The sequence below is a fragment of the Microcoleus vaginatus PCC 9802 genome, from assembly GCA_022701275.1.
Taxonomy (GTDB): domain Bacteria; phylum Cyanobacteriota; class Cyanobacteriia; order Cyanobacteriales; family Microcoleaceae; genus Microcoleus; species Microcoleus vaginatus_A.
In genome coordinates, this window is record CP031740.1 from 5,727,057 (window position 1) to 5,784,727 (window position 57,671).

A 57,671-nucleotide genomic window follows, 5' to 3' on the forward strand; every position below is an offset into this window, starting at 1 on the left:
AACCGCATTGACCTGACTTTAGTTAGTGGCTTTATCAGTCACACTCTCAGTTTGCCGATAAAATTCTTTGAATTGCGTCACGTTGGCGACATCTTAACGCGCGTTCAGGAAAATAAAAAAATTCAGACTTTTCTGACTCGCCAAGCAATTACCGCATGGTTAGATGCTATGATGGCGGTAGTTTACATCGGGTTGATGTTTTACTACAACGGGCGTCTGGCTTTGTTGGTGCTTGCGTTAATTCCGCCGATCGTGATTTTGACTTTAGTCGCAACTCCGTTTCTGCGAAAAGTGTCGCGGGATATTTTTAACGAAGGTGCTAAGCAAAACTCATCTTTGGTAGAAATGATTACTGGGGTGGCGACGATTAAAGCAACTGCTGCTGAGCGAGAAATGCGCTGGCGCTGGGAAGACCAATTAACCAGCCTGATTAATGCCCAATTTAAAGGGCAAAATTTGGCAAATTCTTTGCAAATAATCGGGGGCTCGATCAATACTTTGGGTAGCACGGCTTTGCTGTGGTACGGGGCGATGCTGGTGATTCAAGATGATTTGACGATCGGTCAATTTGTTGCTTTCAATATGATGATTGGGAGCGTGATTTCTCCTGTGCTTTCAGTGGTGGGACTTTGGGATGAGTTTCAAGAAGTGGTCGTTTCGATCGAGCGTTTGGATGATGTATTCTCTGCCCAACCTGAAGAAAGCCCTTACAAGCCAATGCTGGTGCTGCCTCGCATTCAGGGAAACGTCAAGTTTGAAAATGTTTCTTTCCGCTATTCTCAGGATGAGGAACGCAATACACTGCAAAATCTTTGCTTTGAGGTGCAAGCTGGAGAAACTGTGGCAATTGTCGGCCGCAGCGGTTCGGGTAAGAGCACTTTGGTAAAGCTGCTGCAAGGTTTTTATTATCCAGAAAAAGGGCGGCTGACAGTTGACGGCCACGATATTCGTCACGTTTCTGTGCAGTCGCTGCGAGTACAGTTGGGTGTGGTTCCTCAAGACTGTTTCTTGTTTTCGGGAACGATTTTGGAAAATATTACTCTGTACAAAAATGGACAGGGTGCTGATTCTACAAGCTTAGAAGAGGCGATAGAAGTGGCGAAGTTAGCAGAAGCTCACGCTTTTATTCAAGATATGCCACTGGGTTATCAAACTCCTGTGGGGGAGAGGGGAACGAGTTTGTCTGGGGGCCAGCGACAGCGAATTGCGATCGCCCGCGCTTTGTTGGGCGATCCGCGAATTTTGATTTTGGACGAAGCAACTTCTTCGCTGGATACGGAGTCTGAGCGCAGGTTCCAGCAAAATCTGGCTCGCATCGGCCGCGATCGCACTGTCTTTGTCATAGCTCATCGGTTGTCTACGGTGCGTAATGCCGATCGAATTTTGGTTCTAGACAAAGGCATTTTAGCCGAACAAGGCCACCACGACCAATTGATGGCAGAACGCGGACTTTACTATCACCTCGCTCAGCAACAACTCGATATTTAACTCATTAGTTATTAGTCATTAGTCATTAGCAACGAACACAAGACTAAAGATAATTTTCAATTAGCAATTCCCCATTACTCCTGACTCCTAACTTCTGAGTTCGGACTCCTGACGCCTGATTTATAAATCCTAACAACTGCCAACTGCCAACTGTAAACAGACTAATTTGGATAAATACTATGCTTTCAGAAGATGTCAAAGAATTAGGCAGCGCTCCTGATGAAATAGCTGAAGTTTATGGGGGCGTAGCTTCAAGGCAAGAAAACGAAGCCAGAAAAAAAGACCGCTCTTTAGAACTTGTAGAATCTCAAAATCGCTCCTCTCAAACTAATGACGGTATCAATACTGCAAAGTTTAGGCAGCATGATGGTGATAATTGGTCTACTTCTTTGCACTCGGTACTCGACCAGCCGCCAGTATCTTTTCCCCAGCGGCTGATATTAGGAGGAATGGTTTTTTCCGTAGCTTTTGGAGCGTGGGCAACTTTGGGAAAAATTGACCAAGTTGGTCATGCTCAGGGCAAATTAGTTCCCAAAGGTGCTGTTTACAAAATTCATCCGACGGAGCCGGGAAAAATTATTAACCTCGCTATCAAAGAAGGTCAAAAAATCAAAGCAGGACAATTATTGGCGGAATTAGACCCGTCCACTGCTGCGAGCGAGGTGGAGCGTCTTGATAAGATTCTGGGCGCTTATCAGATTCAATTGGTGCAGCAGAGTAGTTTGATCGAGAGAACTAGACTGGAAGCTGAAGCCAGCCAAGCTATTGCTGCTGCCGACAAGCGGGGGGCTGAAGCTGCGATCGATCGGGCTCGCGCTTCAGCGACTACCACGCAGTCTCAAATCGAACAATTGCAAGCAGATGTAGTGTCTCAGCAAGCGCGCAAGGAACAGCTCAAACCTCTGGAAAAACAGGCAGAAAATCTGTTATCGCAACTGAAAACCGATGTCACTTCTCAACAGGCTAGACGCGAGCAGGTGAAACCGCTGCAAAATAAGAGTCAAGATTTGTTGGCACAATTGCAAGCAAAAGTGGCGGCTCACAAAGAGCGGATCGCGCGACTTAAACCTTTGGTAGACGAGGGAGCGCTGTCAAAAGATGTATTGTTTCAAGCTGAGGAAGCTCTGCGGGAAAGCGAAAATGCGGTGATTAGAAGCCAGTTGGGGGAGACAACTCAGGCTGACGATCGAGTATTTGAAGTCGAGCAAACCGTGCGCGACAGGCAAAGTGCTGCCCTCAGAAGTCAACTGTCTGATACAACTGTGGTTAAGGAAAAGCTGTTTGAAGTCGAGCAAGGTTTGCGCGATCGTATTAATTCGATCGGCAAAATGCAAGGTCAATTAACAGAACAAATGGCAGAAGTCGATCGGCTGCAAGCCGAAGCCTCCAGCAAACAAGCCGCAGCGCGCCACACGCAGTTAGAAAAAGAGCAAAAAATTCAGCAGTTGGAAATGGAATTAAATCAAGTCAAATCCAAAATTGCCGAAACCCAAAGCCTCCTCGCTCAAGCAAAAAATAAGCTCAAACAAAGATTTATCTACGCACCCGTCAGCGGAGTTGTTTCGACTCTCAATGTCCACAACACCGGCGAAGTCGTGCAACCGGGTCAAACTCTTGCAGAAATGACTCCGAATCACGCTCCGCTAGTGCTGGAAGTGAGTTTGCCGAATCGAGAAGCAGGATTTGTCAAAACCGGAATGCCAGTACAAGTCAAATTCGATGCTTTTCCCTATCAAAATTACGGCGTGATTCCGGGAAAGGTGGTATCGATTTCGCCGGATGCCAAAACAGACGAACGATTGGGTGTTTTTTACCGGGTAGAAGTGAGTATTGATCGAGACTCAGTGAAAGCCAACCATCAAACCTGGAAACTCAAAGCTGGCCAGACAGCTACTGCGGAAATTGTCATCCGCCAGCGCAGCATAGCCGACATTTTGCTCGATCCTCTCAAGCAATTACAAAAAGGCGGCATGAGTTTGTAGAAATACTCAGCCAACAGCCAACAGCCAATACTCAACAGTCAACAGTTAACACATTTGCACTTTACAAAAAGCAGGATAAAGCTATGACATCCCAATTTCACCATTCTGCCAATCATTCCCCAGTTGGAATTAAACCAGAACAATTGGATGAGATAATTGCAGCGATTGTGGCAGGAAAGTATTCTTGGGCTTGTTTTTTACTTTTGCGGTGCACGGGTTACAACCCTCTCGACTATATCCCTTACCGTACTTCCAACCGCTTGCTCAAGGAAAACAGTCAAATGAGGAAATCGGAAACTCAGCCGGGGCTGAGCAAAATTGCGGATTTAGATTATGTGGAAGTGGTGAGGGAAAAACGAGCCGGAGTTCAAGGGGGTGATGCAATTCACATTTGTAGCGAGTTGCAGTCAGATACCGCAGGTTTTGTCGCTGAAGTCGGGGGGGAAGGTTCAAATATCTTGGCGCCGACGGTTGATGTTCACAATCAAGAATTTTTTGCTGGATTTAAGACGCGCTGGTTTAATTCGGCGGGCCAGTAAATTAGTCGATCGACTGACAACCCGATCGCCCGCGTTGAGTGTACCTGTTTTTTGGTTGATATCAATTCCGGTTGCACCGGAATGATTGTGGGGTACCCTTATCGATTTTACGCCCGACGATGAAGCGCAAAATTGATATAACGAACGGGTAAAATCAACCGGATTGGATGATCAAATTGCTCTCTTCGAGTGCTCTAGGATCTAACTATCGACAACACGGCAAGGTCGGACACCGCACCGTGCCATTTTCCTACGCCAAAATAACCGTAGCACGGGCGAGGGTTCGCCCGCCTTCGCCCGCGATGAAAGATGCAAGCATCGCCCCATTAATTTTCGGGAAACGGTAGGGCGCCGTGTCCTGACTGGGGGTAATATCAATTCCGATGCCACCTGATTTGATATTACTCATCGCGGGCGATCGGGTTTTTCAGTAGGCACACAACCAGTCTCGTTAATAGAGTATAAAACGAGGCTGGTTTTTGAATATCAAAATACATCGATTTTCTGTAGTTTTTGAACCAATTCTTCACAAATATTCATGAAGTTTACTTTACATTTTAATTTCCACAAATCTGCCAAATTGGCAACACAGCTCTAATTAGTCCAGATATATTAGGTACATCGAAAGCAAACAAGATTGCTTCGAGCAAGCAGTTAACCAACAAGGAAAAAAACCATGATTATCTCAGACCTGAACCATGTAGAAGTTGTTTCCGAAGAAACAGAAACCAGTATTGAAGGCGGATATCACGACTACTACTACTACAACCCCTACAGTTCTGCCGGTGCTTCAGCTTACGCAACAGCCTTCGGTGCTATAAGTTCTGCATACACATTCACCAACACAACTACCCAGCCTGGCTTTGCTGGCTCTTCCAGCGGTTCGAGTTCAAGTAGTAGTTCTTACCCCTACTACTGGTACTAACAGCAGTGTAGACCAGCAGTCAGAAACTCAGCTATGTAAAGAAATGCAATAATTGCTGGATTGACCCCTATATAGGTAGTTCACAAATTATAGCCTAACTTTACATAGCTAGTTTATATAGTGTCAACATCCTTAATCGCTTTGAGTGGCACGCATTTTAACATCAGTTAAGCATCTACTAAAAATTGTTGCGGTGGAAAAACAGGATTATTGAGGACTTAAACTATATAGAGACAGTGCCAAGAGCAAGTAAGCTTGTAGGTGCTGGTTAGACGAGCGCGACTGGTAGCGCTAACAATTTTGCCATGTATGGATTTGACAGTGCTGGTGCTAATGCTTTTGCTATTGGCGAAAATACCTCGACTCTGGCTAACACTGACACAAAGGTCTATGTTAGTCCTTATATTGCTCTTACTGAAGCCTCAGCTACAGCTAACTCTTACGCTCGCACTGAAAACAGTTATTCTCTCTCCTTGAACCAGAGCAGATCTTTGTTCATCTTTAGCAGTCCGCCCTAATGATTGGTGATCGCGGTGGGCCGTTGAATTTGAAATTGTAATTTTAAAAAAGTAATTGTGAGGCTGTACTCACCCAATTGAAAACAGCTAGAGTGCCTGCCAGTGTAAGGTGGATTTCAAATTTTAAAAGGCTTTTTGATGGTGATTGCGATGGTTAAATCAAATTTAATGAAAATTCAGCCGGACAGCCATAAATAAAAGGAGATAAATCGCGATGCCTCCCTCAGATTCATTTAACCCTGGTGCGAGCAGCAGCAGCAGCAGTTCCAGCCAGTCTAGTTCCTTTGTAGATAGCAGCGGTGCGGGCAGTACCAGCAGCGCGACAGCCGCTTCCCCGACGGGAAGCAGTACCAGCAGTCAGACTGCTTACACGGCGGGGGCTACATCTAGCAGCGGCAGCGCAGCAGCGAGTGCTTCTACAGTCGCGCCCCCAACTACTAGCGCCACAGCTTCGGCCCCAGCAGCAGCGCCAGCGCCAGCGCCAGCACCAGCACCAACACCTGCGCCAACACCTGCGCCACCACCAACACCTGCGCCGTTAGGAGACAGCAGCGGTGCCAGCAGTAGCAGCTCGACAGCGACTTCTCCGACAGGGAACAGCAGCAGCGCTCAGACAGCATCGGCTCCCGGCGACAGTTCTAGCAGTGCCAGCGCCTCAGCTAGCAGCGGTTTAGATACTCCGCCAACTACTAGCGCCACAGCTTCAGCCCCGGCAGCAACACCAACACCAACACCTGCGCCCGCTCCAGCACCAACACCTGCGCCAGCACCAACACCTGCGCCGTTAGCAGACAGCAGCGGTGCCAGCAGTAGCAGCTCGACAGCGACTTCTCCGACAGGGAACAGCAGCAGCGCTCAGACAGCATCGGCTCCCGGTGGCACTTCTAGCAGTGCCAGCGCCTCAGCTAGCAGCGGTTTAGATACTCCGCCAACTACTAGCGCCACAGCTTCGGCGCCAGCGCCTGCACCTGCGCCAACACCTGCGCCGTTAGCAGACAGCAGCGGTGCCAGCAGTAGCAGCTCGACAGCGACTTCTCCGGCAGGGAGCAGCGGCAGCGCTCAGACAGCATCGGCTCCCGGTGGCACTTCTAGCAGTGCCAGCGCCTCAGCTAGCAGCGGTTTAGATACTCCGCCAACTACTAGCGCCACAGCGCCTGCACCAGCGCCTGCACCAGCGCCTGCACCTGAACCTGCGCCTGCTCCGGCTGCTCCGGCTGCTACAGACTCTGCACCGGTAATTAATATCACACCGCCAACACCCACACCGCCAACACCCACACCCCCAACACCCACACCCCCAACACCCACACCGTCAAATAATGACGGTGCAACGTTCACCCCCGTGACTGGCGGCACTTCTAGCAATTCAAGTTCTTCTAATTCCTACTCAGACAGTACGGGTACTGGCGGCGAGAGTACGATAATTTCTGAGCCAACAGATAACAGTAACAGCAATAATTCGATCGCACTTCCCGCTCACAATACGAACAACAGCAATGCTGAGACAACCCCCCCTCCAGAAATGATCGCCCCAGAAAACTATCCTGGCGCATTAACTATCACCTACGACAGCAACGGCGACGGATATTGGCTCGGCACCAGCGACAGCGATGTGATTATTTGCGGTAGCGGGGTCGATCAAATTTTTGCAGGAAGCGGCGACGATATTGTCACAAGTAACAGAGGTGACGATGCGATAGATGGAGGCGATGGAAACGACACTGTGCGGGGAGGGAAAGGTCAAGATTGGCTGATTGGCGGCAACGGCGACGATTTTCTTTGCGGCGACTTCGGAAGCGATACATTGATTGGAGGTAGCGGCGCTGATACCTTTGCCTTTAGACCCGAAACAGCTAGTGCAGCAGCTAATCCATTGTTAGCAGATCGAGTCGTTGATTTCAATCCCGCTCAAGGCGATCGAATTGGGCTGATAGGGGGACTTTCGGTAACAGACTTGACACTCGTGGCGTTTGATACCGATGGTGACGGTACGACAGACGCGACTCTGGTCAAGTTTAGTTCAAATAATGGCGATCGAATTTTAGGTGTTGTTTTGGGAACAGTTAACGCAGCGGGTGCAACAACTTTGAGCAATGCTGATTTTATTAGTTTGCCAAATGACATCTTGTAGCTAACCGTTAACCGTTAACATCAACTACCCCGCAGAAATCGTCGGGGGATGAAGTTAATAAATTTATATAGGTTGAGAGAGAAAGATGGAGGACTTTTACGGGCCATTGATTGAATCAAGTGAAATCATCGAACTACTCAGACAAGAGATGCAATTAAAAACCTTTAGTCAAAGGGTTTTGCAGAAAAAAGTTATTGAGAAAGCCGCCCGGGAACGAGGGTTAACTGTGACTCCCGACGAAATTCAAGCTGTGGGCGACCAACTCCGCCGCGAGAAGCGTTTGGAGAAAGCGGCGGATACGATTGCTTGGCTGGTCGATCAGATGATTTCTATAGAAGATTTAGAGGCAGGGATTCGCGATCGGCTCCTCAGCAAAAAACTAGCAGAACACTTGTTCAGCAAAGAAGTAGAAAAAATTTTTGTTCAAAACAAATTGCAATTCGACCAAATAATTCTTTATCAAATTGTTGTTGCCAAACCCCAGCTTGCTCAGGAACTATTTTATCAAATTCAAGAAGGAGAAATTAGCTTTTTTGATGCCGCTCACCTTTACGATATTGACGAAAATCGTCGGCATCTATGCGGTTGCGAAGGCAAGGTTTATCGGTGGGGTTTAAAACCAGACATAGCCGTCGCTGTATTTAGCGCTAAACCCGGAGAAGTTATTCGTCCAATTGAAACAGAGCTAGGATATCACTTGTTCCTGGTTGAAAAGTTTCTTCCGGCGGAATTAACCCCTCAACGGTATCAAGAAATATTGCACAATCTGTTTAACGAATGGTTGGCTAACGAAGTCAACTATTTATTGTACAATTCTAAAGTGTAAAAACTTAATTTATCGCCTTCAAAAACCCATATATATAATTTTGCCCCAACCACATACAATGCTAAAATTTAGGGTACTTCTGGGTGCACAGAGAGACCTAATATCGTTTCCGGCTGCATCAATATTATTCAATCCTTGGGGCGGGGCGTGAGTGTAAATAGTCTCATGCGTGTGAATTTAAATATTGCTCCCTCTCACGCACTCTACTACTTAGGTAAAAAGTGGTTTTACGAGGTACTTATAGCTCAATAAGGTTCAGTTAAAAAGGTAATTTATAGCCCTCGCCACTCACTAAAATTGATAACTGAAGAAAGTCTCGGCGATTGCTTCGTACCCTCGCAACTGCGCGAAGCATAGCGAAAAATGAGACGCTTAGTTAACCCAAGCTTACTGACTTATAACGAGCTTAAAATTACTTTGTAAATTGGAGTTTTGCCAACCCCATATACGCCAGCTAGCAAAGCCCAATGGAAAAAATATATCGGTTCACAACGCCCCTCTAATATATTATCCCCAAAAGCTACTTTTTTAATTTTCAGTTTTCCCTCCTCCCATCAATTATCTGCGTCCATCAGCCTTCATCTGCATACATCTGCGGTTAAAAACCTACATAATTTTGCCGCCACCAAGCGCGCACAAACTTAATCTCCTCAAACGTATAACGTTCTTCCAAAAAATCATAAATTGCTCTCAGTTTCTCATCCCCCATAACTTCAATTGCGTACACTATCGCCTGCTGGCGTTCCGGTTCCACCAACAAATTTATATCAACTTCCCTGCCCATTTCCATCAATTCTATCAGATGCCCAGAAATAGTATTAGGACTCATACCCCGCGCATTGGCTATTCCTTGAACTGTCAAACCTTGTCGGTATAATTCCCAGGTTTGCATCTGCGAATAAGACGCCACGTTGGAAAGATTGGGAAGATTAGCGACCTCAGAAGATGCAGCACCACTTGGCAATCCTTGTTCTTGGCAAAAATTGCGAATTGCCTCCAAGAAAACCTTACCGTACTTATCTCGCTTGTTGCTCCCAACGCCGTAAACTTCCTCGAATTCTCTGAGATTTTGCGGGCGTTTTTCTGCCATATCTCGCAAGCTTTTATCGGCAAAAACTACGTAAGGTGGCACAAATTGTTCGTCGGCAATTTGTTTGCGTAGCGTCCGCAGTACGGTAAATAAACCTTCTACTTCTACTGCCAAAGAACGAACTTTCCCCTGTACTTCCCGCTGGGGTTCAATGGCGATTTCAACTGTGCGCTGACGTTTCATAATTTCCCAACTTTTTTCATTGAGTTTCAAAATGGGAAATCCGTCTGTCTTTTCGTCTAAAAAACCTTGATTTAACAGCGAACGACTCAATTTTTTCCATTCCTCAGCACTTCTATCTTTGCCAATTCCGTAAGTAGAAAGTTGGTGGTGCTGGTATTGCAATATTTTTTGATTTTTTGAACCGCGCAGCACGTCAATAATGTGATTCATGCCGAATTTTTCTTGGCAGCGGGCGACACAAGAAAGAAATTTCATTGCCTCAATCGTCCAATCTTCTACGGGTTTTTGGTTGCAACAGTTATCGCAAGTACCGCAGTTTCCGGGGAATGAATCGCCAAAATAACTTAACTGGATTGTGCGACGGCAATCGGTGGATTCTGCATAGTTGATTACTCGACGCAACTGTTGGCGGGCAATTCGTTGTTCTTGTGGGTCAGGTTTTTGCTCGATGATGTAGTCGATCATTTTGACATCGCCGTAGCCGAAAAATAAGCTGCAATGGGCGGGTTCGTTGTCTCGGCCTGCGCGACCGGATTCTTGATAGTATCCTTCGAGATTCTTGGGTAAGTCGTAGTGAATTACAAACCGCACGTCGGGTTTGTTAATGCCCATACCGAAGGCTATTGTGGCTACCATTACTTGCACGTCGTCGCGAATGAAGCGGGTTTGATTGGTGGCGCGATCGACATCGTTCATGCCGGCGTGGTAGGGTAAGGCTTGGATGCCGCTTTGTTGCAATTTATAAGCAACTTCGTCAACTTTTTTGCGGCTGAGGCAATAGATAATTCCTGAACCGCCTTTTTTTTTGATGATTTGCAAAACTTCGGCAAAACTGTGCTTGGTTTTGGGGCGAACTTCGTAGTATAAATTGGGGCGGTTGAAGCTGGCGACGTGGATGTAGGGATTTCGCAGAGTTAGCTGCTGGATGATGTCTTGGCGGACGCGCTCGGTGGCGGTGGCGGTTAGTCCCATAATGGGAATGTCGGGATATCGATCGCGCACTCGTTGCATTTGCCTGTATTCTGGTCGAAAGTCGTGCCCCCATTCCGAAACGCAGTGGGCTTCGTCGATCGCAAATGCCGAAATTCCTAACTTATTTGCTACTATATCTAAAAATGGTAAAAATCTCTCACCCAGCAAGCGTTCGGGTGCAACATAAAGCAATTTAATCTTACCTTCGAGAATCGCAGTTTCGCGCGATCGGGTTTCCTGACTGCTCAAAGTGCTGTTGAGAAAAGTCGCCCCAATTCCATTATCCTGCAAAGCTTCCACCTGGTCTTGCATCAGAGCAATTAACGGCGAAACAACCACAGTCAATCCCGGTTTCAACAGTGCCGGTAATTGAAAACACAAAGACTTGCCACCGCCCGTCGGCATGACAATCATCATATCCCGTTTTTGTAAAGCAGCTTCGACAATTTCCTGCTGCCCCGGGCGGAAAGAGTCATAGCCAAAAAAATGTTTGAGTGCTTGTTCCAGGGGCAGCGGCACAGAAGATAGTGGCGGATTAGACGCTGACATTTGCAGTAGTTGGTTGTTGGCTTCTAAACTATTCTATGCCTTTTGAGCACAAATACAGTTACAATAATTGAGAATCTCAATTTAAGCAGAAAAACTGATGCCGAAAGCAATTTGGAATGGTGCCGTTTTGGCCGAGAGCGACAAGTGCGAAATTGTAGACAACAACTATTATTTCCCCGCCCATGCCATCAACCGCGAGTATTTCAAGGACAGCAGCACTCACACTACTTGCGGTTGGAAAGGTGTTGCTAGTTACTACAGTGTCGAAGTCGGCGGACAAGTGAATAAAGATGCTGCTTGGTACTATCCTACTCCGAAAGATGCTGCTAAAAATATTGCCGGATATATTGCTTTTTGGAAAGGAGTTAAGGTAGAGGCTTAAAGCAGTTTAGAACTACAAAAATGGGGCGGTTGTGGTCGAATTTAGCGCTTAAGCCGCCCCTTAAAATTTTAATCTTTTTCCCAAACGGCGACAGCTTCCGAACCCAAACCACGGCGGACAACAATCGGTTCGCTTTGTGTCAAATCGAGAATGGTAGAAACTTGATATCCCGGATCGGAACCGTCATCGACAATGACATCCACTAACTTAGAAAAACAGTCAAACAGCTCAGCTTTGCCAAAGCTTTCTGCTTTAGATGCAGGGACTGGTGCTGCACCTTCATCATCCGTGGTAATGTGAGCGGATGTTGAAATAATTGGATTTCCCAAGGCTTCCAACAGTGTAAAACAAAGCCGCTGGTCGGGAACGCGAATTCCAGTGGTTTTGCGTTTTGGGTTCATTACCAACCGTGGCACTAACTTGGTAGCTGGCAGCAGAAATGTATAAGGCCCCGGTATTAACCGCTTGATAATTCTGTATGCTTCATCGCTGACTGCAGCATAGTCGGTGATATTTGACAGAGAGGAACACAAGAACGTTAAAGGCTTATCATTGGATAGTTGCTTGATCTGCCTGACTCGTTCTACTGCAGACTTGGAGTTGATATCGCAGCCGATCGCGTAAACTGTATCTGTCGGATAAAGCATCACGGCCCCATCTTTTAGAGCTTTTGTAATCTTCTCGATCCGGTCTCTTTGGGGTGCAACTGGATGCACTTCGTAAATAGTTGCCATGTTAAGATATTGCAGGCTAAGTGGGCGATCGAAATATCCAGTGAAACAATCAATGTTGAAAATTAATTGTTAACAATGAATAAAATAGCTTATTTTGACTGTCCAACTGGCATTGCTGGCGATATGTGCATCGGAGCTCTCATCCACGCTGGCGTTCCTTTAGACTACCTAATCGAAAAACTCAATTTGCTCGGCATTTCGACAGAGTACGAGTTGCGGACGGAATTAGTCCACCGGAATACTCAACAAGCAACTAAATTTTATGTAGATTTAGCTGCGGATTTGTGGTTAAAACCCAAAAATTCCGCTACCGAACTCGATCCCTCGGAAACGGAATCCCCGACTTTTGACGCCCGCCACCACCATCATCACGGGGAAGAACATTCTCACAGTCACGGCGAACCAGATGCCGAAATTAGCCACACTCATCACCGCCACTTGCCACAAATTGAGCAAATCATCGTCTCTGCAAAATTGCCTCCGCGCGTGGAAGCTTGGAGTTTGGCCGTATTTGGCAAATTAGCAGAGGCAGAAGGTGCCGTACACGGTATCCCCGCAAGCGAGGTTCACTTTCACGAGGTGGGGGCGGCGGATGCAATTATTGATATTGTCGGTACTTGTTTGGGTTTGGATTGGTTGGATATTCAGGAGTTTTACTTTTCGGCGATGCCGACTGGTGGCGGTACGGTGAAGGCAGCCCACGGTAAGTTAGCGGTGCCGACGCCGGCGGTGATGCGGTTGTGGGAAACGCACCGAGTGCCGGTTTACAGCAATGGGATCGATCGCGAATTGTGCACTCCTACGGGAACTGCGATCGCCTGTACTCTCGCCTCTGCTTTCGGCCCGCCACCGCCGATGCAAATTCAGGCGATCGGTTTGGGTGCAGGTTCTCGAATGCTGGCAATTCCTAATATTTTGCGCCTCTGGATTGGGGAGAAGGAAGAAGGAAGAGGGAAGAAGGAAGAGGGAAGAGGGAAGAAGGAAGAGGGAAGAGGGAAGAAGGAAGAGGGAAGAGGGAAGAGGGAAGAGGGAAGAGGGGAGAAGGAAATATTTAACCAATTCCCAATGGCGAATTCCATAGAAACTATTACGGTATTGGAAACACAAATTGATGATTTGAGTCCGCAGGCGATCGGCTATGTTTTTGATGCTTTGTTTGCCGCCGGAGCTCTGGATGTTTTCACTGCCCCAATTGTGATGAAAAAGTCGCGGCTGGGAGTTTTGTTAACGGCGATTTGTCCTCCCGAATGGCAGGATGCTTGCGAAGTTGTGATCTTTCGCGAAACTACTACTCTGGGAATTAGGCGATCGACTCAACAAAGAACGATTTTACCCCGAGAAATCCAGACAGTTAAAACAGAATACGGCGAAGTCAAGATAAAAGTTGCGAAGTCGGGAGAAACGATTGTTAATGTACAGCCGGAATACGAAGATTGCGCGGAAATTGCCAGAATTAAAAATATTAGCTGGCGGGAAGTTCACCGCTTGGCGCTGCAAAGTTGGTACGATCGCACTTAATCAATTACAGTGACTTACATGAGGGTAGAGAAGCCTGTAAATGGCGCAAAGCATTGATTCAAAGGAATCATATTGCTTGTGCAATTTTAGCGTGGAAATTCTTCAAAAAAACAGCGTGAATGGTTGAAAAAACAGTAGACCAGTTAAAGGAGGAATTACTGTCAGACTCCCTCAAACAAGAACTGAAAGACCCAACTATACGTTGCGTACTTGTTTAACAGGAAAGTCGGTGATTCTTTGGGCAGTTCAATTTGAATCTTACGACGATCGCTCACTTTTCTTGAACGGGCGATCGTAACTTGTGTCAGGCTATATATAGCGTACCTGCGTAAGTCCTGTGTACGATAATTAACCCCCGCAAGGTTCTAACCAGCAGTAGATTTTTCAGCTAACAAAAAGACCAGCTTGCAGCCAATCTTCCGACGGGGGAATGACCCGAACTTTTGGCTAGGTATCGGCCGCAACTACAAGCTGGCCGTGTCCCCGGCGTATCGAGTACAGCCTGGGTTCAACAAACCTCGATCGAATTTAAATAGTCCTGGACGCAAAAAACCCGGTTCCCCTCAAAATCGTGGATATATGCCTTGAGATATTGACGCAGAAACCGGGTTGAAAGGCCCCCCGTGCGTCCAGGACTGTTAAAGTTTATTCTTCGACAAGCTATGTCGATCGCATCATAACGATCGAATATCAGCAGCGCGCTTAATTCCGTGCGATCGCCCCTTCCATGTCGATCGGCCTTTTTTTGTAAGACTCTTGTGCCAGCACTTTCTCAACAGCTTCGCGTACTTTAGCAACGCTTGTGCCATTGCTTGAATTCATAATAGTCATATCATAATAGTCATAATTAATGTTTGTTACAAATGGAGCTTTTTCCTAGCAGCTTTCGTTAAGGCTGAAGTATAGTAAAAGCTGTCAATATTTAGAGAAGAAATATGGTAGAGCGAGTGTTAAAAGAACGTTATGCCATTCAGCAAGGCCTGGGAAAAAATGCGGGACGACAAACTTTGCTGGCGTGCGACTTACAAACTCAGGAGTTAGTCGTAATCAAAATTCTTACTTTTAGTGCAGATTTCCAATGGGACGATTTAAAACTATTTGAACGAGAAGCCGAAACTTTACAGTCACTTTCCCATCCGGCAATTCCTCGTTACTTAGACCATTTTGAGTTCCCGACACCAAAGACTAAAGGGTTTGCACTGGTACAAAGCTATATTGAAGCGAAATCTTTGGCAGAATGGGTTGAATCGGGACGGAATTTTAACGAAAAAGAAATAAAGCAAATTGCTAATAAGTTGCTGGAAATTTTGATATATTTGCAACACCAAAACCCGCCAGTAATTCATCGAGATATTAAACCGAGTAATATTCTGTTAGCGGATCGATCGCCCCTCAAACAAAAACACTCCGCCCTTAATAAAGGTGGTTGGTTGGGTGAAGTTTACTTAGTAGATTTTGGTTCAGTTCAAACCTTAGCAGCGAGAGAAGGTAGCACGGTTACTGTAGTCGGAACTTACGGATATATGCCGCCCGAACAATTTGGCGGGCGCGCGGTTCCGGCTTCCGATCTTTATGGCTTGGGTGCAACGTTAATTTACTTAGTAACGGGAGTCCATCCAGCCGAATTGCCGCAGGAAGATTTGCGTATTAATTTTGAGCCAAAAAACGCTATTAGTTCGGATTTTGTGGACTGGCTTGAGTGGATGACCGAACCAGATTTAAACAGCCGCTTAACCTCGGCCGATCGGGCATTAAAAGCACTGGAAAAACCGAGAGAGGCGATACCCTTGGTTGTGCCAAAACCTGCTAGGAGTAGGGTTAAAATTACGAAAAGCCGGAAGAGTTTGGAAATTATAATTTCTCCTTATCGTTCTCTATGGTCAGTTATTTTTGAGATATTAGGGTTGTCATTTATATTGTTTTTTGCGCTTTTTGCCGGTGTAGTGTTTATTCGAGCGGCGTTTATTACCTACTCTTGGTTTCTTGGATTATTCGCGGTAATTGTCTGTTGCTTTGTCGGAATTGGAATTTTTATTTCCATCAATTTAATAATCACCGAACCCAGCTCTACTAGACTGCACCTGGATCGCAAACAAATTTTTTTGACTTCCAATTGGTTGGGATTTGTACGTTATAATCTTCGGCCTACAAGTCCAAGGATGGCTATCTGTAAATTACGATCCATAGTGAATAAACCTACAGAATCGCGCCCTTATCCTCATCGCGACATTCAGATTTGGGCGGGAACACAGGAATATAAACTTATTACCAGCCATCTCACCGATGGCGAGATTGATTGGATAGCAGGGGAACTCAGCGAATGGTTAAATTTGCCTATTAGTGAATAAAGTATAGATGGCAGATGAAATTAACAACCACTATTCTCAAGAGGATTGGAAAAAATGGCAAGTAAAATTTTAAAAGAACGTTATGTCATTCAGAAACAGTTAAGTAAAAATGCGGGAAGGCGCACGTTGCTGGCGCGCGACTTGCACACCCAACAGTTAGTGGCGATTAAGTTACTGATTTTTGGAGAAGATTTTCACTGGGATAACTTGAAGCTGTTTGAACGAGAAGCGCAAACTTTACAACTGCTTTCTCATCCGGCAATTCCCCGTTACCTGGATTACTTTGATGTGGATACACCAACTGGTAAAGGATTTGCCTTGGTACAAAGCTATATCCCAGCCAAATCGTTAGAGGAATGGTTAAAAAGCGGGCGAACTTTTAGCGAAGCAGAAATCAAGCAACTGGCTAAAGCATTACTGGAAATTTTGCGTTACCTTCACGGGCAACAGCCGCAAGTTATTCACCGAGATATCAAGCCAAGTAATATTTTACTGGCAAATATATCTGGCAATAGTGTCGGTGATGTTTATTTAGTTGATTTTGGTTCCGTACAGACACTAGCGGCCAGAAAAGGTAGTACGATTACTGTTGTTGGGACTTACGGATATATGCCACCCGAACAATTTGGCGGCAGGAATGTTCCCGCTTCCGATATTTACAGCTTGGGTGCGACATTAATTTATTTGGCAACAGGTAGGCATCCAGCCGAGTTATCCCAAGGTAATTCGCAAATTCAATTTGAGCCAACAGTCAATCTCAATCCAGATTTAATTGCTTGGCTGAAGTGGATGACACAACCGAGTTTGAACCGCCGCCTCGCATCTGCAAAAGAGGCCTTGGAAGCTTTGGAAAATCCCCGCCAGACAACTGATATCTCGATGGTTAGACAAAAACCTTTTGGGAGTAGGATTGAACTGAGGGAAGATGGGGAGAATCTAGAGATTCTGATTCCGCGAGAAAGGTTGACTTTTTGGGGAGCCTGCGTGATGTTGCTAGTCACATTGCCTTGCTTGGGCTTAGTTTTATTGCCTTTTATATTGACAATCGTCGTGATTCAAGACGGGCTTCAATTCATTGATTTATTTGTGATATTATTCTCGTTCGTTTCATTCCCTTCGGGAGGCATAACTTTTGCTATATTATGGAGCATCGCGAACACATTATATTTAAGAGCGACTAAAATAAATATCGATCGCAATCAGATTTCCGTGACTCACCTGTGGCCTTGGTATAAATGTCAGGTAGATGCAACAATTATGAATAAAAATTTTAGCAAATGGAGTATGTATATCCGGCATTCAATGGCAATTTCAGGGCAAGAAAAATATTATAAAGCCACAGAATTTGCTCGGCTAACCCCTCCAGAAATAGAATGGCTAGTCAATGAAATAAGTGCGTTTTCTGGCGGGAAAATTACTGTTGGAGCCGCAGATAATAAGTACGTAAAAATCCCTACAGCAAAATAGGGCGATCGTCCTACCTTTCTGATTCTTGCGAGTAAAAGGTATATTTACACTTTATTGTAGGCTACACAGGTAGATTCGAGCTATTCTAGAAACATACTTGATTCCCGATCGCATTATGGTTGCCTTACCCGATCGCCTATCGATGAGTGCAGAAGAATACCTCGCTTGGGAACCCACCCAAGAAGAACGCTACGAGTATTGGGATGGCGAAGTAGTCGCGATAGGAGGCGAAACCCGCAATCACAATCGGATTTGCCTCAACTTCTTCAAGCTATTAGACGATCGCCTTAATCTCCCCTACGAGATTTACATCTTAACTGTGAAACTACAGGGAGAACGAGGGCAAAAGTATTTTTATCCTGATGTTGTAGTAACTTGTGATGAGCATGATAACGATCCGCAATTAGTGCAATTTCCTTCCTTAATTATCGAAGTTTTATCGCCTTCTACAGAAGCAGCATATCGCGGGATTAAATTTGCTAAATACCGCCAATTTTTAACACTGCAAGAGTATGTTTGGGTGCAAGCTGAACAGCCAGGATTAGAGATGTTTCGGCGCGATCGACAGGGGCAATGGGTACTCTCTGAGTATGGTTTGGGCGATTCCTTGCAACTTGAATCGGTGAATCTAGAAATTGCAATCGCCGATTTGTATCGCCAAGTACAATTTTCTTAAAAATTCCGCTATTAAGGGATTTGATATTAATTATCTTAGGGATTTTTTTAATTATTTGAACGAACTGCGAAGGCGCTAGAGCGCGAATAAAGAACAGTATCTTCTTCTTTCTCTTTCTTCGCGTCCTTAGCGCCTTGGCGGTTCATTTAATCTTACTCCAGATTCGTAAAAACCGGGTTTCTGGGCCCCGATGCGTAAGTCCTCTTTAAACAAACTGACCCGTTGGAGTCGATCGCACGCGGCGAATCCCAACCACCGACGGCATCGGCGAACGGCGCCGATCGTTCTCAATATTGCTGGGCCACAAACTGCCGCGAGAAACCCTACGAGTCTGATTAAAAACAGCACCGTTCAAATCCAACATTTCAATTGGCCGACTGAGTACAGTACCGTCATCGATGGGGCAATCTTCCCCCGGATGCTGCACCGAAAGCAACAGCGTATCTCCCAAAAAAGTCGGCCCTGTCAATTCGCATCGGTTCGGGCCGTAAGCAAACGGAATTACTGTTCCTGCATTCGGGCCGGAAGTCGGAATGTAAAACAGAAAATTGTTGCCGAAAACACCAGTAAGATCTGACACATTTCCAGTCTTTTTATGGTCGATCGTCGTTGGCTCTCCAGTCGCACCGACATCAAAACCGTTGTGCGTACTCGTAGACATATCAGTCACGCCCCAAACATTGCCTTGAGGGTCAAAAGCCAAATTGTCTACATTAGCAAATCCCGCCCCATCTGCCGCACCGGCTTCTCCACCTTGAGCCAAACGCTGCCAGCGGAACGTCAAACCCGCACCATCAGGACTGTCTTCAATTATTTTGTAAACTCCTCCCGACTGCTGATTGCTGTTGACTGCGCTACCGTATTTAGCAACATTAAAAATGCGAGAATCTGGATAGCCGTCGCTTCCCGGTGCGCCGTCAGTATAGGCAATAAAAACTTCCTTAGTAGTAGGATTAACTTCCAAATCTTCCGGCCGCGCCGTCGGAGTGCCACCAATCAAATTAGCAGCTAAAAAAGCATCAACTAAAACCGCGCCTTGGCTGCTGTAGAAATTAGCCAGAGTTTTATTTTGGTAGCCCGGAAGTGCTGTTGCTTCATTGGTTGTATCTACTACAAAAGAACCGCCGTCTTGGGTTTGACCAGCAATTCCTGCGCGTTTGGGGAAGCGAGTAGCGGCATCTCTTTGAGCTTTGCCAAAACTTGCTAATTCCGCCTCGCCAACTTGAGAAGGACGCACTGGATTTGTCTGGCTATTTATAGTTAGTGGCAGCCATCTTCCAGTACCGTTGCGGTTGTATTGGGCGACGTACAAAACGCCGTCTTCAAACAAGCGGCTGTTGCTTTTATCTGCAGGATTTGTGACACTACCGTTGCTGACAAATTTCCAGGTGTGTCCGCCGCGCCGATCGTCTCCCATGTACACTACTAATCTGCGGCCGGCTTCGGCACGAATCGCGACGTTTTCGTGGCGGAAGCGGCCCAACCAAGTGTGTTTGCGCGGGCGGAAACTCGGATCTAGGGGATCGACTTCTACCATCCAGCCGTATTTTTCGCCGACTAAGCCGAATTCCTCGCCGATAGTACCCTTGGCGTAGCTGGTTTGGCCGCCGTTGGGTTTGATGTTTTCCTGAACTCCCACGAAAAAATCTTCGCTACCTTGGAAATTTTCTTCGGCTGAGAGGATTGTGCCCCAAGGGCTTGTGCCACCGGAACAGTTGTAGGCTGTACCGATTATCCGGTTGCCGAGTCCGTCGGTGTTGACTTGCGCGAAGACTTGGGTAGCTGCAGGACCCGTGCCGATGAGGTAGTTGTCGTCGCCTTGTCTGCTTCCCCAGGAGGTGACATCTTTGTATGTGTCGGAACGCTGGCTGTTGATTCCGAGGCCGGAAAGTCCGTGGATACGGCGGTTGAGGGAGTCGCCGGCGATCGCCTGAAATCTGCCGTTGGCTTGTTTGGTGATGCGGACGATCGAACCACCGAGATTGTACAGAAATTCGCCGAGGGTATCGCGATTCTTTACCGATAAGTCTATACCGAGGACGGCGCGATCCGTTGCTGGGAATGATGCCAAATCTGACGGGGTATCGGGTGCCTGTTTCGACATCGGGAAGGATACGTACTCGTGGTTAACCCAGAGATAACCGTCGTCATTGCTGCCACGAAGGCCTACAAAGCCTGTGTAGTCGTTGTTGTAGCCGAAATAGTCGGCAGGATTCGGGAAAACTCGATCGCCCCAGCGGAGAATCACGTAACGTTCGTATTCCGGCGGCACAACCACATCGTCAACAACGCTGTAACTCGTTAATCTAGTATCCTGCGAGGCAGCCATAACCGTTCCCTGTCCCCCCGGCGCCATCGCCATAAAGCTGGGCAGTTGTCGATAAATCGGCAGCGGGTGGGGAAGTCTTAACGGAGTGAAAGATGTCGGAACTAAAGCTTCAGCAGCGCTGGAATTGATGCCGAACAGTTTTTGAGTTAGCCCCGGAGCAAGCACGGTGGTAGCTGCACTGCTACCAAAGAAAATTAGCAGTTGTCGGCGAGTTATTTTAGACATAAATTCCTTATTCAACCCAACATCCCTACTCAGACGAGTCTAATAGAAATTTACTACTGTTAAATTAAGGATAGTTAAGCTTTTGGTTAATTAAAGTAGGGATAAATTTCAGTTAAAAATAGGTTAAATTAGCACCAATCTAATTAGTACGCCAGGAGTAAAAACTTGTCGATCAAAGCTGAAGAGCTAGCTATAAGGACTGAGGGATAATGTATTAAGTTAGTTAGTTAGGGGGCGGGTTTTGTATAGAGTTTATGTGTATAACTAAAGTTTTTTCCCGCTTACCCGCCCCTAGGAGTTTAAAAGCTAATCATCTCGAAAACCCGGATCGTTTTCTCGCGATGTCGCTCGACTGGGCGCAGGTACATTAATCACTTGCGAAGACCCTGAATTTCGGGGCGAAGTATTGCCGTCTCTGAATCCCAGCAGCAATTGAGCATCGGCAAAATATCTAGTCCACTGTTCGATTCTCGCATCTTTTTGCCAGTCGTGGCGGGATACTCTCGATCGCAAAACTGGAACTCTTTGTCGGCTGCGATCGGCTGTAATGATGACTGTAACTTCTGTTAATGCCGGATTTTCTTGAAACTCGCGGGCGATCGACTCTTTCGCTAAATCTTCCGCCTGCTGCACTAAACTCGCAAAAGATTGACTGCCGTCCGAATCTAAGGTAAGGTAGCGCTCTTTGGTTTCAGCCAAAGCTATCGATATACTTGCTGTTAAACTGATAATTGCTAGAATGACCGCCGACAATAAGCGTAGGTACAAATTCATTAGGTTTGAAACTCAATACTAACACTTGTCAATAATAATTAATAAAAATTAACAGAACATTAAGCTTAAATTAAAATAATATTTTGTGTTATTAGAATGCACCAAAAAAGCAGGCTTTAGGGGGAATTTTTGCAAAAATACAACTTGTATGGGCGGGCTTAACCCGAAATCTTTTTAGCTATCCAAGGATATCGATAAACGCGCCCCGCCTTACTCTTCCCTTTTGCCTATTCCCCCTTCCCTCTTCCTTCTTCCCTCTTCCCTCTTCCTTCTTCCTTCTTTATGAAATCAACAAAATGTGCGATCGCCCTCGGTAGCAACTTAGGCGACTCCCTCGCCACACTCTCTAGCGCGATCGCAACCCTCAACAACACCCCAGGAATAGCCGTAAAATCTCATTCAAGCTGGTATCAAACCGCCCCCGTAGGGCCGCCGCAACCCGATTACATCAACGCTTGCGCCATCCTAGAAGTTGCACTACAACCCGAACAATTGCTAGCAAAATTATTAGAAATCGAGATAAAATTTAATCGAATTCGCCGAGAAAAATGGGGGCCAAGAACCCTCGACCTAGATTTGCTGCTGTATGACGATTTAATCTTAGAAACTCCGACACTGACTCTACCTCATCCCCGGATGACCGAAAGAGCTTTTGTATTAGTACCTTTAGCAGAAATTGCCCCGGATTGGGTGCATCCGGTGACGAAAAGTGCGATCGTCCAACTCCTGCAAACCGCAGAATGTTCCGGAGTGCAAAAATTGCCCTTGTAAAAATTGAGCAAAATTCACGCATCGTACCAGTAAAAAAAAATGCAACCGTAGGTAAGCTCCAAACTGTGATAGTTATCAGTCGTTCCCAACCTAAAATCTCAAATCTAAAATCTAAAATCGTATGAGATCGCCTATGATGTCTTAAATCGGTGCACTCAAACATTATTCGCTTCTCCCTTATGTCGATCGGTCAAGAACTACCCCAACTCCTCAAACAACGCCTATTTTACCAAGGGCGCAAATTTAACTTTGACGTAGCCACCCTCCGTCTTCCCAACGGTTCCGAAGGCGAGTGGGAATGTATTCGCCACCCGGGCGGAGCACTTGCAGTTCCCGTCACACCCGAAGGTAAACTCGTCTTGGTGCGACAATACCGCTTTGCCACCAAAGGGCGAATTTTAGAATTTCCCGCAGGTACAGTCGAAATCAATGAAAGCCCCGCCGAAACTATCAAACGCGAAATCGAAGAAGAAACCGGATATCGGGCCGGAAAATGGCAGAAATTAGGGCAATTTTTTCTCGCCCCCGGTTATTCCGACGAAATCATTTATGCTTTTTTAGCCCAAGATTTGGAAAAACTGGAAAAGCCCCCCGCACAAGACGATGATGAAGACCTTGAAACAGTTTTATTCACCCCTGAAGAATTAGAAAAGGCTATTTTAGCTGGGGAACCAATTGACGCGAAATCAATTTCTAGCTTTTTCTTAGCCCGTCCATTTTTGACTTAAATAGGACTGACGAAAAAACCCGGTTTCTTATAAAAATCGTGCATCAAACCGATAAATCTTAACTTAGAAACCGGGTTTTTGACCCCGCGTGTGTCCAGGACGGGAAAATCTAAAATCTAAAATCTAAAATCTAAAATCGAATGTCCGATCTAATTTTATTTTGGCACCGCCGCGACTTGCGTATTTCTGACAATATCGGACTGGCCACAGCGCGCCAGCAAAGCGCGAAAGTAGTCGGGATTTTTTGTCTCGATCGCAATATCCTAAATCGGGATGACGTAGCCCCAGCAAGAGTCACATACATGATCGGCTGCTTGCAAAAACTCTCCTCGCGTTACAGGGAACTAGGCAGCCAATTGCTGATAATTCAAGATGACCCGAGTCTAGGAATACCGAAACTAGCAATAGCGATAAATGCCAAAGCAGTATTTTGGAACAGGGATGTAGAACCCTACGCAAAACAGCGCGATCTCTCCGTATCAAACGCCCTCCAACAAGCAGGAATTAAAGTTCAAAATTTCTGGGATCAAGTCCTGCACGCCCCAGATGAAATTCGCAGCGGTACAAAGACTCCCTACACAATTTATACACCATTTTGGAAAAAATGGAACAGTAAACCCAAAGCCCAACCAGTAGAGACACTGCCGATAACTTATCTGGAATTAATGACCGGATTAACGACTGAAGAACAAGAGCTCGCAAACGAAGCAGGTGCAATAGAAACAGTGCCAACTGCCTCTAGTTTGGGATTTATTTGGGAAAATCCATTAGTAATAGAACCCGGAGAAGATGCAGCGCAACAAAAATTAGAAGAATTTTGCGATCGGGCAATTTACCAATATCAAGGACAGCGCAATTCCCCCGCAATTAACGGTACATCCCAACTCAGCGCAGCCCTCAAATTTGGTGCAATTGGCATCCGCACGGTTTGGCAAGCTACCCAGATAGTAATGGACACTTGCCACAGCGAAGAAGCGTACACAAGCATCCGGACTTGGCAACAGGAAATAGCGTGGCGGGAATTTTACCAACACGCCATGTATAACTTCCCAGAATTAGCAGACGGCCCCTACCGTCCAGCCTTCAAAGACTTTCCTTGGGACAACGATGAAAAGCTTTTTCAAGCTTGGTGTCGAGGCAAAACTGGCTATCCGATTATTGATGCGGCAATGCGGCAGTTAAATCAGACAGGTTGGATGCACAATCGCTGCCGCATGATAGTCGCCAGTTTCCTCACCAAAGATTTAATTATTAACTGGCAGTGGGGTGAAAAATACTTCATGCAAAAATTGATAGACGGCGATCTTTGTGCTAATAACGGCGGCTGGCAGTGGAGCGCATCGAGCGGTATGGACCCGAAACCTTTGCGAATATTCAATCCGGCGACTCAAGCTCAAAAATTCGACCCGGAAGGGGAATATATTCGGCACTGGGTTCCAGAATTGCGCCGCGTTGATACTAAAGTTTTGCTAACAGGAAATATTTCGTCTTTAGAACGCCGACTTCTTCATTATCCCTCTCCGATCGTAGATCACAACGAGCAGCAGCGCAAGTTTAGGGAACTTTACACGCAGCAAAAAATTAAAACATCAGACTCAGAACCCCCCCTTGTTCAAGAACTCGGGGTTATAGCTGACATTATTACACCTACCTAATTAATATGTCATATCAGGTTCTGTTAATTACTATTAAAAAATTTGTTTGTAGTAAGGGATTGAGTTTTTATTGACTCTATTCGAGGACTAAACTCCTCACTACGAACTATTGATGGCTATATGAACGGAGAATTTTTCATAATTCAAACCATCATCAAATCGATAACATTTGAAGAGTTTGTAGAAGGGTACCCAGGAGATGAAAAAAGACCTTCCGAGCTCCGCAATGGAGTAATAGTTGAAAGGAACCAAAATGGCGCTTATGAGGAAGTTAAGGTTTTTCTCATCCGCAAAATTAACGTAGAAATCGACCGCTTCCCCGCACTTGCTGTCAGAACTCCGGCTTATTTACGATCGCAAAAAAGCTATTTTGTGACAGCCAGCCTCCTAATTCCGTTGTATTTTTAATTTCGCTTTTGGGAAATAGAGAGAGAGTAAGGGTGTTGACCTTGAGATCGATCGCCCACAAAAATAACATAAGTCCCCTTGTCCCCATAACCGGAAAATTCTACATTCCCCGCAGCAGCATTCGGCGGCAGGACGCAGAAACGCCCCCTCGGCCCCTGAATCATCAAACTCGGAGCTCCAGCGGTTTGTACTGCAATCCGCCAGTAAGGCAAATCCTGCGTTACTTCGACGACGTGGTTCGGTCCTTGGGAGACAAAACCGCAGTCGCCGCTATTGTTCGGGCCGCCGGAAACTCCAGAAACTCCCAGCGGTTCGGGAAATCCCGGAGCAATTTGTAGCGGTTGGCTCCGAAGGGCACCGGCATCCGCTAAAATCATTGCCAAGGCTACGGTCACGATCGGGCTAAACCACAGTTTGCCGCGATCGCCCGGATAATTGATCTTCATGTTTCCTCACACAATGACATTTGGTTCTAGTTCTTTGACGGTAGGGGATAATGGCTGTTCCAAACACATTAATCTAAAATAACTTCCGAATTTTTTTATGAATCCTCAAAATAACTTCAATTGGCAGCAAGCGTTCGGAGAACTAAAAGCTAAAGTAGAACGATCGCCGCTCATCACACAAAATTCAGACAGCTATCAAGCCCTCGGAACCTTCTACAATCAATTATTGGACAAGTTTCAAAGACTCCCCAAACCAGGGCAGGTGGCAGCCTTTGCCGTCGGAGCGATAATTGTCCTGACAGTCTTCAATAGCGTCGTACAGCTAATTTCATCGCTGATGACTCTTGCCGTTCTGGGAGTGCTAATCTACATAGCGTATAAATTGGCAATTTCCCCCCAGTCCTCAAATACTAACGACAAATAATAGGAATTTCTAAATATGGCTAACCCCACCGCGCCCACCGGCATCAATCAACCCGATCCGTCTTGGCAAACACAATCCAAGCAAATGCCACTGCTGGTTCGCAGGTGCGGCGCTTGGGCAGTGGAAATTTCGTTAATTGCGGCCAGCGCCCTCGTTCCCTTCAGTATCGGGGCATTGGTCAACAGGGAATCTCAAACCGTGCCGCTCAATTCCTCAGTAGCAGCAGCCTCCGAAACCGTCGCCCGTACCTTGGGCATACCCGTGCGCGATCGCAGCCCTAGAGTCGCACCCCTAACTAATCTATTCTGGTCAGGGGCACTGCTGGCACCGGCAGTTTTAGCGGGGTGGCAACTGTTTTTGCTCGCCAGAACCGGTCAAACTCTCCCCAAACGCTGGTTCGGCGTCAAAGTTGTCACAGCGTCGGGTACTCCTCCGGGTTTTGGGCCAGTGCTAATTCGCGAAAGTTTGGGGCGTTGGGGAGTGCCTCTGGGCGTCGCTTACGGCATTTGGCGCTTGAGCGGTGCGTTTCCAGATTTGCTGATTTTAGGGGGGCTGAGCGGGTTGGCAGTGCTCGCAGACGGGGCTGTTGCATGGCGTTACAAACGGCAAGCGGGACACGATCGCCTCGCGAATACTTTGGTCGTCAACGCTCGATCGAATCAAGTGTCTGCCGATCCTGTCAAGACTCAAGATTGGACTGAGGAAGACGCGCAGATTGCAGCTTTGGTTGTGACTCCACAAAGCGGCCGGAAAACAAATGCCAGTTTGTGGAATTGGATGCGCCAACACCCAGGCACAACTTTGGTGATAGCTACCGTCGGCAGCGCGGGATTGATTTTAACTTTGTTTGTCGGCACTCTCATCTACACTCAAAGTCAAGCAAATATGCGGGATTCCCGGCAGCGGAACGACGAATTATTTGTAGCTTTAGTTAGCAAATTGTCTCCCACATCCGCTAGCGGGGCATCGGGCAGGCGATCGGCCATTTTGGCTTTGGGGGCCGTGGAAGACTCCCGCGCCGTACCCCTGCTAGCGGATTTGCTAGCTCAAGAAGACAACCGCGCCATGTTGGACGCGATCCAGCAAGCTTTAGTCAGTAGCGGGCCGAAAGCTTTGCCTGAGTTGCAGCGGTTGAATCAAGCCCTCAGCAACGACCTCGATTCCCTGCGCTTTGGCGGCAAGGCCCCGGAACGCGAGTTAGCGGCCGCCCGCCAGCGAACAGTACAAAGGGCGATCGGCAAAATTCTCACAGTGTATAGCAGCCAACTCAACGGCGCGGATCTGAGCCGCACGGATTTAGCTCAAAGTCCTGCCGGCCCATCTCAGTTTACTTTAGTTTTAAACAAAGTTGACTTGTCGGGAATTAAGTTGAGAAATGCCAATTTAACCAATGCCAGCTTGCAGGGAGCTCGCTTTTACGGCACCGGCGAAGACAGGCGTCCCGCTACATTTGACGATTGGGTTTCTGATTTAAGCGGCGCTAATTTGGAAGGAGTAAATTTGACCGGGGCGTCTTTGAACAGTGCTGTAATGAACCGCACTACTTTTGTGCGCGCTGTCATGAACAAAGCTAATTTGTCAAACGGCAATTTGAATTCAGCTAATTTCAGCAGTGCTATTTTAATAGGAGCCAATTTACAGGAAGCGCAGTTAAAAAATGCCAGTTTTACCGGGGCAGATATAGGAAGCGCGAATTTGTCGGGAGCAGATTTGTCAGGCGCGCGTTTAGCCAAAGTGAAGGCTCAAGGCGCTCAGTTGTCCTTGACAAATTTGTCTAAATCGGAATGGCAAGGTGCTGATTTGTCCGGTGCTGATTTGAGCGGCGCAAACTTACAAAATGCCGATTTGACTTCGACTAAACTCGCCAACGTGAATTTAAAAGATGCTCGTTTGCAAGATGCGAATTTTCGGAATGCGGAGGTGAGTTCGGTTGATTTTAGGGGGGCGAATTTAGCGGGAGCGAATTTTAAAGGCGCTGTGTTTCTGGGGAAAACCGCTTCGGATCAATTTATTCAAAATCCGACTGGTAGTAAATCCGGTCGATTCCTAGGAGTTGATTTTGCGGAGGCTAAGAATTTAGATAAAAGTCAAATTGCTTACATTTGTTTGCAGGGGGGGATTCATCCGAACTGCCCGAAGAAGAAGTAAGGATTGGTTGTTAACGAGTAGGCTAATACAATTGATCAACGAACAGGTAGGGTAATTATGAGCGTTAAGCGAATCATTTATCTCATCCTAGCAATTCTGGGGCTTGTGCTGCCTTGGTACTATAACTTGCAGTTTTTTAGCAATGCTGGCTTGCTCGACTTTGTAAACGAGAGTTCGGCTAATCTTGCTGCGAAATCGGTAAGTTTAGATTTGTTTATCGCAACTGTAGCAGGAAGCACTTGGATGTACGCTGAGTCAAAACGATTGGAGATAAGTTTTGTAGGGCTGTACATACTTCTGGGTGTGCTTGTTTCGTTTTCATGTGCTTTCCCGCTTTTCTTGTTTGTGCGGGAAACCAAGCTGGAAAAATCAAGCCAAGTCTCAAGTTGAACAGTTGTTTCACCAGTTAGTGCCGCGCAGCACAATAATTCGGTGCAGGCGATCGAGGTATTATATAATTTCCGGTAAAATCACCGTTATAGGTTTGTAGTGACGACGGAAGTGCTCAGAATTTTATTAGGATTAAATTCCTCACTACAAACCAACGTGATTGTTGTCGTTCGAGGGAACATAATGTTATATCGTTTCCGGTTGCACGAGCGAGATAATATAGAGGACACGGCAGTGCCGTTTCCCTACCCGGATTAATTGTAGGGAAACGGCACGGCGCCGTCTCGAAAGCTGTGGGTAATATTAATTCCGATGCTACCGGATTTGATACTAATACCAATTTCATTCATTTCTGGCTAAAAACTTTTGTGTAGGGTTTCGTTCCACTGGCCAAACCTACTATTGCATTGTTTATTGAAATGGATATTACGCAATAGCATCCGAACTGGCAAGAGTCTCGAATTGCGCCAATAGCATTGCATCACCATTATTTGGAGTTCCAAAAATTTTAGGTAACTGACCTGTTTCAGCGAGAACTTGTCTCACTTCTCGGTTAGATACATCGGCTAGATTTTTGTTATTTAGAATGGCATTAACAGCAGCGATACCCACACCTTGACCAACTGCGGCGTTGAATTCCACAATTCTGCCGACCGAACAAGCAAACCCTTCAAATCCAGAACAGGGACTGACCACTGCCAGGTTAGGAACGTTTTTAATTAATGCGTGGCGGATGCCAATATTAAAGATAGGGTGTTTAAAACTCAGACTTTTAAACCATCCTAGACGGTTTGCTTTATCGCCAAGACCCCGGATGCCTCCCCGTACATCAAAATGATAGCTAAATGTTGCCAGTGCCTCATTAGCAGGTACGCCACCTGACAGCATTTGTGCGCCAGTTAAAGGTTCTACAACTCCCGTCACATTGCCGGCGTGTCTGATATAAAGTTCTGAGGCATAAGTAACAGAAGTAGCCCCCAAACTCCTCAGCCAAGTTGTAATAAATAACATCTCTCTTTGCATATTAGCCGTGGGTTTGCTCCCGCTTCTAGCTAAGGCTTCCGCTTCGCTGGCGGTGACGGCAAATAAAAGCGCATTCCATGAAAGTCTGTCATTTGGAAGTATAGCTATATTTCCCTCATCTAAAATTGTGCCGGTTTCAGAAAAAGATAGTTTTATTCCTCTAAAGGAGTGGTAAGCTACAGACAGAGCCGGTGAGCGAACATCGATGTAATCGTTGCCCGCCCACAGAGTTTTGAGATTGCCTTTAGTGTCTTTCATTTCCCGCCGGAGTTCTTCTGCTAGTTTGGCATCCTTGTCGGCAGCGTACAGCAAAAATTTTTGACTCTCTGCATCGGCCAGGTTGGTAAAGCGTTTTAGATAAATGTAATCGAATTCTTTCAGTGATCTTGCACTGAGTCCTTGAGTTTCAAAAACGAGGGTGACTGGAAGTTCTGAGTTAGGCAGACCAAATGTTTCAAATCCCTTCAGCTTTCTCACACCGGCAGCTTGAGCTAATTCGGCATTGACAGTGGCATCAATAAATTGCTTGCCGGCATAAACTACGCCTTGAGAGGTGGTTATACTGGCAATTTTTTGACCTTCTTTACTGACTGATTTAATTTCTACTTTGCTGAGGAGATCTGCCCCAGCTTGTACCAGCATTTCTTTCAGCGCTGCACTGGCTTTGCGGGGGTCAAGTGCAATTGCCTTAACACCGGATTTTTGCACGAACTCTTTATAGATTGTCGCCGGTGAACCAAAGGTATCTAACTTTAAAGATTGTTGAAGTTCTTCACTAATCTGACTTCTATCTAAATAAGCAAGGCCACCTCTTACCAAATGCCCGCCAATTCCTTCTTGCAAGCTTCCTTTAGACATTAGCAGAATTCGCGGATAACGCTTTGTGCGGCGAAGATATTCTCTGGAAGCAGAGACAACAGCTAGAACTCCTGGAACTTCATCACCAAAACAGATGATATCGTAAGAACGCAGATCCATGACCATTATTTAATAACCTCTCCTGAGTTTCATCTTTTCGAGCTGGATCTCAATGTTTGCCATCAAACTCTCTGTTTGTTTCAAATCTAGCCCCATTTTTCCTGATTTTTGCGATAAATATTCACACATTCCTGGATGCAGCAACCGGGTTTTTTCCTGAAAATCTTTCGTTGAGGACGATCGATCTCGGTTGCAAAACCCGGTTGCTGAGCGTCTAGAGTCGGTCAGTCTGGTACTCTTGATTGCCATCAGGTCAGATTATCAGGATCTATCCCCAACTCCCGCAATCGCTGAGCTAGTCGATCGGAACGTTCAGCTAATCGATCGGCGCGCTGCGATTCCTGTTGGGCGCGCTGCGTGGATTCTTTCACCTGTTCTTCAGGAGTCAGATAACGTTTTCCATCGGCATCATACCAATACAACCACTCCCTTGTCACCCCAGAATAACTTCCCCTTTCACAACCAATCCCCAAACCAATTTCTGGCATCCAAACTGGATTTCCTGGCTGTAATTCATACTTTCCATTGACTAACTTGTGTACTTCTAAACGGGGTTTACGACGGCGGCGGGAAGAATAAATGACGTAATAAAGTACGCCTAAAGCTTGATATTCCTCCAACTTGGTGCTGTATTCCTTGCGATAAGTTGGGGAAACTACTTCCAGCACAAAAGTCGGCAGAACATTTTCATCCCACAGCACGTAACTGGGACGCAATTCTTCATCATAAAACCTTTCTACACCTAAACTCAAGAAAGCATCGGGCACAATGGCAGGTTTATCCGGGTGATAATAGATACCCATATCTATGCCAAAAAACCAGTCCATGCGTTCTGACCAAAGTAGGAGCAATATTGCTTTTAACAACCCTGGTATTAGCTCTTGCAGTTCGTTATCCACAGGCGTTTCATCCGAGTCTGGTAGTTCATCGGCGGAGGGCAAGTTCCTCGGCAAGTTGTACTGTAACATTGCGGCTTTCCTCAAAACTCACTAATATTATACCGTTGATTTGTTGAGCGATAGTATTTATTGAACGAACCGCGAAGAAGCGAAGGAAGAGAAGAGAAGATGATAGGTAACTTTGACTTAGTTAATCTGAAGTAATTTTTGTAAAAGATTTGCTGAGACTTACACGATCGACTAAACTATGTCTAACCAGTCGGTTCTAATGGGGAGCAGCCGTTAGAGGAAACGGGGAAAGTTCGGTGCAAGTCCGGCGCTGTCCCGCAACTGTAATGAGAGTCATGTCGCTTTCTGAGTCAGGATGCCCGCCGATGTGTTAATTTACATAGTCTCATCTGCGAGGTTCAGCGTGAAGACCAGAAATCGGAAATTGGTCAGCTTGGGATTGATGGCTGGCTTGAGTGGTTATATTGTCCTGGGTTCGGCAACGCCCGCCGCAGCTATGCACATTTCGGAAGGTTTTTTGCCGGTGCAATGGGCGGCATTTTGGTGGATGGTGGCGTTGCCTTTTTTTGCAGTAGGTTTGCGATCAATTACTCGCATTACAAAAGAACACCCGGAACTTAAACTATTGCTGGCTTTGGCGGGTGCGTTTACTTTTGTGCTTTCTGCTTTAAAAATTCCCTCGGTAACGGGGAGTTGTTCTCACCCGACGGGTACGGGTTTGGGTGCAATTTTGTTCGGCCCTTCGGTGATGGCTGTACTGGGGGCTTTAGTTCTGCTTTTTCAAACGTTACTGTTAGCGCATGGTGGGTTGACAACGCTGGGAGCTAATATGTTTTCGATGGCGATTGTGGGCCCTTTCGCTGCGTATTTTATCTATCAATTGCTGTTGCGAACTGGCAGCCAGCGGGCGGCAATTTTTTGTGCTGCGGCTTTGGCAGATTTGCTGACTTATGTGACGACTTCGATTCAATTAGCGTTAGCTTTTCCGGCAGCAAGTGGCGGTTTTATGGCTTCGTTTCTCAAATTTGCGGGCATCTTTGCTATCACTCAAGTACCTCTGGCTATCAGTGAGGGATTGCTGACTCTATTGGTCTGGAATTGGCTGCATTCTTACGGGAAACCGGAGTTGGAAACTTTGAAATTATTGAGACAGGAGTCATAAGCCGTGAATCAAAAACCTACAAAAAATTACCAATCTACTTCGCGGCAAAATTGGCTTTTGGCTGGCGCTGTGATTGTTCTGGCAGCGTTTCCTCTCGTTTTTGTGCGGGGTGAATATGGCGGTTCCGATGACCAAGCTAAGAAAACAATTACCGAAATTAAACCGGGTTATAAACCTTGGTTCAATCACTTGTTTGAGCCGGCTAGCGGAGAAATTTCAAGTCTATTGTTTGCGTCTCAAGCGGCGATGGGGGCTGGCGTAGTTGGGTACGTCATTGGGTTGTATAAAGGCCGATCGCAATCTCGGCAGCAGTCTGATAATAAATCGTCGGAATGAACCATCAGATTGATAGTCTGGCTTATACAAATCGCTTGCGCGGGTTGCCGCCATCTCACAAGTTATCATTTGCGATCGCCCTTTTAATTCTGTCTCTCGTTTCTGGGGCGATCGTCCAATTGTCGATCGCCCTTTGGTTGGCTGTCTGGATCGTCGTCTATGCCGGTATTCCGGGGAAACTGTATTTGCGGTTGCTGTCGCTACCGTTGATGTTTTTGCTGACAAGTTTGCCTGCTTTGGCGATGGGTGCGGTTGCGGGCGATCGTATCCCTGCAATTCAGTGGGATATTTGGCAAGGTTGGGGGATTAGCATCGGCACTTTTTATCTGTATGTGAGCCGCACCGGAATATACCAAGTGAGCTTGCTATTTGCCCGCGCCTTCGCATCCACAAGCTGTATGTATTTCATCCTCTTAACGGTTCCATTTACCGAAATCTTGCAGATTCTCAGACAATTACGCTGTCCAGAGTTAGTCACAGAACTGCTATTACTAATGTATCGGTTTATTTTTAGCTTATTGGCGATCGCCGATGAACTTTGGATTGCTCAAAACTCGCGCTGCGGCTACCGCACTTGGAAGCGGGGAATGCACAGTTTAAGCATTTTAATCGGGCAATTGCTTCAGCGAACTTTGGAAAACTACCGTCAAGTTTCGTTGAGTTTAGCGTCGCGCGGCTTTAATGGAGAACTGCGCGTTTGGAATTCTTATCCTTATAAACCTTCGCGAAGATATACATTTGAAGCCGTGTTTGGTTGCACGGTTTTAACTTTGTTAAGCGCGGTATTTCAAGGCTAAATTTATTAGGAATATTGAGATAACCCACAGTTAGCACACGGCAGTGCCGTGTCCCTACAATTAATCGGGCGATGGTTACATCTTTCGCGGGGATGAGCGATGATTTTGAGTTAGGGAAACGGCACTGCCGTGTCCTCCGACAATTAATCGGGTGATGGTTATACCCGAGGGGAGCGATCGATTATTTTGGGGTAGGGAAACGGCACTGCCGCCTTCTCCGTTACTATTTTGGGGTACGGGTTTCAACCCCTGCCGGACTAAAGGTATGACTTTTATGAAATAAAATAATGACTTTTATGAACTAAAATAATGACTTTTATGAACTAAAATAATGACTTTTATGAATTGACATTACAAGAAATCTGTTGATTAATTGTAATTAATAGCTGTTATATAGGAATTATATTATGAACAAATGGTCGTTAAAAAAAATACTTTGTTTCTTAATGACCTCCTTGACCGTCTTTCTGGTCACAGTCACTCAGGCACGGGCCCAACAAATACCGTTTTACTGGGATAACATCAACGTCACTATCGACGTTCAGACCAACGGAGATATGTTAGTTACGGAAAAGCAAAGATATGTGTTCACAGCCGACTACAACACTGAACGATATCGCTATATTCCTTTAGGTAAGGTAGATGAAATTAAAGATGTCATCGTTCAAGAAAATAATCAAATAATTCCGAGTAGCACGGGGATTGAAAACAATGAACTTTGGATTCGTTGGCAACATCAATTAAAAGCGCCCGAATCACATACTTTTGTCATCAAATATCGCGTGGTAGGCGGATTGCAGGTAGATGGTGAGAATACTCTAGTTTATTGGAAAGCCATTGCAGCGGGTCGCAAAGCTCGGATTAATACGGGAAAAGTTACGGTGCAATTACCAGAAGCTTTGTCAGGGAAAGTTCTCTCGTTTACGAATTTTGGTACAGCCGCAGTTCCTCGTCAAGTAGATCCGAAAACATTTGAATTTGTAGCAAGTCAGCCTATTCAACCGGAACAAGAATTAGAAGTGCAAATTGCATTTCCGCAGGCGATTCTGAATGTACCTCAACCTGCTTGGCAACAAAGTGGCAATCAATCTCAATCTTCTTCGGAAGAACAAGTCTTTTTTGACTCTGAGCCTTTTGGATTTTTATTTATGTGCCTTCTTTGGGTGTCTGTTCCTATTTTAGTGATTTTATTAATGACCACAAATGAAATCAAGAATCGAAGCTGCCCTGAGTGCCAAACACTCAAACTCAAACGGACTTATAAAGTTTTGTTTAAGCCTACATATACCAGTGCAGGAAAGCAGGAAGTTACCTGCAAATGTCGAAACTGCTCTTACCATCACAAGTATGAAGTAGTAATGCCAATCTTGAGCAATGACAGTGGTGGCGGTGGCGGTGGCGGTGGCGGTGGTGGTGGCGGTGGTGGCGGTGGTGGCGGCGGTGGTGGTGGCGGCGGCGGTGGTGGCGGTGGTGGTGGTTAATATCAACGAGACTTACGCATCACAAGCAAAGAAACCGGGTTTTTACCGAATCTGTGGGCTGTAAAGAAGTATTGTCGCCAAAAACCCGGTTTCTGAGCACCCGTTGATATATTGATCTTACCCAAATTCAGGACACGGCAGTGCCGTTTCCCTACAAATAATCGGGCGGTGGTTACATTTTTCATGAAGTGCTCATGATTATTTTAGGGTAGGGAAACGGCATTGCCGTGTCCTCTTTTCAACATTTGGTAAAACTTTGAGTCCCTCATTTTGGGGGACAACCGATCGCACTTCCTGCAAAATCATATCATCACTATGACTTTTATGAACATAATGAATGACTTTTATGAATTGACTTTAACAGAAATCTGTTGAATACTTGTTGTAGTAAACAAATTTTCTGTATATTGCAAGAGTAGATTGAAATATACAGCATATTCTAAGTTTATTAAATACAGTAGTAAGTATTGCTAATTCAGCTATATATATCACGCAATTGTGTGTGTGCCAAACACATGAAATATGCTGTTATTCAACCCTAGGAGAAACAACTCATGACATCTGATTCCACCAAGGGAAAATTTTCCCCGCCCCCGATCTTCTACATAATTGCAGCACTACTCTTAATTGGAGGAGTTAGCTTGGGCGGTAAAATCCTTAATTCATTGCCTAGCAACTCGATCAAAATCAATACTGATGCTGTTAAAGATTCCATGAGCCAAGGGGAGACTCTATTCTTTCCAAAAGACGGCACTCCTACTAAACTCCAAGCGGCAGAAGCGTTTACAAGTGGCAACTATGCAAGTGCACAAGCATTATTCGATCTATCGCTGCAACAAAAGCCTAACGATCCCGAAGCTTTGATTTACAGCAACAATGCCAAAGCATTCTCGCGCAACCCACTTAAAATTGCGGTTTCTATTCCAGGGAGTACCGATATCAATGGCTCCCGTGAAATTCTGAGAGGCGTGGCTCAAGCTCAACAGGAAATTAATGCGGCTGGCGGTATCAATGGTCGGTTACTCATGGTTGAAATTGCCAATGACAACAACGATAGTAAAACCGCACAAAAAATTGCTGAATCATTAGTCAATCAGTCAAGTATTCTTGGTGTTGTTGGACACTATGCCAGTAGTGTGACGCTAGCCACTGCCGATATCTATAACCAGGGCAAGCTGGTCGCAATTTCTCCAATTAGTACAGCGGTTCAACTGTCAAATAAAAGCCCCTATGTGTTGCGGACAGTACCAAGCGACTATGTTGCAGCTAGGGCGCTGACTGACTATATGCTGCAAACATTGAAGCTGAAAAAAGCGGTTGTTTATTTCAATTCCCAAAGTGAATACAGTAAATCTCTTAAGGGGGAATTTAGCACTGCGATCGCCCTCCAAGGCGGCCAAGTTGTGGGCGAATACGATCTGTCCAATTCGGGCCTCAGCCTCAACAAAAGTTTAGAAGAAGCTAAACAGCTCGGAGCAGAAGTGATTATGCTAGCCAGCAATACGGATTCGCTCGATCGCGCTTTCCAGGTTGTCCAGGCCAATAATAATCGCTTACCTGTGCTCGGTGGGGATGATGTTTACAGCCCCAAAACCCTAGATGTGACCCGCGAGCAAGGACGCGGCATGGTCATAGCAGTGCCTTGGCACATTCTGGCTGCGGGGTCGGAGAACTTCGCAAAACGATCGCGCAAACTCTGGGGCGGCGATGTTAACTGGCGCACCGCAACTGCCTATGATGCGACTCAAGCTCTCGGCACAGCTTTGCAACCAAATCCCACTCGTGAAGGTGTTTCGGTAACCTTGCACAGTCCATTGTTTACTGCATCGGGAGCTTCTGGCACGATCTCATTTCTGCCATCGGGCGATCGTAATGCTCCTGTGCAGTTGGTGAAAGTGGTCGAAGGTAGTCGTTCCACCTACGGCTATGATTTCACCCCGATTCCCTAGTTTCTCACTGATATTGATTCGACATTTGGTGAATTACCATCTGACAATGTTTGAGTTAATCTGTGCAATTTATAGAGAGGACGATCGTTCTCTCTTAAAGCTTTTCGTTAATGCTAAAACTTGACATTCTAGACAATTAGATGTACCAGATGATGACACTTATAGTTGGACAAAAATACATCAATTTACCAAACTTGAGCGCAATTACTTGTAGTGCACTCATCGCTGTAGCATTATCTGGAAATGGACTTTCAGTTTTAGCAGCAGAAACCCAACCCACAAACAAAACATTTGGTGATTGGTGTCGCGAGTATGCTTCTTTGAATCCAGAAGCGAGACATACTGTGGAAGCCCTTTTGGAAAAAGCAGGGACTACTGAATGCGATGTGGCTAATCAGAAGATATCAACGACAGTTACGCATTACAACCTTCATAAACCGGGTTTTTACTGAATCTCTGGAGTGCAGTTCATGCACAATCATATTCCAAATATGACTTTTATGACTATAATTAATGACTTTAATGAATTGACTTCAACAGAAATTTATTGAATAGTGATGGTAGTTAACAACTTTTCAGTACATTTGAGCTTAAAACAGGTTAAAAACTATGACTAAATCACGTTGGCTTCGCAAACTTTTACCATTAGCAGTATCTTTCGCAACTGCGATCGCAGCAGCAGGCGCTTTTGGCCCGCCAACTTCCGCTCTAAGCAATCCGCCGCCGCAAGCCCAAGAAGTTCAACCAGCCCAAGCAGAAGGATTTAGCATTCCGATTTGGATCTATCCCGTAGGAGCAATGTTCCTAGTTTTCATCTTTATACCCAAGATTGGCTGGACTTTGGGATTAATTGCGATCGGCGAACGAGAAGTGGGAATTGTTACCAAGAAATTTTCTCGCAAAAATTTGCCATCCAGTAGATTAATTGCTCTCGATGGCGAAGCAGGTTTGCAAGCAGATACCCTTCCTCCCGGCTGGCATTTTGGTTATTTTCCCTGGCAATATAGCATTCGCAAAGAACCTGTTGTTGTCGTTCCTCAAGATGAAATCGGTTTAATTGTTGCCAATGACGGAGCCAGCATTCCTGCCGATCGGATTTTAGGTAAAGTCGTCGATAGCGACAATTTTCAAAATGCCCGCAAGTTTCTGACCGGCGGTGGAGAAAAAGGGCGGCAGCTAGCCATCATCACAACAGGTACTTATCGGATCAATACGGCTTTATTTGAGGTCATTACTTCTGCGAATGCCACTAAAAACGGTATGCAGCCGTCGGACTTGAAAGTATACAAACTTGCTCCCGATCGCGTGGGAATTGCGAACGTGCTAGACGGAACTCCGATTGATGAAGGTGAAATTGCTGGCCCAATAATTCCCGGTCACGACAATTTCCAAAAAGCGCAATCTTTCATCAAGGGTGGCGGGCGCAGAGGGCTGCAAGAACAGGTGATTCTATCGGGTTCTTGGAACCTCAATCCCTGGTTTGTGCAAGTTGAACAAGTAAAAATGACGGAAGTGCCGATCGGCTATGTAGGCGTCGTAATTTCCTATGTGGGGCGATCGCACCAAGATGTAAGCGGCGCCGCTTTTACCCACGGCAATCTCGTCAACAAAGGCGATAAAGGTGTGTGGGTCGAACCGCTTTATCCCGGCAAACATCCCATCAATACAAAAGTGATGAAAGTCGAACTTGTCCCCACTACGGATGTAGTTTTAAACTTCACATCGCGGTTCAGCGGAGAACACGGCTACGACTCCAAGTTAAGTGCTTTGAAATTGCTTTCTTTTGACGGATTTACGTTTGAGTTAGAAGTTTTTCAGATCATTCATGTCGGTACTTTGGATGCACCGAGAGTGATTTCGCGGCAAGGTTCGATGCAGAATCTCATCGACCAAGTGCTGCGTCCAATTGTGGGCAATTATTTCCGCAATTCCGCTCAAGAATATACGATACTCGATTTTCTAATCGCGCGCAGCGAGCGCCAAGCAGAGGCGGCAGAACACGTGCGTCAAGCCCTGCGGGCCTACGATGTGCAGGCTGTGGACACGCTGATCGGTTTGATTTCGCCGCCACCAGAGTTAATGCAAACGCTGACCGATCGCAAAATTGCTCAGGAACAGGAGAAAACTTACGATGTGCAGCGCATTTCACAGTCGCAGCGTCAAGAATTGGTGCGCGCAACTGCGATCGCGGACATTCAAAATCAGGTGGTGGCGGCAGAACAAGGGGTGAAAATTGCCCAACTGAGCGCAACTGCTGCGATCGAACACGCAAGCGGTGAAGCAGAAGGGATTCGGCTGATGGGACAAGCAAAAGCGGATGCTTATCAAGTTGGTGTCAACGCCCTCGGTACGCAGAGTTACACGCTGCTGCAACTGATGCAGGCGATCTCAGATGGTAGTGTTCGCGTTGTTCCCGATGTCGCAGTGAATGGTAATGGCGCTAGTGGGGGTTTGCTGGACGGTTTGATGGGCATGATGATGTGGAATCAAACTAGCAAAAATGGAGAAAAGGGAGGAATATTACCTGTACTTAATTTACAGAAATCAGAGCCTGCTCTTGTGGAAGATGCGGCCCAGTTACCAGTAGCAAAGGTGAATTCCGTGAAGCCGATGAAGTCGCCGAAGTCGCCGAAGTCGCCGGATTTTCCTACTCATTCACCAGTTGCTAAGTCTGAAGCTGTTGCTGAGACTGATATTGCTTCGGTATTTGATAAATTGCGGCCCGAATATCCTAATCATTCACCAGTGGGTAAGTTTGAGGATGTTGCTGAGATTGATATTGATTCGGTATTTGGTGAATTACAATTTGACGAGATTTGAGTTAAGTTGTGCAGTTTGTAGAGAGGGCTTAAGTCCTCTCTTAAAGCTTTTATTCAATAAGGACTCTTTGTCCTTACTAATAGAACTTACGCACTGTAACGCAATTAGGTCATCCTGAGCGACAGCCCTTCACTGCGTCGTGCCACGTAAACTCCGGATCTCAAAGAGGGCCCAGATGCTTCACGATCGCAACGCTCTCCTGAGCTATGCGTTGCATCGGGACTCAGCATGACAGTTGACGGAGCAAGTCCTATATTTGCTTTTCTAGATATTGCAATAATTCTTCAAAATATGACTTTTATGAACTCGAACCTAATGACTTTTATGAAATCACTTAATGAATTATATGAATTGACTTCCACCGAGGGTTTGGTTATGTTAACACTATTCACTTGAAAATGATTAAATCTCAAATCAGGGAATAGACATTAAACAAGCTATTTCTGCGATAAATCCGGTATTTCTGGAGTTAAAAATGTAGAAAAATTAGGAGCTATCGGAGATGCTGAATCAAATTAAAACAGTTGCTTTGTTAGGTCTGCTGAGCGCCCTGTTAACTACCATTAGCTATGGAGTCATCGGCGGTACAGGTGGTGCGATTATAGGTATTGTCTTGACCGCTGCGATGAATTTCAGTGCTTGGTATTACTCAGATAAAATTGCGCTAGCGGCTTACGGTGCTCGACCTGTAACTGCTAGCCGATCGCCGAAAATTTACAGCATGGTGGAAAGACTCTGCCAACGCGCGGGTTTGCCCGTACCAGCAGTGTACACGATCGCCACTCCGGCTGCCAATGCTTTTGCGACTGGTCGCGACCCGGAACACGCAGCGATCGCTTTTACTGATGGCATTCTGAATCTGCTGTCAGACGACGAACTCGAAGGGGTGATCGCGCACGAACTCAGCCACATCCAGAACCGCGACACCCTGACGCAAGCGGTAGCAGCTACGGTTGCAGGTGCGATTTCGCTGTTAGCGCAGATGGCTAGCAATGCTATGTGGTTTGGAGTGGGAGGAGGCGATCGCAGCGATCGCAATCCTTTCGCGTTGATTTTAACTGTCATCTTGGCTCCCATTGCTGCTACAGCAATTCAGTTAGCCATTTCGCGCACGCGGGAATTTTCTGCCGATACAAGTGCAGCAAAATTAACTGGAAACCCGCGCGCTTTAGCTAATGCTTTGCAACGCTTAGAAACCAGTGCACGACAAATACCAATTCAAAGCAATCCCGCTTTTGCACCGCTGTTAATTGTCAATTTTTCGGGGGGAAATTGGTATACAAGTCTATTTTCTACTCACCCTTCCACACAGGCGCGAATTAAAAATTTGTTGAAATTAGAACACTAATTGCCCAATTTTGAAGGGGTGTTCGCGAGAATATCATCGACTAACAGCACAAATTAAAGCTTGTCATGCAATCAAATCCTATTTTGAATTTATGAGGGCATTTTATGAACCGAAACACTTCTTTTCAACGCAGTAACACTAGAGCAAATTTTCTGTCTAATTGGTTTTTTCACAACTCATGGTTAATGTGGGTTGTTGTCTGCAACCTTCCTGTGGCAGTGTTAAATTACACCAACGTGCAAGAACAAGAGGTTCAAGTGATTGATTTGGAAAGTCGGCGATCCGGCGAGTCCAGCGAACTCCGGCTAATTCACACCAACTCCGGCGTGTTTATGAATTCAGACACGTTGTGGTGGTTCAAATTCAACAGTTCCGACGTTCAAAGCAAGCTCATTCAAGCAAAACAATCTGGTAAAAAAGTGCGGATAAAAACTGTTGGTACCCGCATCCCTTTGTTTTCCCAATATCCGAATATATTGGAAATTCATTGAACTGTTTAGATTTTCTCATTCCAGGCAGAGCTGAAAATGCGTACCCGGAGGAAGCTCCTCCAAACAATATCAAAATAAGGAGAACAAATCATGTATCAACATACTAACCAAAGAAAAAGTCCGCCGCCCATTGTTTTTATTATCCTCGGCTTAATTGCGTTTGGCGGGTACAAGTTTATTCCCGGTTTATTCCCGGGCAAAAGTTCAGATACATCGGGGGCGATCGCAAATCGCATCAGTTTAGGAAATCAGATATTGCTGGCATCCCAAACAACAGCAGAAAAAAAAGCCGGCGTTGAAGCTTTTGTCAAGGGAGATTACCAAGCAGCCGTCAAAAATTTTCAGGATTCGCTGCAACAAAATCGCAACGATCCCGAAACCATTATTTATTTGAATAATGCCATTATTTATTTGAATAAGGCTACAGCCAGCAATGGTTCTTCCTTAAAAATTGCTGTCAGCGTCCCCATTGGTAGTAACCCCAATGTCGCCCAAGAAATCCTCCGAGGTGTCGCCCAAGCTCAGGATGAAATCAATACTAGCGGTGGCATCAACGGCGGCAAACTGCAAGTAGAAATTGTCAACGATGACAATAGTCCAGAAGTGGTCAGAGAAGTTGCAAAGGCATTGACAAAAGATCAGAATATACTAGCAGTAATTGGACACAATGCTAGCAATGCGTCTCTCGAAGCGGCTCCGATATATCAGCAAGAAAAACTGGTAATGGTGACACCGACGAGCTTTGCCAATAATCTCTCAGGATTTGGCAGCTACATCTTTCGGACAGTCCCCAATATTAGCGTAATGGCGGCTCCCTTAGCAGAATATGTAGTTAAAACAGAACGCCAAACTAATATTGCCGTTTGTTATGACTCGCAAGCACCCGATAACATATCATTTAAAGATGAATTTGTGGCAGCTCTTACTGCTGCTGGAGGCAGATTAGTTCCCACTGTTTGCGACTTTTCGTTACCCTCTTTTAATCCCAACATTGCCCTCGCCGATGCTGTCAGCAAAGGAGCACAAGCATTGATGCTAGCACCCCACATCGATCGCATCGATCGCGCCATCTCTCTGGCACGCATCAATCGAGGCAAATTGCCACTCTACGGCAGCACTACGCTCTACACCTTTCAAACTTTAAAAGAAGGGCAAAGCGACGTTAACGGCTTAGTATTGCCCGTTCCTTGGCATCCAGAAACTAATCCCGGCAGCCCTTTCCCAGAAAATGCCCGTCGGCGGTGGGGAGGAATTGTGAATTGGCGAACAGCAACGAGTTTTGATGCAACTCAAGCTGTGATCGCTGGCTTGCGGCAAAGCACTACGCGGGAAGGATTGCAACAAGCACTCAGAAATGCGAGTTTTTCCACACCAGGATCAAGCGAGGATGTGAAGTTTTTGCCCACGGGCGATCGGGCTGGTAAGCCGATTTTAGTACAAGTTAAACAAGGAGGAAGCACTGGCTATAACTTTGTCCCGCTGCGGTAAGTTTGCTTTCGTGCGATCAAACTAATTATTCTTGTTCCCAGGCTCTGCCAGGGAATGCGTACCCGGAGGAAGAGCCTCCAAACAATATCAAAATAAGGAGAACAAATCATGTATCAAGATACTAACAAAAGAAAAAGTCCGCCACCCATTGTTTTTATAATCATTTTCGGCTTAATTGGGTTGGGCGCATACAAGTTCCTTCCCGGTTTATTGGCATCCAAAAGTTCAGATACACCTACATCGGGAACGAGTCCATCGGCATCGAGTCCATCGGGTGCGATCGCAACTCGCATGAGTTTAGGAAATCAGATATTGCTGACATCGCAAACAACAGCCGAAAAGCAAGCAGGCGTTACAGCTTTTGCCAAAGGAGATTACAAAGAAGCTGTTCAAAAATTTCAGGCTTCGCTGCAACAAAATCGCAACGATCCGGAAACGGTAATCTATTTGAATAATGCGAGAGTAAGCGATCGCACTTCTCTGAAAATTGCCGTCAGCGTGCCGAGCGGCAGCAACCCCAACATCGCCCAAGAAATCCTCCGAGGTGTCGCCCAAGCTCAAGATGAAATCAACGCTAGGGGAGGAATTAACGGTGTCGGTTTGCAAGTTGAAATTGTCAATGACAATAACCGTCCAGAAGTTGCCAAAGAAGTTGCAGCAGTATTAGCAAATGACCAGAAAATTCTAGCGGTAATCGGACACAATGACAGCACTGCGTCTTTAGCTGCCGCTCCAGTTTATCAGGAAAAGAAACTGGTGATGATCACACCTACCAGCAGTACGAATAATTTGTCAGGTTTTGGCAGCTATATTTTTCGGACTGTGCTAAATAGTGGCTCGACGACTGCTCCTTTAGCAGAGTATATCGTCAAACAAGCAGGCAAAGCCAATATTGCCTTCTGCTACGACTCTCAAGCTGCTGGCAGCGCTTCCTTTAAGGATGAATTTATTGCCTCTCTTTCAGCATCAGGTGGCAGATTAGTTCCTATTGTCTGCGACTTGTCAGCGCCAACATTTAATCCCAACAATGCCATTGCCGATGCTGTTAGCAAAGGAGCAGAAGGATTGATGCTAGCACCCTACATCGAGCGCCTCGATCGCGCGATCGATCTAGCCCGTGCAAATCAAGGCAAATTGCCGCTTTACGGCAGTTCAACTCTTTACACCTTTCAAACGCTAAAAGACGGGCAAAAAGACATTGACGGGCTTGTTTTGGCTGTTTCCTGGCATCCTGAAACTAATCCCGGCAGCACTTTCCCAAAAAATGCCAGTCAGCGCTGGGGAGGAGTAGTAAATTGGCGGACAGCAATGAGTTTTGATGCGACTCAAGCTGTCATCGCTGGCTTGCGGCAAAGCAATACGCGGGAAGGCTTGCAACAAGCACTCAGAAATCCGAATTTCTCTACACCGGGATCAAGTGAGGATGTGAAGTTTTTGCCCACGGGCGATCGGGCTGGTAAGCCGATTTTAGTGGAAGTTAAACAAGGAGGAAGCACTGGCTATAACTTTGTCCCGCTGCGGTAAGTTTGTTAAGTGCGATCGGGCATCCTGCCCACTTCACAATCAACTTAACTCTTTGGGGAACAGGCATCGGGCCTGTTTTTTAGCCTGATTAAAATCCAAGTTTATGTTTAATTAACATGATTTTTAATAGAAAATGAAATGGCGAAATTAAAGGAGAGCGTTGTATATGATCGCGCCCTTTTAAACCAAAAGCTACATTGCTGAATAATATCTAGAAGCTGAAGTCAATTCTCAGGAGAGGCATGAATTTCTCAATGAAAAAATTATTGGGATGACTGGCGACACACCGAATCACAATATAGACTTGAAAAGGAAGTCTTGGGCCGACAGGATGCCTAACCCCTACTCCCCACAATAATTGTTGCAGATGTCCGATCGCTTTTTTGTCAAATATCCCCAATAGTGGTAATATCCCCGTATATCGATCGGCTCTGATGGAGAACAGCCATCAGACGCAAGGGGGAAAGTTCGGTGCGAATCCGGCGCTGTCCCGCAACTGTAATGAGATCATTGGAGCTCTGAGTCAGGATGCCCGCCGATTTGTTTACCTGTTGTTTTTCATCTGCGAGGTATGGATGATGGTGAGTTTATTATTTTTTTAATTATTGGATTGGGGTTTTTTAACCGCAGATATCAGCAGATAAACACAGATGAACGCTGATGTAATTCGCTCTGGGTTCTGAAGCGTATTTTATTTTAATGGAAATGAAAAGAAATGCGAATCGAAGATAGTGTTTGGCAGGGTAGTTTTGGCTACTGGCAAAACTTGTTTATTCACCAGAATATTTTGCCGATCGGACATACTGCTTGGAATGGCTTTTTGAATCAAGGACGAGGCTTGGTTGCTTGCAAAATCAATACTCCCATTAACGGTTCTGTGAATTGGAGCGTAGATACTATAAAGTACGATCTGCAATTTATTTCCGACTTGGAGGCAACGGTTTATTTGCAACAACTAGAAATAGAGGAGAACACTGTTTCAAATCTGCTCCAAATCATTGCTGGCTACGAACCCAAGGAAGCAATTATATTTTTGTCGATCGCCAACGGTCAGATTGATATCAATTTGTTGCAAAACTTGGCAATTTCTCCTGTTGAGTGCTATGAACAAGTATGCAAGCGCTGGGAAGAATTTCAACTCTGCCCGAAATCCTAAAACTTACTAAATTTTCCGAATGTCGCAGCCAAAATCCATCGAAATTTCCAAGGTAACTCGCTACCAAAATGCAGCGCTTAATTACTATTTGGGCCTGACAGATTCGCCCTACCTTCACTACGGCTATTGGGAAACCCTACCTGTGCCCGCTGACGAACTAACGATCGCACGATTGCGCGTCGCTCAGCAAGCTTATACTGTAAAACTGTTGGATGCTATCCCCAAAGGCACTCATACGATACTCGATGTGGGCTGTGGGATTGGCGGAAATGCGGCTTATTTGCTCGATCGAGGTTTTGCAGTCGAAGGGATCGCACCCGATCCGTTCCAACAACAGCGCTTTCTTAAGTGTACGGGCGATCGGGCAATCTTCCACCTCACGAGGTTTGAAGACTTCAAAGCAACCCATTTCTACGATCTTATTCTCTTTAGCGAAAGTAGCCAGTATATGTCGGCTGTTGATATTGCTAACGGTGCCGCCAAAATCCTCAATCAGGGTGGCTACGTGTTGCTGGCTGATATGCTGCGCTCTGATGCTAATTATAAAGAGGGAATGTTCTCTAATTGTCATGTTGTTACCGAACTTCATGCAGCATTAAAGCAGGCTGGATTCACTTTAGTAAAAACTGAGGATATTTCCGCCAATATTTTGCCGACTATCGATTTGTATGTCGATACTTTTCGCAGATATGGACTAAATACAATGATCTATGTTGCCGATTTGATTGCCATCACAGTTCCCCCCGTCCACAAATTCCTGCGCTGGATATTTCGTCGCTGGTTCAAGAAGCTAGTGGTTGAAGGATTGGAAGCGGGCCAACTTTTTGAGAAACATCTCTGTTATGAAATGCAACTTTGGCAGTTGTCAAAATCAGATCAAGGCTGACACAAATATAGCAATCCTAAATCATTTGTGAATTTCTTACTCCCTCCCCTTGATAAGGGGAGGGTTGGGGTGGGGTAAAAAGTTTACGACTCCTGCAAGGATTGCTATACAATGGAAATCGGTAATCGGTAATTGGTAATTGGAGGCATAGCCTCCGGGTATTTATTCCCAGGGAGAGTCTGGGAACAAGGCTATAAAAAATAAAAAATAACGAATATGTCTGAATGGATTCTCGAATTCGCTGGCACTTCCTACTCCTATCCCTGCGGTTCGCGATCGGCAATTCATGATTTAAACCTCAAAGTCCCCGCTGGGAAACGGTGCGGGCTGATCGGTCAAAATGGCTGTGGCAAAACTACCTTTTTTCTGTTAGCAAATGGCTTATATCAACCGCAACAGGGAATCATTAGCTGGCAAGGTGAACCCTTTCGCTACGATCGCAAATCTTTGATGCAACTGCGCCAACAAATCGGACTCGTCTTTCAAAATCCCGAACATCAATTAGTAGCTTCGACGGTAGAAGAAGATATTTCCTATGGATTGTACAATTTAGGCTTAAGAGAATCCGAAATTGCTCAACAGGTGCAGCAGGCGATCGAGCAATTCGATCTAAGCGAACTCGCCCGCGAACCAATTCACAATCTCAGTTTGGGCCAGAAAAAGCGGGTTTCCATCGCCGATATCATGGTTCTCAAGCCCAAACTGCTGCTGTTAGATGAACCTACCGCTTATCTCGATCCGCGTCACACCCGACAACTGATCGGTTTACTTCAACAAATTCACAGCGCCGGAACCACCATCCTTTTAGCAAGTCACGACCTCGATTTCATCTACCGCTGGGCGGATTGGGTGTTTGTAATGGATCGAGGAAAACTGATTTTAGAAGGAACACCAGAAACCGTTTTTGCTCAGCGGGATGTCTTGGAACAATTGCAGCTTGGTGTACCACTGGCGATCGAGCTTATGGAGCAAATAAGGGCGATGTTTCCAACAGAAGATCGCTCAAAAATCCCCGCTTTCGAGCAATGGCAACAACAAATTTTACAAGCACGTCGGCTGCTTTAACGAGACTTAGACAATTGATAATTGGCGTTGCTGATTCACGGTATGAATTACCTTTTCGCTTGAAGTTACAAAACTCACCAGACTTGGCTTATAGCAATTGGGAAATCTGAAATTCATACCTGTATTCAGCCACGCCGTTTATAGCAATTGGGAAATCTTGAATTCATATCTGTATCCAGCAACGCCGCCCGTGGGGGTAAGTTCAGATTACACATTACCCATTATCAAAAATTGATTTAGGAAAAAGGCGATCGCCCCACTGCCGATCGGCACAGTCAGATTGTCAATTCCCAGCTTGGAAACCGACTCCAAAGTAGCAGCAGCCAAAGCTACAACAGCAGACACAGCCCAAGTTTGCCAAATATTGCCTTGAACCGTCAGCAAAATCAAACTGCTAACAGCAAAACTCACCAAATACATAGTTGCAGAACCTTCCCAACTCTTCTGGATTCCCCCAACTCGATAAATATGTTTGCCGTATTTCTGGCCGATGACAGCAGCCAATCCGTCGCCCCAAGTCATGACTAAAATGCCCAAAGCAGCGTACTCCTGATGCTGTAGCGGCCAAAACCAAGCTACGAGAACGCTGATACTAACAGCATAGAAAAAAGTCCCCAAACTCTTGCGGTTGATACTGTTAAGACTGGGCAAAATCGGAACTTGGTAAGAAATTAGGGCGATCGCACCTGCTAAAACCCCCGCCGAAATCCCCACCCAACCGGGTATTTCCAGCCACCAAGCCAGCAAAATCACATTTCCAGTACCGATGTGCACCACCTTCCGCGATACTTCAGGATCGACAGAAGTAAAGCGATTTAACCCTTCAGCTACCAGTAAAATCAAACCCAACCAGATACCCACGAGGGAAATTTGCAACCACACAGTCGGAATTTCAGAAAATATAGACACGATATTTAGGAAAAACTTAGATGGGGCACTGTTTACCACTGTAGTAGAGATTCAATCAATTTCGGCATCAAGGGCGATCGCTTTGTTCGATGTTGGCTGGATTTTCTAGCGTCACTAGCGTATAATTTACTCGCTATTGAAAGTGTCCCGTCCACAGAGCCTAAAGCTTGAACCCAATGCCCATGAGCGCTTTAAAAAAACATCGCCCCAGCCCTGTTGACCTATTAACAGTTGTTTGGAAAGGGAAAACAATTGCGCTATCATGGGTTAAGATGGGACCCGCTTGGGACTGAAAACCGAAACGCGCCAAGTGATTCTGGCGTTTGGGGTGAAACCTGTGGCCTCGGGGAAGTGGAAGCGCGACAACTTTTGGCTCTAGGGCGCGGTCGCACCCGCTTGGTGGTTGGCATTTTTGCCAAGAATACGACCACCTTAATACTAAAGGATGGAAGCAGTTTATTGATGCCCTTTCCCGTCTGCTATAAAAGCATTATGACCGTTATAATCAAGTCCTCGGATATTAGAGGTATTATTGTATGCTAACTTGGTCCTTAGTTGTTTGTACCCTGAACCGTCGAGAAATTTTGCTTAAATGTTTGGAAGCAACACTCAAACAATCTCGCCAACCTCAACAAATGATTATCGTTGATGCTAGTGATGAGTGGCAGGAGTCCAAAAAGTCGATCGCAAATTCCTTAGGCGCGACTTTACTAGAACCAGAATTTATTTATATTGGTTCCGAAATAAAATCATTAACTCACCAAAGGAATGTGGGATTAAAATTTTGCCGGAGTGATGTTGTATTTTTCATTGATGATGACGCTTTTATGTATGCTGACTATGCCGAAAAAGTCATGCAGATATATGAGATGGATGAAAAGGGGCTAATAGGAGGTATCATGGGAGTTTTAGCTGATAGCGAACCAGATAAGGATGAAACATCAGATGCAGTAAGTCAAGCAATATCATCGGATTCAGGGATTAAAAGGTTAAAGAACAGTTTTAGTAATTACCTTAGTCAATTTTGGTATCAAACCGAGCTACTTATTCCTTATAACGGTCAATATTATAATTATAATATGGGGGCAACATTCGGACCCGACTTAGTTGCTGATATTGCTTTATTACACGGTTGTCGCATGACTTTTCGCACCAATATAGTCAGAGAAGTAGGAGGATTTAACGAGATTTTGACTCGTGGGGCAATAGCTGAAGATTCGGATTTAAGTTACCGAATTTCCCAAAAATACGCGCTGGTGGTCGCTTTCCCAGCTAAAATTTGTCACTTGCAAACTCAAGTCGAAAGGTTGAATAGATTTAAAAATGTGCAATTAGGGATATTAAATGCTGTAGCCTTATTTTTGTTAAATAATAATTTTAAGAGCGGGATTAGGCTTGCTGTTTATCGGTTTGCCCTAACCAGGTTGCTCCTTGAGTTCTGTCGTGACTGCTTCAAACCGCAACGGGGTTTTGTGCAGACTAGGGGGGCGTTAGCGGCGATGAAAGTAATCCCACAAATTTTCTCGATGACACCGGAACAGTTACGTACTTGGTATCCTAGTTTTCAAGTATCAGTATATCAGACTAAATCTTTGTAATATAAACCCTGTAGGTAGTTGGGCTGTGTTCGCTACCTACAAATCAACAAGAGAATCATTGGAGAAAACGGAGAAGAATTTTCTCCGACCCGTGGACATCCACAACAGATGCAAGAGCGTTGTTTGAGTCGCCTGCACGGGTTAAAATAGGAGAGGAAGCGGGAGTTAAATCTCCTGAATTTATTTATCTAGACCAATTAGAGTCAAAAGTATTGTGAAAGACCTATTTGTATAATGTAAGTTGTTCAAACTATGTGATTATGTTGTGAGTATGTACGACGGTAGCTACTACCAGCTAATGGCTGAGTACAATTGCTGGATGAATCAAAATGTATATTCGGTCTGCTCGGCAATTCCTGATGAACAGCGCAAACAGGATATGGGTGCCTTTTTTAAGTCGATTCATGGCACTTTGAATCACTTACTGTATGGTGACAAAGCATGGATGGGGCGTTTCACTCTTCACCCATTTTCTGGTACCGTTATCGGTCAAGAACTGTATGCTGAATTTGAGGTTTTGAGAGCAGAACGGGAGACAACGGATCGGCAAATTATAGAATGGTCTAGACATCTTAATCCTGACTGGTTGAGTCAACCGTTTGAGTACACAAGCAATGTAGATGGTAAATGCCGCGTGCTACCGACTTGGGTTTTGGTGACACATATGTTCAATCATCAAACTCACCATAGAGGGCAAATTAGCACACTACTCAAACAACTCGGGTACGACCCAGGCGTTACAGATATTCCGTGGCTACCCGCTATATCAATCGGATAATTTCTACTTGTAAACCGACACGCCTGAAGACTCGGCGGTTAAAACCTCGTATCAACTTGCCTCTGGTTCCAGCAGAGGGGGACTGAAGAAAATCAAGAATTCATATCAATTCCGGTTGCACTCAGACCTGATTCTTGAGTGTTGACTGTTGGCTGTTGGGTAAAATTATGCTTTCGGGACAACTGACTGTTTGGACACTTGAACAATACTGATGCAACCGGAAACGAGATAAAACGATCGATCGATCCATAAAAATAGCAGGAGAAACTGGCACTCCTGCTAAAACACTACTATTTGGGCGAATTCGCGCCTTGTTACACCGGCACTCCCAAGGGGATGCCTTTGTTGTCAACCACAGCGACGGCTTGTCGCAAGGCTGCGGTACGATCGCTCAGGAAATGCTCTGGCGCGATCAGATCCAACAATCCCAACTTCTGCAAGCGCTGCTGAATTTTCGTGCTCGCACCGACAATGTAAACCTGCAACCCCTTATCGCAGGCATCGCGAATCGCATTTTCGATCGCCAGCGAAGCCGTCACCCCCAGCATCGGCACAGCAGTCAGATCCATCACCAAAGCATCCGCATCCTTCATAGCATTGTGTTCGCGGGAAATCGCCTTCGACAACCCAAAAATCATCGGGCCGCTCAAGCAGAACAGCAACACGCGCCCCTGACCCCGATCCAAGAGTTGCTTCTCCTCCTCACTCAGGAGAACCTCATCATCCGTGTCGGAAATCAGCTTCACTCCCGCAGACTGCAAACTACTCAACCGTTCGATAGTCAGGATATTGGCAATAAAGACGCCCACACCCACCGCCACAATCAGATCCACAAACACAGTCAAAAACAGCACCCCGTACATGATCAGGGAACCCTTAACAGATACTTTGTGCGATCGTTTCAGGAAACTCCAGTCAAGGATATCAATCCCCACCTTCAGCGCAATCCCCGCCAACACCGCCATCGGAATCGGTTCAGTTAACTTCGCCGCCCCCAAAACCACCACCAGCAACACCAAGGCCCGAGTTAAACCCGACAACGCCGAAGTCGCGCCTGTTTGGATATTGACCACAGTTCCCATCGTTGCCCCGGCGCCCGGTAAGCCACCGCAGATCCCCGATACGATGTTGCCAATTCCTTGACCGATCAACTCCTTATCGGACTTGTGTTCCGTCCGCGTCAGACTGTCCGCCACCACCGCCGTCAGCAAGGTATCGATACAGCCCAGCATCCCCAGCATCACCCCATCCACAAACATCACCGTGAGTTGACCGGCGGAAAAAGTCGGCAATTGCAAGGGGGGCAGTCCCACCGGAATTTCACCAATCCGGCGAATCTCGGTGCCCTGAAACACAGTCATGGAAATTACCGTGCCGACAATCAGCGCTATCAATTGCGGGGGCACGATTTTCTTCAGCTTTTTGGGCATCAGGAAAATAATTGCCACCGTCAAGGCACCGAGAATTGCTTCCGGCGGATTGACGTTTGCCAGCAACTGCGGAATTGCCATAAAAGTGCCCAAAACACCGCCCTTGGGAGGGGCTTGACCCAGAAACGGTGCAATTTGCAGAATGATCAAAATCACGCCAATTCCCGACATAAAGCCGGAAATCACGCTTTAGGGCATCAGGGTGACGTATTTCCCTAGCTTGAAAATACCAAAGATGATTTGAAACAACCTCGCCAGCATCACAACGGTAAATGCCATTGCTAGCCCTTGTTCGGGATTGCTGGCGGTGAGGGATGCGACGATCGCAGTCATCACCACAGTCATCGGCCCTGTGGGTTCAGAAATCAGTGTCGGGGTACCGCCAAACAGCGCCGCAAAGAAGCCAACGCAAATGGCACCGTACAGTCCCCCGATCGGCCCGACTCCGGAAGCGACCCCGAAGGCGAGGGCCAGGGGCAGCGAGACGATGGCAGCCGTGACACCGCCGAAGATGTCGCCCTTGAGATTATTAAAACGAATCTGATTAGTTATTGAGATGAGTGGTGCATTAATAAAATAGACAGAATTTAACAATGCTGACTTTGATTCCTTCACCCACTCTCAGGGCAAAAGTTTTCCCTAATCGCCTGACAGATAGCACAAGCAGGGCAGACCCAAGGAAAGGTCTGTAGTCGTGCCCGATCGATGTCAAACTCGTAAATACTTAATTTTTCAGTATTTCTTAATTTCTTAATTAAATGTAAAACCTGTGCGATCGAATTTTTATTTTTTGCTGCCGACTCTCTCAACGATCCCCGGCAAGTTCTTGATCGAGCCAAATCTGAGCAAATCTCAAGCCCAGACAAAACCCCGTACTCTAATTAACATTAATATATTATCCGCTGCTGAGAATTAATAACTCTTATTGATGGTTATTTCATCAACTCTCGCACAAACTCAAACGCTTTTGGACGCAACTCGACGGGCAGCAGCGACAATCCCAAACCAGCCCACATTTTCGCCGCAGAAACCGACTTTCCTGCCCGCACCATCAGGCGCCCTTTTGCAGTTTCACCCACCTCAATCAGTCGCAAACCTAGCGCTAATTGAGTTTCTGCAATCCTTTTGACCCTGACTGTTTCTAACTTCTCCGACTCAAACTCGTAGCCGGTCAAATAGCGCAATTTATCGCTTAAATACGGAATTGCCCGATCGACTCCTTGCTGTCCTGCATGAACTCGATACTCCATCAACAGCTCCGGCAAGTAATAGCACTTTTTGCCAGCAATCGCAAGTCTCACAAACAAATCGTTATCTTCGCAATTTTGCAAATTCGGTCGCAGAAATCCTACTTCTTCCAGCGCGCGCCGGCGAAACAAAGTTGCCCCTATTTGTAAACTTTGTCTCAGAAAAACTGCCGAGAGCAAATCTTCAATAATTCCAGCCGACAACTCGGTGCGGCCCCACCGCTGCGAATTGAGTTTCGTCTGGTTTTCGTCAATATAATTATTAATGTCGATCACCCAGTGATCCGTACTGACAAAATCGATGCTGGGGTCTTTATCTAAAATAGCAGATGTCCGCTCTAGAAATTGCGCGCTCAGGCGATCGTCATCGTCAAACTTGATAAAATATTCGCCCCTTGCCGCCGCAAAGCCCGATCGCATATTATTACTCTTGCCAATATTCTGCGGGTGGCGAATGTAGCGAATCCCGCGATCGACAAATTCCGACATCAACAGTGGAGTGCTGTCAGTGGAACCGTCATCACAGATAATTAATTCAAAATCTGTATAAGTTTGATCTAGCACGCTGGCGATCGCACAAGCCAGCAGATGAACTCGATTGCAAGTAGGAATGCAAACGCTAATTTTCGGCACTAACTTAAACAATTTGAGATTTGAGACTTGAGATTACGAAAAAATTCTGAAACCATTGATTTTCTTTCTTCTTCCTTCTTCCTTCTTTCTTCTTCCTTCTTCCTTCTTCCTTCACTCCACAGTTGATTTTAACTCAAACGAGCCGTACATTCGAGAATTAACTTTTGATTCACCAAAGCAAAAGGTTGAATTTCCAAAGCGCGACGAAAAGCTTGAATAGCATTTATGTATTCTCCCAAGGCAGCGTAGCACAAACCTAGACCATGCAACGCCCCAAAATGTACCGGGTTCAGTTTGAGGACGATTTCGCAGTCCTCGATCGACTTTTTATAATTTCCTTGGGTATAGTGAAGTACGGCGCGTCGGTTCCAAGCTTCAGCAAAATCCGGCGCTTCCGCAATCAGTTTCGTCAGCAAATCCAAAGCGTGGTGAACATCGCCTGCATCCAGCGAAACTTGCGATCGCCTGAGAATTTGCATCCCATACTCACCCTTCTGGTTAAACCAAGTACGCCAGAGTTCTGTAGTTGCCCGATCGCGCACGCTTTCGTCAGACTTTTTCAAGTCTTCGAGCAGCGCCTTAACAGATAATTCGTCCATAGGTGCGAAGATTGTTAAAAAGATTTTATCAATCAATTTTATCGCGCAAGTGGCAACTTTATTTATTCCACATCCCATGAAGATTTTGATGCTTTCCTCGACTTTTCCCTATCCGCCAAGCCGCGGAGGAACTCAGGTAAGGACGTTTAATTTATTACAATACTTGAGCCAGCGCCATGATGTAATTCTCGGAACTGTACGATCGCCCGATGTCACCGACGCACAAATCGACGCATTGCGCCAGCAAGTTGCAGAATTGGCAGTTTTTCCCAACTCGCAGACACCCCCCCAACCCCCCCTTGCTAAGGGGGGGCTAAGACTCCACCAGGAGACTGAGGAAGGATTCTTACCTCCCCCCCTTAACCAGGGGGAGGACTTCTTACCTCCCCCCCTTAACAAGGGGGGGACTGAGGGGGGGTTCTCTGAAATAATAGGAAAATTCCACAGATTCAGTCGATTTTTGTTGTCCGGGACGCCTCCGAACGTACTCTCAAGCTACTCCCAAGCAATGCAGAATTGGGCAGACGAATTGGTAACAACAGGCAAATGCGATGCTGTCACCTGCGAACACAGCGTTAACGAGATTTACGTGCGTCCAGAATGGCGGCAAAAAGTGCTGACAGTGGCAAACATTCACAGTTCCGTTTGGGGAACTTGCAGGGAAATGTTAGCAACCGGCACCTCGGAAAAACCCCTGCGCGATCGACTAAATTTACCGCTACTCGCCCGCTACGAAAAACGCTACTGTTCCAAATTCTCCCGCATTGTTGCGACCACATCCACAGACAGAGAGCAACTCCTAGAATTACTGTTGCCTCCGGTTCAGGTGCGAGGAAAACAAGATTTTTTTGTACCTTCCATAGATGTAATTCCTAACGGCGTGGATTTAACCCAATTTCCGTACCGGTCGATCGATCCGGGAGGACATACTTTAATTTTTGCAGGCGCAATGAACAATTTGCCCAATATTGACGCGGCGCGCTTTCTCAGTTTGCAAATACTGCCGCCTTTGCAGCAGCGCTATCCCGATGCTACCCTCACCCTAGTCGGGGCTTCGCCAGTCCCGGAAGTGCTCGCCTTGGGGAAACTCCCCGGAATTCAAGTAGTGGGTCGGGTGCAAAGGGTGGCAGAATATTTGCATCAAGCTGCTGTTTGTGTGGTGCCGATGCGGATAGGTTTTGGGATTAAAAATAAAACTTTGGAGGCGATGGCTGCGGGAACCCCCGTGGTTGCCAGCGATCGAGGTTTGGAGGGTTTAGCCGTCGATGGCGGCCCACAACCGAGAAGGGCCTTGCGGGCGAACAAAGTTCACGAGTATGTTGAGGCGATTACCAGTTTGTTTGAAAATCAGCAGCTAAGACAGGATCTTTCTGTCAGCGCGCGATCGCTCGTTGAAAGCCAATACACTTGGGATATCATAGGTCGGCAGTACGATCGGCTATTGCAATTTTAAACCCTAAATTCTAAAATCTAAATTCTAAAATGGGACGATGGAACACAAAATTAACCCCTCAAAAAATCGAGCCTTACCCCCAGAAAATCGCAAAGTTGCTCCTCCTCCGACAAGACGCCGGCGCCAAACCCGACGCCCCAAAAATCTTCAAGAGTCCCAGCTTCTAATACCTACTCCCCGAACTCGGGCGAGATATCCCTGGAAAAGACTGGTAGCTAATTTGACAGCCCTCAGCGTCTTGTGTGGCTGTGCAGCTTTGATGGGAGGCGGCGCTTGGCTGAGTTACCAGCTAATTGTCGATCCAAATGGCAACAGGTTGATCTCTCAGTTTGTGCCGGAATGGTCGCGCCTGCCTACAGGTAGCAGAAATTCGATCCAAACTCTAGATCAAATCAAAGCCAGCGTCCGCAAATTGGGATTCGTAACCGGAGAACCCCTGCCGCTTCCCGTCGATCAATCCCGCGATAATTCTATTTCCGATTTGCTATTGCCGGTGATGGTAGAAAGAACTGTTAAGGCTTCTACGGTTTGCACAAATCCTTGCCGCCAAATTCTCGAACTTCGGGTGTACAAGCGAGTACAGTTGCCCGATCGCAGTTCCGATAAAGAGCAGTATTTTCAGTTAGCAAGTTCTGTGAACGTAGAAGGCCCGGCGGAATCTTTTGTCATTGCTTCTTTACCTGACTCTACATCTGACAATCAAGCCTCGAATCAGTCGCTACCCCTAACACAACTGCGCCGCTTTGACGGAAAGCCCCCCGCCTCGGGCATTTGGTTTAATGTCAGCGGTCAACTAAAGCGGGGCGACAAGAAAATTCCCTACGGACAAGTCGTTCGCTATAACCCCAGCCAAAATCATTTAATGCCACTGTTGGAGTGGGCGAGTGCGGCCGGACAACCGCCGAATTGGCAGCAAATTGTTAAGGGGGAAAACCCGCAGTTGGCGATCGACCAAACAGTTGGTTTAGAGCCGCAATTTACCCTTT

47 protein-coding genes, 7 pseudogenes and 2 riboswitches (2 of these 56 cut by a window edge) are annotated in these 57,671 nt (G+C 46.1%); of the genes and pseudogenes, 39 read left to right on the plus strand and 15 right to left on the minus strand.

What is annotated here, in order from left to right; all coding sequences use genetic code 11:
- The 5 genes from D0A34_23720 to D0A34_23740 form a co-directional block, all read left to right on the plus strand.
- Nucleotides 1-1,488 carry the final stretch of an ATP-binding cassette domain-containing protein gene (locus tag D0A34_23720; GenBank protein ID UNU21454.1) on the plus strand. Its footprint begins 1,659 nt before the window's first position, so the window shows 1,488 of its 3,147 coding nt (coding positions 1,660-3,147); its start codon lies off the left edge, out of view; it ends in the stop codon at nucleotides 1,486-1,488.
- 179 nt (nucleotides 1,489-1,667) lie between these two features.
- The gene (locus tag D0A34_23725) at nucleotides 1,668-3,470 is read left to right on the plus strand and encodes an HlyD family efflux transporter periplasmic adaptor subunit (GenBank protein ID UNU21455.1); all 1,803 of its coding nucleotides are present in this window, start codon (nucleotides 1,668-1,670) and stop codon (nucleotides 3,468-3,470) included.
- Nucleotides 3,471-3,553: 83 nt separating this feature from the next.
- Nucleotides 3,554-4,009, plus strand: a complete 456-nt coding sequence (locus D0A34_23730) for a hypothetical protein (GenBank protein UNU21456.1) — start codon at nucleotides 3,554-3,556, stop codon at nucleotides 4,007-4,009.
- Nucleotides 4,010-4,685: 676 nt separating this feature from the next.
- Nucleotides 4,686-4,934 carry a hypothetical protein gene (locus D0A34_23735; GenBank protein ID UNU21457.1) on the plus strand — a complete coding sequence of 83 codons (249 nt, stop codon included), beginning with the start codon at nucleotides 4,686-4,688 and terminating at the stop codon, nucleotides 4,932-4,934.
- Between the two features lie 305 nt (nucleotides 4,935-5,239).
- Nucleotides 5,240-5,452 carry a hypothetical protein gene (locus D0A34_23740; GenBank protein UNU21458.1) on the plus strand — a complete coding sequence of 71 codons (213 nt, stop codon included), beginning with the start codon at nucleotides 5,240-5,242 and terminating at the stop codon, nucleotides 5,450-5,452.
- Between the two features lie 693 nt (nucleotides 5,453-6,145).
- Here the strand turns inward: D0A34_23740 and D0A34_23745 are convergent.
- A pseudogene (locus D0A34_23745) lies at nucleotides 6,146-6,235 on the minus strand (transcriptional regulator).
- Between the two features lie 276 nt (nucleotides 6,236-6,511).
- The gene (locus tag D0A34_23750; protein UNU21459.1) at nucleotides 6,512-6,790 is read right to left on the minus strand and encodes a hypothetical protein; all 279 of its coding nucleotides are present in this window, start codon (nucleotides 6,788-6,790) and stop codon (nucleotides 6,512-6,514) included.
- Between the two features lie 4 nt (nucleotides 6,791-6,794).
- Here D0A34_23750 and D0A34_23755 point away from each other — a divergent pair, with 4 nt between their 5' ends.
- Together D0A34_23755 and D0A34_23760 are read left to right on the plus strand one after the other, a co-directional pair.
- Nucleotides 6,795-7,583, plus strand: coding sequence for a hypothetical protein (locus tag D0A34_23755; protein UNU21460.1), 789 nt, complete (start codon nucleotides 6,795-6,797; stop codon nucleotides 7,581-7,583).
- Nucleotides 7,584-7,668: 85 nt separating this feature from the next.
- Nucleotides 7,669-8,409 carry a peptidylprolyl isomerase gene (locus D0A34_23760; GenBank protein UNU21461.1) on the plus strand — a complete coding sequence of 247 codons (741 nt, stop codon included), beginning with the start codon at nucleotides 7,669-7,671 and terminating at the stop codon, nucleotides 8,407-8,409.
- Between the two features lie 598 nt (nucleotides 8,410-9,007).
- Here the strand turns inward: D0A34_23760 and recQ are convergent.
- On the minus strand, nucleotides 9,008-11,203 hold the full coding sequence (gene recQ, locus D0A34_23765; protein ID UNU21462.1) for a DNA helicase RecQ: 2,196 nt from the start codon (nucleotides 11,201-11,203) through the stop codon (nucleotides 9,008-9,010).
- A 97-nt stretch (nucleotides 11,204-11,300) separates the two neighbouring features.
- On the opposite strand from recQ, the gene D0A34_23770 reads away from it, so the two are divergent.
- Complete coding sequence (locus D0A34_23770) at nucleotides 11,301-11,585, plus strand: DUF427 domain-containing protein (GenBank protein UNU21463.1); 285 nt, start codon at nucleotides 11,301-11,303, stop codon at nucleotides 11,583-11,585.
- 68 nt (nucleotides 11,586-11,653) lie between these two features.
- On the opposite strand, the gene D0A34_23775 is transcribed toward D0A34_23770, so the two are convergent.
- Complete coding sequence (locus D0A34_23775; protein ID UNU21464.1) at nucleotides 11,654-12,319, minus strand: threonylcarbamoyl-AMP synthase; 666 nt, start codon at nucleotides 12,317-12,319, stop codon at nucleotides 11,654-11,656.
- 75 nt (nucleotides 12,320-12,394) lie between these two features.
- On the opposite strand from D0A34_23775, the gene larC reads away from it, so the two are divergent.
- From larC to D0A34_23795, 4 genes are all read left to right on the plus strand, one after another.
- A complete protein-coding gene (larC, locus tag D0A34_23780) occupies nucleotides 12,395-13,837 on the plus strand; it encodes a nickel pincer cofactor biosynthesis protein LarC (GenBank protein UNU21465.1) in 1,443 nt (480 codons plus the stop codon).
- A 935-nt stretch (nucleotides 13,838-14,772) separates the two neighbouring features.
- Nucleotides 14,773-16,185 carry a serine/threonine protein kinase gene (locus D0A34_23785; protein UNU21466.1) on the plus strand — a complete coding sequence of 471 codons (1,413 nt, stop codon included), beginning with the start codon at nucleotides 14,773-14,775 and terminating at the stop codon, nucleotides 16,183-16,185.
- A 54-nt stretch (nucleotides 16,186-16,239) separates the two neighbouring features.
- Entirely contained in the window at nucleotides 16,240-17,652 is a 1,413-nt protein-coding gene (locus tag D0A34_23790; protein ID UNU21467.1) for a serine/threonine protein kinase, read from the plus strand.
- 115 nt (nucleotides 17,653-17,767) lie between these two features.
- A complete protein-coding gene (locus D0A34_23795) occupies nucleotides 17,768-18,328 on the plus strand; it encodes a Uma2 family endonuclease (GenBank protein ID UNU21468.1) in 561 nt (186 codons plus the stop codon).
- Between the two features lie 205 nt (nucleotides 18,329-18,533).
- On the opposite strand, the gene D0A34_23800 is transcribed toward D0A34_23795, so the two are convergent.
- Both D0A34_23800 and D0A34_23805 read right to left on the minus strand, forming a co-directional pair.
- Nucleotides 18,534-20,882 (minus strand): PhoX family phosphatase, encoded by a 2,349-nt coding sequence (locus tag D0A34_23800; protein UNU21469.1) that lies wholly within the window; start codon nucleotides 20,880-20,882, stop codon nucleotides 18,534-18,536.
- A gap of 306 nt (nucleotides 20,883-21,188) precedes the next feature.
- Nucleotides 21,189-21,656 (minus strand): hypothetical protein, encoded by a 468-nt coding sequence (locus tag D0A34_23805; protein UNU21470.1) that lies wholly within the window; start codon nucleotides 21,654-21,656, stop codon nucleotides 21,189-21,191.
- Between the two features lie 282 nt (nucleotides 21,657-21,938).
- Here D0A34_23805 and folK point away from each other — a divergent pair, with 282 nt between their 5' ends.
- From folK to D0A34_23825, 4 genes and pseudogenes are all read left to right on the plus strand, one after another.
- Complete coding sequence (gene folK / locus D0A34_23810) at nucleotides 21,939-22,427, plus strand: 2-amino-4-hydroxy-6-hydroxymethyldihydropteridine diphosphokinase (GenBank protein ID UNU21471.1); 489 nt, start codon at nucleotides 21,939-21,941, stop codon at nucleotides 22,425-22,427.
- A gap of 179 nt (nucleotides 22,428-22,606) precedes the next feature.
- Nucleotides 22,607-23,155: an NUDIX hydrolase gene (locus tag D0A34_23815; protein ID UNU21472.1), complete on the plus strand. Its 549-nt coding sequence runs from the start codon at nucleotides 22,607-22,609 to the stop codon at nucleotides 23,153-23,155.
- A 140-nt stretch (nucleotides 23,156-23,295) separates the two neighbouring features.
- A pseudogene (locus D0A34_23820) lies at nucleotides 23,296-24,738 on the plus strand (deoxyribodipyrimidine photolyase).
- Between the two features lie 210 nt (nucleotides 24,739-24,948).
- Nucleotides 24,949-25,125 (plus strand): annotated as a pseudogene (locus D0A34_23825) (Uma2 family endonuclease).
- Nucleotides 25,126-25,214: 89 nt separating this feature from the next.
- On the opposite strand, the gene D0A34_23830 reads toward D0A34_23825, so the two are convergent.
- Nucleotides 25,215-25,664 (minus strand): hypothetical protein, encoded by a 450-nt coding sequence (locus tag D0A34_23830; GenBank protein UNU21473.1) that lies wholly within the window; start codon nucleotides 25,662-25,664, stop codon nucleotides 25,215-25,217.
- Between the two features lie 97 nt (nucleotides 25,665-25,761).
- On the opposite strand from D0A34_23830, the gene D0A34_23835 reads away from it, so the two are divergent.
- Genes D0A34_23835 through D0A34_23845 form a run of 3 tightly spaced genes read left to right on the plus strand, consistent with a single transcriptional unit; the run spans nucleotide 25,762 to nucleotide 28,626 of the window.
- Complete coding sequence (locus tag D0A34_23835; GenBank protein UNU21474.1) at nucleotides 25,762-26,088, plus strand: hypothetical protein; 327 nt, start codon at nucleotides 25,762-25,764, stop codon at nucleotides 26,086-26,088.
- 15 nt (nucleotides 26,089-26,103) lie between these two features.
- Nucleotides 26,104-28,236: a hypothetical protein gene (locus tag D0A34_23840; protein UNU21475.1), complete on the plus strand. Its 2,133-nt coding sequence runs from the start codon at nucleotides 26,104-26,106 to the stop codon at nucleotides 28,234-28,236.
- A gap of 57 nt (nucleotides 28,237-28,293) precedes the next feature.
- The gene (locus D0A34_23845) at nucleotides 28,294-28,626 is read left to right on the plus strand and encodes a DUF2834 domain-containing protein (GenBank protein ID UNU21476.1); all 333 of its coding nucleotides are present in this window, start codon (nucleotides 28,294-28,296) and stop codon (nucleotides 28,624-28,626) included.
- A 426-nt stretch (nucleotides 28,627-29,052) separates the two neighbouring features.
- Here the strand turns inward: D0A34_23845 and D0A34_23850 are convergent, their stop codons facing one another.
- Genes D0A34_23850 through D0A34_23860 form a run of 3 tightly spaced genes read right to left on the minus strand, consistent with a single transcriptional unit; the run spans nucleotide 29,053 to nucleotide 31,595 of the window.
- Nucleotides 29,053-30,633, minus strand: a complete 1,581-nt coding sequence (locus tag D0A34_23850) for an FAD-dependent oxidoreductase (GenBank protein UNU21477.1) — start codon at nucleotides 30,631-30,633, stop codon at nucleotides 29,053-29,055.
- 3 nt (nucleotides 30,634-30,636) lie between these two features.
- On the minus strand, nucleotides 30,637-30,876 hold the full coding sequence (locus D0A34_23855) for a hypothetical protein (protein UNU21478.1): 240 nt from the start codon (nucleotides 30,874-30,876) through the stop codon (nucleotides 30,637-30,639).
- Nucleotides 30,876-31,595, minus strand: a complete 720-nt coding sequence (locus D0A34_23860) for a Uma2 family endonuclease (GenBank protein ID UNU21479.1) — start codon at nucleotides 31,593-31,595, stop codon at nucleotides 30,876-30,878. The genes D0A34_23855 and D0A34_23860 overlap by 1 nt, the downstream gene beginning before the upstream one ends.
- Nucleotides 31,596-31,769: 174 nt before the next feature.
- A riboswitch (cobalamin riboswitch) is annotated at nucleotides 31,770-31,917 on the plus strand.
- 60 nt (nucleotides 31,918-31,977) lie between these two features.
- Between D0A34_23860 and D0A34_23865 the strand changes: the two genes are divergently transcribed.
- From D0A34_23865 to cbiQ, 3 genes are read left to right on the plus strand one after another with little or no spacing between them, the layout of a single operon-like run.
- Nucleotides 31,978-32,697: an energy-coupling factor ABC transporter permease gene (locus tag D0A34_23865; protein ID UNU21480.1), complete on the plus strand. Its 720-nt coding sequence runs from the start codon at nucleotides 31,978-31,980 to the stop codon at nucleotides 32,695-32,697.
- Nucleotides 32,698-32,700: 3 nt separating this feature from the next.
- On the plus strand, nucleotides 32,701-33,033 hold the full coding sequence (locus D0A34_23870) for an energy-coupling factor ABC transporter substrate-binding protein (protein ID UNU21481.1): 333 nt from the start codon (nucleotides 32,701-32,703) through the stop codon (nucleotides 33,031-33,033).
- Nucleotides 33,030-33,830, plus strand: a complete 801-nt coding sequence (gene cbiQ, locus D0A34_23875) for a cobalt ECF transporter T component CbiQ (GenBank protein ID UNU21482.1) — start codon at nucleotides 33,030-33,032, stop codon at nucleotides 33,828-33,830. Before D0A34_23870 ends, cbiQ begins: the two co-directional genes overlap by 4 nt.
- Nucleotides 33,831-35,214: 1,384 nt before the next feature.
- Here the strand turns inward: cbiQ and D0A34_23880 are convergent.
- Nucleotides 35,215-35,307, minus strand: a pseudogene (locus D0A34_23880) (DUF2497 domain-containing protein).
- Nucleotides 35,308-35,865: 558 nt separating this feature from the next.
- Between D0A34_23880 and D0A34_23885 the strand changes: the two are divergent.
- The 11 genes and pseudogenes from D0A34_23885 (at nucleotide 35,866) to D0A34_23935 (ending at nucleotide 48,038) form a co-directional block, all read left to right on the plus strand.
- A complete protein-coding gene (locus tag D0A34_23885; protein UNU21483.1) occupies nucleotides 35,866-37,260 on the plus strand; it encodes a receptor ligand binding family protein in 1,395 nt (464 codons plus the stop codon).
- Between the two features lie 140 nt (nucleotides 37,261-37,400).
- Nucleotides 37,401-37,712 carry a hypothetical protein gene (locus D0A34_23890; GenBank protein ID UNU21484.1) on the plus strand — a complete coding sequence of 104 codons (312 nt, stop codon included), beginning with the start codon at nucleotides 37,401-37,403 and terminating at the stop codon, nucleotides 37,710-37,712.
- 157 nt (nucleotides 37,713-37,869) lie between these two features.
- Nucleotides 37,870-40,080, plus strand: coding sequence for a flotillin family protein (locus D0A34_23895; protein ID UNU21485.1), 2,211 nt, complete (start codon nucleotides 37,870-37,872; stop codon nucleotides 40,078-40,080).
- A gap of 502 nt (nucleotides 40,081-40,582) precedes the next feature.
- Nucleotides 40,583-41,428 (plus strand): protease HtpX, encoded by an 846-nt coding sequence (locus D0A34_23900; protein UNU21486.1) that lies wholly within the window; start codon nucleotides 40,583-40,585, stop codon nucleotides 41,426-41,428.
- 104 nt (nucleotides 41,429-41,532) lie between these two features.
- The gene (locus tag D0A34_23905) at nucleotides 41,533-41,919 is read left to right on the plus strand and encodes a DUF1523 family protein (protein UNU21487.1); all 387 of its coding nucleotides are present in this window, start codon (nucleotides 41,533-41,535) and stop codon (nucleotides 41,917-41,919) included.
- 90 nt (nucleotides 41,920-42,009) lie between these two features.
- A complete protein-coding gene (locus D0A34_23910) occupies nucleotides 42,010-43,407 on the plus strand; it encodes an ABC transporter substrate-binding protein (protein ID UNU21488.1) in 1,398 nt (465 codons plus the stop codon).
- 108 nt (nucleotides 43,408-43,515) lie between these two features.
- Nucleotides 43,516-44,931, plus strand: a complete 1,416-nt coding sequence (locus tag D0A34_23915) for an ABC transporter substrate-binding protein (GenBank protein ID UNU21489.1) — start codon at nucleotides 43,516-43,518, stop codon at nucleotides 44,929-44,931.
- A 196-nt stretch (nucleotides 44,932-45,127) separates the two neighbouring features.
- A pseudogene (locus tag D0A34_23920) lies at nucleotides 45,128-45,229 on the plus strand (Uma2 family endonuclease).
- Between the two features lie 111 nt (nucleotides 45,230-45,340).
- Nucleotides 45,341-45,486: riboswitch (cobalamin riboswitch) on the plus strand.
- A gap of 160 nt (nucleotides 45,487-45,646) precedes the next feature.
- Nucleotides 45,647-46,087, plus strand: coding sequence for a hypothetical protein (locus D0A34_23925; GenBank protein UNU21490.1), 441 nt, complete (start codon nucleotides 45,647-45,649; stop codon nucleotides 46,085-46,087).
- Nucleotides 46,088-46,106: 19 nt separating this feature from the next.
- Nucleotides 46,107-46,973, plus strand: coding sequence for a methyltransferase domain-containing protein (locus tag D0A34_23930; protein UNU21491.1), 867 nt, complete (start codon nucleotides 46,107-46,109; stop codon nucleotides 46,971-46,973).
- 216 nt (nucleotides 46,974-47,189) lie between these two features.
- Nucleotides 47,190-48,038: an ABC transporter ATP-binding protein gene (locus D0A34_23935; GenBank protein ID UNU21492.1), complete on the plus strand. Its 849-nt coding sequence runs from the start codon at nucleotides 47,190-47,192 to the stop codon at nucleotides 48,036-48,038.
- A gap of 207 nt (nucleotides 48,039-48,245) precedes the next feature.
- Here D0A34_23935 and D0A34_23940 read toward each other — a convergent pair whose 3' ends face one another.
- Nucleotides 48,246-48,947: a phosphatidate cytidylyltransferase gene (locus D0A34_23940; protein ID UNU22439.1), complete on the minus strand. Its 702-nt coding sequence runs from the start codon at nucleotides 48,945-48,947 to the stop codon at nucleotides 48,246-48,248.
- 231 nt (nucleotides 48,948-49,178) lie between these two features.
- Between D0A34_23940 and D0A34_23945 the strand changes: the two genes are divergently transcribed.
- The 4 genes and pseudogenes from D0A34_23945 (at nucleotide 49,179) to D0A34_23960 (ending at nucleotide 51,323) form a co-directional block, all read left to right on the plus strand.
- The gene (locus tag D0A34_23945; GenBank protein UNU21493.1) at nucleotides 49,179-49,490 is read left to right on the plus strand and encodes a hypothetical protein; all 312 of its coding nucleotides are present in this window, start codon (nucleotides 49,179-49,181) and stop codon (nucleotides 49,488-49,490) included.
- Nucleotides 49,484-50,545 (plus strand): glycosyltransferase family 2 protein, encoded by a 1,062-nt coding sequence (locus D0A34_23950; protein UNU21494.1) that lies wholly within the window; start codon nucleotides 49,484-49,486, stop codon nucleotides 50,543-50,545. Before D0A34_23945 ends, D0A34_23950 begins: the two co-directional genes overlap by 7 nt.
- Nucleotides 50,546-50,637: 92 nt before the next feature.
- Nucleotides 50,638-50,763, plus strand: a pseudogene (locus D0A34_23955) (antibiotic biosynthesis monooxygenase).
- A 53-nt stretch (nucleotides 50,764-50,816) separates the two neighbouring features.
- Entirely contained in the window at nucleotides 50,817-51,323 is a 507-nt protein-coding gene (locus D0A34_23960) for a damage-inducible protein DinB (protein UNU21495.1), read from the plus strand.
- Between the two features lie 314 nt (nucleotides 51,324-51,637).
- Here D0A34_23960 and D0A34_23965 read toward each other — a convergent pair.
- The 3 genes and pseudogenes from D0A34_23965 to D0A34_23975 form a co-directional block, all read right to left on the minus strand.
- Nucleotides 51,638-53,311: pseudogene (locus tag D0A34_23965) on the minus strand (SulP family inorganic anion transporter).
- Between the two features lie 374 nt (nucleotides 53,312-53,685).
- On the minus strand, nucleotides 53,686-54,633 hold the full coding sequence (locus D0A34_23970; protein UNU22440.1) for a glycosyltransferase: 948 nt from the start codon (nucleotides 54,631-54,633) through the stop codon (nucleotides 53,686-53,688).
- A 128-nt stretch (nucleotides 54,634-54,761) separates the two neighbouring features.
- Nucleotides 54,762-55,232 (minus strand): tetratricopeptide repeat protein, encoded by a 471-nt coding sequence (locus tag D0A34_23975; GenBank protein ID UNU22441.1) that lies wholly within the window; start codon nucleotides 55,230-55,232, stop codon nucleotides 54,762-54,764.
- 76 nt (nucleotides 55,233-55,308) lie between these two features.
- On the opposite strand from D0A34_23975, the gene D0A34_23980 reads away from it, so the two are divergent.
- Both D0A34_23980 and D0A34_23985 read left to right on the plus strand, forming a co-directional pair.
- The gene (locus D0A34_23980; GenBank protein UNU21496.1) at nucleotides 55,309-56,685 is read left to right on the plus strand and encodes a glycosyltransferase; all 1,377 of its coding nucleotides are present in this window, start codon (nucleotides 55,309-55,311) and stop codon (nucleotides 56,683-56,685) included.
- A gap of 37 nt (nucleotides 56,686-56,722) precedes the next feature.
- Nucleotides 56,723-57,671: the 5' portion of a hypothetical protein gene (locus D0A34_23985; GenBank protein UNU21497.1), read on the plus strand. The gene runs 974 nt beyond the window's last position; only the first 949 of its 1,923 coding nucleotides appear in the window; its start codon is at nucleotides 56,723-56,725; the stop codon falls past the right edge of the window.

Excerpts from the sequence above, each read along its gene's own strand:
- D0A34_23725 (UNU21455.1), top strand. The coding sequence starts at position 1,668 with ATGCTTTCAGAAGATGTCAAAGAATTAGGCAGCGCTCCTGATGAAATA.
- D0A34_23730 (UNU21456.1), top strand. The coding sequence starts at position 3,554 with ATGACATCCCAATTTCACCATTCTGCCAATCATTCCCCAGTTGGAATT.
- D0A34_23735 (UNU21457.1), top strand. The coding sequence starts at position 4,686 with ATGATTATCTCAGACCTGAACCATGTAGAAGTTGTTTCCGAAGAAACA.
- D0A34_23740 (UNU21458.1), top strand. The coding sequence starts at position 5,240 with ATGTATGGATTTGACAGTGCTGGTGCTAATGCTTTTGCTATTGGCGAA.
- D0A34_23760 (UNU21461.1), top strand. The coding sequence starts at position 7,669 with ATGGAGGACTTTTACGGGCCATTGATTGAATCAAGTGAAATCATCGAA.
- recQ (UNU21462.1), bottom strand. The coding sequence starts at position 11,203 with ATGTCAGCGTCTAATCCGCCACTATCTTCTGTGCCGCTGCCCCTGGAA.
- D0A34_23770 (UNU21463.1), top strand. The coding sequence starts at position 11,301 with ATGCCGAAAGCAATTTGGAATGGTGCCGTTTTGGCCGAGAGCGACAAG.
- D0A34_23775 (UNU21464.1), bottom strand. The coding sequence starts at position 12,319 with ATGGCAACTATTTACGAAGTGCATCCAGTTGCACCCCAAAGAGACCGG.
- larC (UNU21465.1), top strand. The coding sequence starts at position 12,395 with ATGAATAAAATAGCTTATTTTGACTGTCCAACTGGCATTGCTGGCGAT.
- D0A34_23785 (UNU21466.1), top strand. The coding sequence starts at position 14,773 with ATGGTAGAGCGAGTGTTAAAAGAACGTTATGCCATTCAGCAAGGCCTG.
- D0A34_23790 (UNU21467.1), top strand. The coding sequence starts at position 16,240 with ATGGCAAGTAAAATTTTAAAAGAACGTTATGTCATTCAGAAACAGTTA.
- D0A34_23795 (UNU21468.1), top strand. The coding sequence starts at position 17,768 with ATGGTTGCCTTACCCGATCGCCTATCGATGAGTGCAGAAGAATACCTC.
- D0A34_23800 (UNU21469.1), bottom strand. The coding sequence starts at position 20,882 with ATGTCTAAAATAACTCGCCGACAACTGCTAATTTTCTTTGGTAGCAGT.
- D0A34_23805 (UNU21470.1), bottom strand. The coding sequence starts at position 21,656 with ATGAATTTGTACCTACGCTTATTGTCGGCGGTCATTCTAGCAATTATC.
- folK (UNU21471.1), top strand. The coding sequence starts at position 21,939 with ATGAAATCAACAAAATGTGCGATCGCCCTCGGTAGCAACTTAGGCGAC.
- D0A34_23815 (UNU21472.1), top strand. The coding sequence starts at position 22,607 with ATGTCGATCGGTCAAGAACTACCCCAACTCCTCAAACAACGCCTATTT.
- D0A34_23830 (UNU21473.1), bottom strand. The coding sequence starts at position 25,664 with ATGAAGATCAATTATCCGGGCGATCGCGGCAAACTGTGGTTTAGCCCG.
- D0A34_23835 (UNU21474.1), top strand. The coding sequence starts at position 25,762 with ATGAATCCTCAAAATAACTTCAATTGGCAGCAAGCGTTCGGAGAACTA.
- D0A34_23840 (UNU21475.1), top strand. The coding sequence starts at position 26,104 with ATGGCTAACCCCACCGCGCCCACCGGCATCAATCAACCCGATCCGTCT.
- D0A34_23845 (UNU21476.1), top strand. The coding sequence starts at position 28,294 with ATGAGCGTTAAGCGAATCATTTATCTCATCCTAGCAATTCTGGGGCTT.
- D0A34_23850 (UNU21477.1), bottom strand. The coding sequence starts at position 30,633 with ATGGTCATGGATCTGCGTTCTTACGATATCATCTGTTTTGGTGATGAA.
- D0A34_23855 (UNU21478.1), bottom strand. The coding sequence starts at position 30,876 with ATGGCAATCAAGAGTACCAGACTGACCGACTCTAGACGCTCAGCAACC.
- D0A34_23860 (UNU21479.1), bottom strand. The coding sequence starts at position 31,595 with ATGTTACAGTACAACTTGCCGAGGAACTTGCCCTCCGCCGATGAACTA.
- D0A34_23865 (UNU21480.1), top strand. The coding sequence starts at position 31,978 with ATGGCTGGCTTGAGTGGTTATATTGTCCTGGGTTCGGCAACGCCCGCC.
- cbiQ (UNU21482.1), top strand. The coding sequence starts at position 33,030 with ATGAACCATCAGATTGATAGTCTGGCTTATACAAATCGCTTGCGCGGG.
- D0A34_23885 (UNU21483.1), top strand. The coding sequence starts at position 35,866 with ATGACATCTGATTCCACCAAGGGAAAATTTTCCCCGCCCCCGATCTTC.
- D0A34_23890 (UNU21484.1), top strand. The coding sequence starts at position 37,401 with ATGTACCAGATGATGACACTTATAGTTGGACAAAAATACATCAATTTA.
- D0A34_23895 (UNU21485.1), top strand. The coding sequence starts at position 37,870 with ATGACTAAATCACGTTGGCTTCGCAAACTTTTACCATTAGCAGTATCT.
- D0A34_23900 (UNU21486.1), top strand. The coding sequence starts at position 40,583 with ATGCTGAATCAAATTAAAACAGTTGCTTTGTTAGGTCTGCTGAGCGCC.
- D0A34_23905 (UNU21487.1), top strand. The coding sequence starts at position 41,533 with ATGAACCGAAACACTTCTTTTCAACGCAGTAACACTAGAGCAAATTTT.
- D0A34_23910 (UNU21488.1), top strand. The coding sequence starts at position 42,010 with ATGTATCAACATACTAACCAAAGAAAAAGTCCGCCGCCCATTGTTTTT.
- D0A34_23915 (UNU21489.1), top strand. The coding sequence starts at position 43,516 with ATGTATCAAGATACTAACAAAAGAAAAAGTCCGCCACCCATTGTTTTT.
- D0A34_23925 (UNU21490.1), top strand. The coding sequence starts at position 45,647 with ATGCGAATCGAAGATAGTGTTTGGCAGGGTAGTTTTGGCTACTGGCAA.
- D0A34_23930 (UNU21491.1), top strand. The coding sequence starts at position 46,107 with ATGTCGCAGCCAAAATCCATCGAAATTTCCAAGGTAACTCGCTACCAA.
- D0A34_23935 (UNU21492.1), top strand. The coding sequence starts at position 47,190 with ATGTCTGAATGGATTCTCGAATTCGCTGGCACTTCCTACTCCTATCCC.
- D0A34_23950 (UNU21494.1), top strand. The coding sequence starts at position 49,484 with ATGCTAACTTGGTCCTTAGTTGTTTGTACCCTGAACCGTCGAGAAATT.
- D0A34_23960 (UNU21495.1), top strand. The coding sequence starts at position 50,817 with ATGTACGACGGTAGCTACTACCAGCTAATGGCTGAGTACAATTGCTGG.
- D0A34_23975 (UNU22441.1), bottom strand. The coding sequence starts at position 55,232 with ATGGACGAATTATCTGTTAAGGCGCTGCTCGAAGACTTGAAAAAGTCT.
- D0A34_23980 (UNU21496.1), top strand. The coding sequence starts at position 55,309 with ATGAAGATTTTGATGCTTTCCTCGACTTTTCCCTATCCGCCAAGCCGC.